This window comes from Mesorhizobium sp. dw_380, assembly GCF_018588885.1.
GTDB lineage: Bacteria > Pseudomonadota > Alphaproteobacteria > Rhizobiales > Rhizobiaceae > Mesorhizobium.
On sequence record NZ_JAFFIW010000001.1, the window covers coordinates 56,350 to 111,289 of the forward strand.

58 protein-coding genes, 1 pseudogene and 1 riboswitch (1 of these 60 cut by a window edge) are annotated in these 54,940 nt (G+C 63.8%); of the genes and pseudogenes, 26 read left to right on the top strand and 33 right to left on the bottom strand.

Going from position 1 to position 54,940, the window contains the following annotated elements:
• Positions 1-168, top strand: the final stretch of a protein-coding gene (locus JT360_RS00275; RefSeq protein ID WP_214469494.1) for an ABC transporter permease. It extends 1,413 nt beyond the left edge of the window; 168 of the gene's 1,581 nt are visible here — the last part of the coding sequence; its start codon lies off the left edge, out of view; it ends in the stop codon at positions 166-168.
• A complete protein-coding gene (locus JT360_RS00280) occupies positions 165-1,247 on the top strand; it encodes an ABC transporter ATP-binding protein (protein ID WP_214469495.1) in 1,083 nt (360 codons plus the stop codon). The genes JT360_RS00275 and JT360_RS00280 overlap by 4 nt, the downstream gene beginning before the upstream one ends.
• Before the next feature lie 44 nt (positions 1,248-1,291).
• On the opposite strand, the gene JT360_RS00285 is transcribed toward JT360_RS00280, so the two are convergent.
• From JT360_RS00285 to JT360_RS00305, 5 genes are all read right to left on the bottom strand, one after another.
• Positions 1,292-2,101 (bottom strand): phosphodiesterase, encoded by an 810-nt coding sequence (locus tag JT360_RS00285; RefSeq protein ID WP_214469496.1) that lies wholly within the window; start codon positions 2,099-2,101, stop codon positions 1,292-1,294.
• Between the two features lie 64 nt (positions 2,102-2,165).
• On the bottom strand, positions 2,166-3,266 hold the full coding sequence (locus JT360_RS00290) for a sn-glycerol-3-phosphate import ATP-binding protein UgpC (RefSeq protein WP_214469497.1): 1,101 nt from the start codon (positions 3,264-3,266) through the stop codon (positions 2,166-2,168).
• Positions 3,267-3,283: 17 nt separating this feature from the next.
• Complete coding sequence (locus JT360_RS00295) at positions 3,284-4,198, bottom strand: ABC transporter permease subunit (protein ID WP_214469498.1); 915 nt, start codon at positions 4,196-4,198, stop codon at positions 3,284-3,286.
• A 7-nt stretch (positions 4,199-4,205) separates the two neighbouring features.
• Positions 4,206-5,090 (bottom strand): carbohydrate ABC transporter permease, encoded by an 885-nt coding sequence (locus JT360_RS00300; RefSeq protein ID WP_214469499.1) that lies wholly within the window; start codon positions 5,088-5,090, stop codon positions 4,206-4,208.
• A gap of 147 nt (positions 5,091-5,237) precedes the next feature.
• Positions 5,238-6,590, bottom strand: coding sequence for an extracellular solute-binding protein (locus JT360_RS00305; RefSeq protein WP_214469500.1), 1,353 nt, complete (start codon positions 6,588-6,590; stop codon positions 5,238-5,240).
• A gap of 246 nt (positions 6,591-6,836) precedes the next feature.
• Here JT360_RS00305 and JT360_RS00310 point away from each other — a divergent pair, with 246 nt between their 5' ends.
• Together JT360_RS00310 and JT360_RS00315 are read left to right on the top strand one after the other, a co-directional pair.
• Positions 6,837-7,871, top strand: coding sequence for an endonuclease/exonuclease/phosphatase family protein (locus JT360_RS00310; RefSeq protein WP_214469501.1), 1,035 nt, complete (start codon positions 6,837-6,839; stop codon positions 7,869-7,871).
• A gap of 162 nt (positions 7,872-8,033) precedes the next feature.
• The gene (locus JT360_RS00315; RefSeq protein ID WP_214469502.1) at positions 8,034-10,484 is read left to right on the top strand and encodes a sensor domain-containing diguanylate cyclase; all 2,451 of its coding nucleotides are present in this window, start codon (positions 8,034-8,036) and stop codon (positions 10,482-10,484) included.
• A gap of 31 nt (positions 10,485-10,515) precedes the next feature.
• Here the strand turns inward: JT360_RS00315 and tlpA are convergent, their stop codons facing one another.
• The gene (gene tlpA / locus JT360_RS00320) at positions 10,516-11,196 is read right to left on the bottom strand and encodes a thiol:disulfide interchange protein TlpA (protein ID WP_214469503.1); all 681 of its coding nucleotides are present in this window, start codon (positions 11,194-11,196) and stop codon (positions 10,516-10,518) included.
• A gap of 37 nt (positions 11,197-11,233) precedes the next feature.
• Here tlpA and argH point away from each other — a divergent pair, with 37 nt between their 5' ends.
• From argH to lysA, 3 genes are all read left to right on the top strand, one after another.
• A complete protein-coding gene (argH, locus tag JT360_RS00325) occupies positions 11,234-12,634 on the top strand; it encodes an argininosuccinate lyase (protein ID WP_214469504.1) in 1,401 nt (466 codons plus the stop codon).
• A 93-nt stretch (positions 12,635-12,727) separates the two neighbouring features.
• Positions 12,728-12,934: a hypothetical protein gene (locus JT360_RS00330; RefSeq protein ID WP_214469505.1), complete on the top strand. Its 207-nt coding sequence runs from the start codon at positions 12,728-12,730 to the stop codon at positions 12,932-12,934.
• Between the two features lie 68 nt (positions 12,935-13,002).
• Positions 13,003-14,271: a diaminopimelate decarboxylase gene (gene lysA / locus JT360_RS00335; protein WP_214469506.1), complete on the top strand. Its 1,269-nt coding sequence runs from the start codon at positions 13,003-13,005 to the stop codon at positions 14,269-14,271.
• 19 nt (positions 14,272-14,290) lie between these two features.
• Here the strand turns inward: lysA and JT360_RS00340 are convergent, their stop codons facing one another.
• Positions 14,291-14,593 (bottom strand): ArsR/SmtB family transcription factor, encoded by a 303-nt coding sequence (locus JT360_RS00340; RefSeq protein ID WP_214469507.1) that lies wholly within the window; start codon positions 14,591-14,593, stop codon positions 14,291-14,293.
• 50 nt (positions 14,594-14,643) lie between these two features.
• Here JT360_RS00340 and JT360_RS00345 point away from each other — a divergent pair, with 50 nt between their 5' ends.
• Positions 14,644-15,585: a threonine/serine dehydratase gene (locus tag JT360_RS00345; protein WP_214469508.1), complete on the top strand. Its 942-nt coding sequence runs from the start codon at positions 14,644-14,646 to the stop codon at positions 15,583-15,585.
• Between the two features lie 216 nt (positions 15,586-15,801).
• Entirely contained in the window at positions 15,802-18,411 is a 2,610-nt protein-coding gene (locus JT360_RS00350; RefSeq protein WP_214469509.1) for a TIGR02302 family protein, read from the top strand.
• Between the two features lie 49 nt (positions 18,412-18,460).
• Here the strand turns inward: JT360_RS00350 and JT360_RS00355 are convergent, their stop codons facing one another.
• Positions 18,461-19,318 (bottom strand): LysR family transcriptional regulator, encoded by an 858-nt coding sequence (locus JT360_RS00355; RefSeq protein WP_214469510.1) that lies wholly within the window; start codon positions 19,316-19,318, stop codon positions 18,461-18,463.
• 215 nt (positions 19,319-19,533) lie between these two features.
• On the opposite strand from JT360_RS00355, the gene JT360_RS00360 reads away from it, so the two are divergent.
• Positions 19,534-20,481, top strand: coding sequence for a DMT family transporter (locus JT360_RS00360; RefSeq protein ID WP_214469511.1), 948 nt, complete (start codon positions 19,534-19,536; stop codon positions 20,479-20,481).
• Here JT360_RS00360 and JT360_RS00365 read toward each other — a convergent pair whose 3' ends face one another.
• The 3 genes from JT360_RS00365 to JT360_RS00375 all read right to left on the bottom strand — a co-directional run bounded on the left by JT360_RS00365 (position 20,482) and on the right by JT360_RS00375 (position 22,184).
• The gene (locus JT360_RS00365; protein WP_214469743.1) at positions 20,482-20,853 is read right to left on the bottom strand and encodes a response regulator; all 372 of its coding nucleotides are present in this window, start codon (positions 20,851-20,853) and stop codon (positions 20,482-20,484) included.
• A gap of 118 nt (positions 20,854-20,971) precedes the next feature.
• Positions 20,972-21,514, bottom strand: a complete 543-nt coding sequence (hpt, locus tag JT360_RS00370) for a hypoxanthine phosphoribosyltransferase (protein WP_214469512.1) — start codon at positions 21,512-21,514, stop codon at positions 20,972-20,974.
• 25 nt (positions 21,515-21,539) lie between these two features.
• Positions 21,540-22,184, bottom strand: a complete 645-nt coding sequence (locus JT360_RS00375) for a hypothetical protein (protein WP_214469513.1) — start codon at positions 22,182-22,184, stop codon at positions 21,540-21,542.
• Positions 22,185-22,373: 189 nt separating this feature from the next.
• On the opposite strand from JT360_RS00375, the gene ftsE reads away from it, so the two are divergent.
• From ftsE to JT360_RS00390, 3 genes are all read left to right on the top strand, one after another.
• Positions 22,374-23,033 carry a cell division ATP-binding protein FtsE gene (ftsE, locus tag JT360_RS00380; protein ID WP_214469514.1) on the top strand — a complete coding sequence of 220 codons (660 nt, stop codon included), beginning with the start codon at positions 22,374-22,376 and terminating at the stop codon, positions 23,031-23,033.
• Positions 23,026-24,018, top strand: a complete 993-nt coding sequence (locus JT360_RS00385; protein WP_214469515.1) for a cell division protein FtsX — start codon at positions 23,026-23,028, stop codon at positions 24,016-24,018. The genes ftsE and JT360_RS00385 overlap by 8 nt, the downstream gene beginning before the upstream one ends.
• Before the next feature lie 111 nt (positions 24,019-24,129).
• Positions 24,130-24,855: a YdcF family protein gene (locus JT360_RS00390; RefSeq protein ID WP_214469516.1), complete on the top strand. Its 726-nt coding sequence runs from the start codon at positions 24,130-24,132 to the stop codon at positions 24,853-24,855.
• Positions 24,856-24,873: 18 nt separating this feature from the next.
• On the opposite strand, the gene JT360_RS00395 is transcribed toward JT360_RS00390, so the two are convergent.
• From JT360_RS00395 to JT360_RS00405, 3 genes are all read right to left on the bottom strand, one after another.
• On the bottom strand, positions 24,874-25,506 hold the full coding sequence (locus JT360_RS00395) for a pyridoxamine 5'-phosphate oxidase family protein (RefSeq protein WP_214469517.1): 633 nt from the start codon (positions 25,504-25,506) through the stop codon (positions 24,874-24,876).
• Between the two features lie 85 nt (positions 25,507-25,591).
• A complete protein-coding gene (locus JT360_RS00400) occupies positions 25,592-26,062 on the bottom strand; it encodes a nuclear transport factor 2 family protein (protein ID WP_214469518.1) in 471 nt (156 codons plus the stop codon).
• Positions 26,063-26,115: 53 nt separating this feature from the next.
• A complete protein-coding gene (locus JT360_RS00405; protein WP_214469519.1) occupies positions 26,116-26,667 on the bottom strand; it encodes a carboxymuconolactone decarboxylase family protein in 552 nt (183 codons plus the stop codon).
• A gap of 100 nt (positions 26,668-26,767) precedes the next feature.
• Here JT360_RS00405 and JT360_RS00410 point away from each other — a divergent pair, with 100 nt between their 5' ends.
• Positions 26,768-27,673, top strand: coding sequence for a LysR family transcriptional regulator (locus tag JT360_RS00410; RefSeq protein WP_214469520.1), 906 nt, complete (start codon positions 26,768-26,770; stop codon positions 27,671-27,673).
• A gap of 77 nt (positions 27,674-27,750) precedes the next feature.
• Complete coding sequence (locus JT360_RS00415) at positions 27,751-28,539, top strand: lysophospholipid acyltransferase family protein (protein ID WP_214469521.1); 789 nt, start codon at positions 27,751-27,753, stop codon at positions 28,537-28,539.
• 121 nt (positions 28,540-28,660) lie between these two features.
• Here the strand turns inward: JT360_RS00415 and JT360_RS00420 are convergent, their stop codons facing one another.
• From JT360_RS00420 to JT360_RS00430, 3 genes are all read right to left on the bottom strand, one after another.
• Positions 28,661-29,287 (bottom strand): LysE family translocator, encoded by a 627-nt coding sequence (locus tag JT360_RS00420; protein ID WP_214469522.1) that lies wholly within the window; start codon positions 29,285-29,287, stop codon positions 28,661-28,663.
• Between the two features lie 89 nt (positions 29,288-29,376).
• A complete protein-coding gene (locus tag JT360_RS00425) occupies positions 29,377-30,324 on the bottom strand; it encodes an aldo/keto reductase (RefSeq protein WP_214469523.1) in 948 nt (315 codons plus the stop codon).
• A gap of 121 nt (positions 30,325-30,445) precedes the next feature.
• Complete coding sequence (locus JT360_RS00430; protein ID WP_214469524.1) at positions 30,446-30,967, bottom strand: gamma-glutamylcyclotransferase; 522 nt, start codon at positions 30,965-30,967, stop codon at positions 30,446-30,448.
• A gap of 154 nt (positions 30,968-31,121) precedes the next feature.
• Between JT360_RS00430 and JT360_RS00435 the strand changes: the two genes are divergently transcribed.
• Positions 31,122-32,120, top strand: coding sequence for a DUF2125 domain-containing protein (locus JT360_RS00435; RefSeq protein ID WP_214469525.1), 999 nt, complete (start codon positions 31,122-31,124; stop codon positions 32,118-32,120).
• Positions 32,121-32,127: 7 nt separating this feature from the next.
• Positions 32,128-33,057 carry a sugar kinase gene (locus JT360_RS00440; RefSeq protein WP_214469526.1) on the top strand — a complete coding sequence of 310 codons (930 nt, stop codon included), beginning with the start codon at positions 32,128-32,130 and terminating at the stop codon, positions 33,055-33,057.
• Here the strand turns inward: JT360_RS00440 and JT360_RS00445 are convergent.
• Together JT360_RS00445 and hisC are read right to left on the bottom strand one after the other, a co-directional pair.
• Entirely contained in the window at positions 33,054-33,989 is a 936-nt protein-coding gene (locus tag JT360_RS00445) for a prephenate/arogenate dehydrogenase family protein (RefSeq protein WP_214469527.1), read from the bottom strand. The genes JT360_RS00440 and JT360_RS00445 overlap by 4 nt on opposite strands.
• Positions 33,990-34,028: 39 nt before the next feature.
• Positions 34,029-35,138: a histidinol-phosphate transaminase gene (hisC, locus tag JT360_RS00450; protein WP_214469528.1), complete on the bottom strand. Its 1,110-nt coding sequence runs from the start codon at positions 35,136-35,138 to the stop codon at positions 34,029-34,031.
• A gap of 161 nt (positions 35,139-35,299) precedes the next feature.
• Positions 35,300-35,377: riboswitch (SAM riboswitch) on the top strand.
• A gap of 120 nt (positions 35,378-35,497) precedes the next feature.
• Between hisC and metX the strand changes: the two genes are divergently transcribed.
• Positions 35,498-36,667, top strand: coding sequence for a homoserine O-acetyltransferase MetX (metX, locus tag JT360_RS00455; RefSeq protein WP_214469529.1), 1,170 nt, complete (start codon positions 35,498-35,500; stop codon positions 36,665-36,667).
• Positions 36,668-36,716: 49 nt separating this feature from the next.
• Complete coding sequence (gene metW / locus JT360_RS00460; protein ID WP_214469744.1) at positions 36,717-37,331, top strand: methionine biosynthesis protein MetW; 615 nt, start codon at positions 36,717-36,719, stop codon at positions 37,329-37,331.
• A gap of 12 nt (positions 37,332-37,343) precedes the next feature.
• On the opposite strand, the gene JT360_RS00465 is transcribed toward metW, so the two are convergent.
• Positions 37,344-37,664, bottom strand: coding sequence for a DUF1330 domain-containing protein (locus JT360_RS00465; protein WP_214469530.1), 321 nt, complete (start codon positions 37,662-37,664; stop codon positions 37,344-37,346).
• Between the two features lie 365 nt (positions 37,665-38,029).
• Between JT360_RS00465 and JT360_RS00470 the strand changes: the two genes are divergently transcribed.
• Positions 38,030-38,944, top strand: a complete 915-nt coding sequence (locus JT360_RS00470) for a glycosyltransferase family 2 protein (protein WP_214469531.1) — start codon at positions 38,030-38,032, stop codon at positions 38,942-38,944.
• A gap of 29 nt (positions 38,945-38,973) precedes the next feature.
• Here JT360_RS00470 and JT360_RS00475 read toward each other — a convergent pair whose 3' ends face one another.
• The 3 genes from JT360_RS00475 to JT360_RS00485 all read right to left on the bottom strand — a co-directional run bounded on the left by JT360_RS00475 (position 38,974) and on the right by JT360_RS00485 (position 42,601).
• On the bottom strand, positions 38,974-39,774 hold the full coding sequence (locus JT360_RS00475) for a DUF1194 domain-containing protein (RefSeq protein ID WP_214469532.1): 801 nt from the start codon (positions 39,772-39,774) through the stop codon (positions 38,974-38,976).
• Between the two features lie 87 nt (positions 39,775-39,861).
• Positions 39,862-41,682 (bottom strand): ABC transporter ATP-binding protein/permease, encoded by a 1,821-nt coding sequence (locus JT360_RS00480; protein WP_214469533.1) that lies wholly within the window; start codon positions 41,680-41,682, stop codon positions 39,862-39,864.
• 130 nt (positions 41,683-41,812) lie between these two features.
• Positions 41,813-42,601, bottom strand: a complete 789-nt coding sequence (locus JT360_RS00485) for a class I SAM-dependent methyltransferase (RefSeq protein WP_214469534.1) — start codon at positions 42,599-42,601, stop codon at positions 41,813-41,815.
• Positions 42,602-42,786: 185 nt separating this feature from the next.
• Between JT360_RS00485 and gloB the strand changes: the two genes are divergently transcribed.
• Together gloB and JT360_RS00495 are read left to right on the top strand one after the other, a co-directional pair.
• Positions 42,787-43,554 (top strand): hydroxyacylglutathione hydrolase, encoded by a 768-nt coding sequence (gene gloB, locus JT360_RS00490; RefSeq protein ID WP_214469535.1) that lies wholly within the window; start codon positions 42,787-42,789, stop codon positions 43,552-43,554.
• Between the two features lie 21 nt (positions 43,555-43,575).
• Positions 43,576-44,016 (top strand): cupin domain-containing protein, encoded by a 441-nt coding sequence (locus JT360_RS00495; protein ID WP_214469536.1) that lies wholly within the window; start codon positions 43,576-43,578, stop codon positions 44,014-44,016.
• Here JT360_RS00495 and JT360_RS00500 read toward each other — a convergent pair.
• The 3 genes from JT360_RS00500 to JT360_RS00510 are packed head-to-tail and all read right to left on the bottom strand — an operon-like array spanning position 43,991 to position 46,400.
• Positions 43,991-44,665 carry a lysoplasmalogenase gene (locus JT360_RS00500; RefSeq protein WP_214469537.1) on the bottom strand — a complete coding sequence of 225 codons (675 nt, stop codon included), beginning with the start codon at positions 44,663-44,665 and terminating at the stop codon, positions 43,991-43,993. The two genes, JT360_RS00495 and JT360_RS00500, sit on opposite strands and share 26 nt — an antisense overlap.
• Complete coding sequence (gene yddG, locus JT360_RS00505; protein WP_214469538.1) at positions 44,662-45,576, bottom strand: aromatic amino acid exporter YddG; 915 nt, start codon at positions 45,574-45,576, stop codon at positions 44,662-44,664. Before yddG ends, JT360_RS00500 begins: the two co-directional genes overlap by 4 nt.
• A 35-nt stretch (positions 45,577-45,611) precedes the next feature.
• Entirely contained in the window at positions 45,612-46,400 is a 789-nt protein-coding gene (locus tag JT360_RS00510) for a DUF3108 domain-containing protein (RefSeq protein ID WP_214469539.1), read from the bottom strand.
• Positions 46,401-46,659: 259 nt separating this feature from the next.
• Between JT360_RS00510 and rpmB the strand changes: the two genes are divergently transcribed.
• The 3 genes from rpmB (at position 46,660) to JT360_RS00525 (ending at position 48,529) form a co-directional block, all read left to right on the top strand.
• Positions 46,660-46,956, top strand: a complete 297-nt coding sequence (gene rpmB / locus JT360_RS00515) for a 50S ribosomal protein L28 (RefSeq protein WP_010911765.1) — start codon at positions 46,660-46,662, stop codon at positions 46,954-46,956.
• A 158-nt stretch (positions 46,957-47,114) separates the two neighbouring features.
• Positions 47,115-47,795, top strand: coding sequence for a queuosine precursor transporter (locus JT360_RS00520; protein ID WP_214469540.1), 681 nt, complete (start codon positions 47,115-47,117; stop codon positions 47,793-47,795).
• 53 nt (positions 47,796-47,848) lie between these two features.
• Complete coding sequence (locus JT360_RS00525; protein ID WP_214469541.1) at positions 47,849-48,529, top strand: spermidine synthase; 681 nt, start codon at positions 47,849-47,851, stop codon at positions 48,527-48,529.
• Between the two features lie 28 nt (positions 48,530-48,557).
• Here JT360_RS00525 and JT360_RS00530 read toward each other — a convergent pair whose 3' ends face one another.
• The 6 genes and pseudogenes from JT360_RS00530 to JT360_RS00550 form a co-directional block, all read right to left on the bottom strand.
• Complete coding sequence (locus tag JT360_RS00530) at positions 48,558-49,043, bottom strand: SRPBCC family protein (RefSeq protein WP_214469542.1); 486 nt, start codon at positions 49,041-49,043, stop codon at positions 48,558-48,560.
• Complete coding sequence (locus JT360_RS00535; RefSeq protein WP_214469543.1) at positions 49,040-49,408, bottom strand: ArsR/SmtB family transcription factor; 369 nt, start codon at positions 49,406-49,408, stop codon at positions 49,040-49,042. Before JT360_RS00535 ends, JT360_RS00530 begins: the two co-directional genes overlap by 4 nt.
• 269 nt (positions 49,409-49,677) lie before the next feature.
• Positions 49,678-49,877: pseudogene (locus JT360_RS33435) on the bottom strand (esterase-like activity of phytase family protein); the annotation flags it as partial.
• The gene (gene cobT / locus JT360_RS00540; protein WP_214469544.1) at positions 49,874-51,772 is read right to left on the bottom strand and encodes a cobaltochelatase subunit CobT; all 1,899 of its coding nucleotides are present in this window, start codon (positions 51,770-51,772) and stop codon (positions 49,874-49,876) included. The pseudogene JT360_RS33435 and the gene cobT, both read right to left, overlap by 4 nt.
• Positions 51,773-51,783: 11 nt before the next feature.
• The gene (gene cobS / locus JT360_RS00545; RefSeq protein WP_214469545.1) at positions 51,784-52,770 is read right to left on the bottom strand and encodes a cobaltochelatase subunit CobS; all 987 of its coding nucleotides are present in this window, start codon (positions 52,768-52,770) and stop codon (positions 51,784-51,786) included.
• A gap of 123 nt (positions 52,771-52,893) precedes the next feature.
• Positions 52,894-53,514 (bottom strand): J domain-containing protein, encoded by a 621-nt coding sequence (locus tag JT360_RS00550; protein ID WP_010911776.1) that lies wholly within the window; start codon positions 53,512-53,514, stop codon positions 52,894-52,896.
• Positions 53,515-53,682: 168 nt separating this feature from the next.
• Here JT360_RS00550 and JT360_RS00555 point away from each other — a divergent pair, with 168 nt between their 5' ends.
• Complete coding sequence (locus JT360_RS00555) at positions 53,683-53,985, top strand: BolA family protein (protein ID WP_214469546.1); 303 nt, start codon at positions 53,683-53,685, stop codon at positions 53,983-53,985.
• Positions 53,986-54,036: 51 nt separating this feature from the next.
• Here JT360_RS00555 and JT360_RS00560 read toward each other — a convergent pair whose 3' ends face one another.
• A complete protein-coding gene (locus JT360_RS00560) occupies positions 54,037-54,858 on the bottom strand; it encodes an alpha/beta hydrolase (protein ID WP_214469547.1) in 822 nt (273 codons plus the stop codon).
• Positions 54,859-54,940: the final 82 nt, after the last annotated feature.

The following is a 54,940-nucleotide window of genomic DNA, read 5'->3' on the forward strand; positions in this document are numbered from 1 at the left end:
CAGATGCTGGCGCCGAACGGCACCCGCACGCTGGCGATGGCGTTCTGGGCCTACAGCGGCGAGATCGATTACGCCTCGGCGGCCCCTTACGCCTTCATCATGGTGGCGATGTCGCTGCCCCTGACCTGGCTGCTCTATGTCCAGTCGAAACGGATGGCCGGACGATGAGCTTTCTCGAAATCAGCGGCCTGACAAAGCACTATGGCCCGGTCGCAGCACTTGCCGGCGTCGACCTCAATGCCGCCAGCGGCAGCCGCACCGCGATCGTCGGACCCTCCGGCTGCGGCAAGACGACCTTGCTGCGGCTGATCGCCGGCTTCGAGGCGCCGGACCAGGGCCGCATCGTGCTGGACGGCAAGGTGCTGGCCAATGGCGGCGCCGCTGTCCCGGCACATCGCCGCGGCATCGGCGTGGTGGCGCAGGACGGCGCCCTGTTCCCGCATCTGACCATATCGGAGAATATCGGTTTCGGCATGGGCCGGGGCGATGACAAGCGTGCCGAGCGCATCGTCGAACTCGCCTATATCGTCGGGCTGGACAAGGCGATCCTCAAGCGCCGTCCGCACGAACTCTCCGGCGGCCAGCAGCAGCGTGTGGCGCTGGCCCGCGCCATGGCGATGAAGCCGCGGCTGATGCTGCTCGACGAGCCGTTCTCGGCCTTGGATACCGGCCTGCGCGCCTCGATGCGCAAGGCAGTGGCCGAACTTCTGGAGGCCGCCGGCATCACCACCATCCTGGTGACGCACGACCAGGCGGAGGCGCTGTCCTTCGCCAGCCAGGTGGCGGTGATGCGTGACGGGAAATTTTCGCAGGTCGGCACGCCGCGCGAACTCTATCTCAAGCCGAAGGACAGGATGATCGCCGAGTTCCTCGGCGACGCCATCATCCTGCCGGCAAGCATCTCGGGCGGCTTCGCCAGCTCGCCGCTGGGCCGCATCGCCGTCGACACCCCAGACAACAGGGATATCGCCCGCATCATGTTGCGGCCGGAACAGATCGGACTGAAAAGGACATCGCGCGAAGGCATGTCGGGCACGACCGACATGTTGTTCGGCGAAGTGACGGAATCGGAATTCGCCGGCTCGATGTGCACGATCGCGGTGCGGCTGTTGAACAATGCCGATCCGCCCGATGCAGCAGCGATCGGCAACACGCCGCTGATCCTGCGCAAACCTGGCATGGACACCCCGGCGGTCGGCGAGATCGTCCGGCTCACCGTGTCGGGAAAGGCGCATGTGTTCGTCTGAGCGGCCCGAAGGCTGACGGTGCTGCATCCTGCGCGGTAGCCAGGTCACGCCGCGATGCGTTCGCCGGTTTCGGCTGAATAGACGGGCCACTGCTCGAGAAAATCGCAGCCATGCACGATCACGCGCTCGTTGGCGCTGTCGACAAGGATGACCGCGTAGGACGGCGGCGCCTGCTCGACGATCTCGCTCGATCGGTCAAGCGCAAGCTCGAAGCGGGCGTGCAGGCCGCGTTGCGCCGAGAACGGAATGCCGGCGACCGTGCCGGCAATGTCGCGATGAACATGGCCGAAGAAGATGTGGCGGGCGTTGCCATGGCGCCGCAGCAGGCTGAGCAACCGCTCCGGCTGTTCGAGGGCCAGCGGATCGAGCTGCGGCAGGCCGAGCGCGACCGGCGGATGGTGCAGGAAGATGTAGACAGGCCCGCCCGCCGATTGTTCCAGCCGGGCCTCGAGCCAGGCAAGCCGCCTTTCGCACAATTCGCCCTCGATGCGCCCTTCCGCCAGGCAGTCGAGGAACAGCAGCGCTTCGTCGCCGGTGTCATGGACCGACTGCACGAAGCCATTCTCGTCGACCGGATTTTCCGGAAACGCCGCGACAAGATTGGCCCGCCGGTCATGGTTGCCCGGCAGCAGCCTGTACGGCATCGACAGCGGGCTCAGGGCAATGCGAAGATCGGCATAGCTTTCCGGTGCGCCGGTCTCGGTCAGGTCGCCGGTGAAGACGCAGAGTGCCGCGTCGGCGTGATGCGCATTGATGTGCGCGATGCATGAGGCCAGCCGCTGATGCAGGTCCGCGCCAAAGCGGCGCTCGCCTTGCCGGCCAAGATGCACATCCGTGACCTGAATGATTTTCATGATGCTTTCCTGGACGTGCCGAACGCCGGCAGTTTCGTCACCGGCGATGATGGAGGCTTCGGGATCAGAGTGCCGGTTCGGGAACGGAAGCCTTGAACACATCGAGGCGGGTTCCCGTTTCCGACGAGAAGAAATGCATGTCGTCGGGCGAAAGCTTCAGGCCTACGGCACTGCCCGGCTCGGGATGCACGGCCTCCGACGTCATCACCGAAAACGGCGCGCCGTCGAGATCGACATAGATGACCCGCCCCGCGCCGAGTTCCTCGACCAGATCGACGGTCGCCTTGAGCGCGCCCGCCGTGCCCGGCGCCACCAGCCGGACGGCTTCCGGCCGGACGCCCATCGCCACCTTCGTGCCGACCGGCAGGCCGGCGCGGGCAATCGTCAGGCGCCGGCTGCCGCCGAGCAGCGACAGCCCGTCGAGATCGACAGTGCCTTCCAGAATGTTCATCGCCGGCGCGCCGACGAAGGTGGCGACGAAGCGGCTGGCGGGCCGGGTGTAGATCTCACCCGGCGTGCCGACCTGTTCCACCCGTCCACCATTCATCACCACCAGCCGGTCGGCGAGCGTCATTGCTTCGACCTGGTCGTGCGTGACGAAGACGGAGGTAGCGTTCAGCCGGCGGTGCAGCTTGCGGATTTCCGAGCGCATCTGGACGCGCAGCTTGGCATCGAGGTTGGACAACGGCTCGTCGAACAGGAACACTTTCGGCTCGCGGATCATTGCCCGGCCCATGGCGACGCGCTGCCGCTGGCCGCCGGAAAGCGCCATCGGCCTGCGGTCGAGCAGCTGTTCGAGCTCCAGTGTGCGGGCAACCGCCTGTATGCGCAGCTGGCGCTCGGCAGCCGGAACCCCGGCGACCTTGAGCGAATAGCCGATGTTCTGCGCCACGCTCATATGCGGATAGAGCGCGTAGTTCTGGAACACCATGGCGCAGCCGCGCTCGCGCGGCTCGAGTTTGTTGACCACCGTGCCATCGATCGCGATCTCGCCGCCGGAGATATCCTCCAATCCGGCGATCATGCGAAGCAGCGTGGACTTGCCGCAGCCCGACGGCCCGAGGATGACGACGAACTCGCCCGACCTGATATCGAGGTCGACGCCGTGCACGACCTGCATCTTGGCGTAGCTCTTCTTCACGTCGCGAATGGTGATGGAGGCCATTGGCTGTCCTTTCCAGGTCACTTTTCGGTGGCGATCAGGCCGCGCACGAACCAGCGTTGCATGGCGACCACGACGACCAGCGGCGGCAGCATGACGATGAGCGTTCCGGCCATGGCGATGTGCCATTCCGGAATGCCGCCGACATTGGGGATCAACTGCTTGAGCTCCGTCACCGCCGTCGCATGCGACTGGTCGGTGGTGATGAGCAGCGGCCACAGATACTGGTTCCAGGCCCACAGGAACATGATGGTGCCAAGTGCGGCCATGTTGTTGCGCGACAGCGGCAGCAGGATATCGATGAAGAAACGCAGTGCCCCGGCGCCATCCATGCGCGCCGCCTCGGTCAGCTCATCCGGCACCGTCAGGAAGAACTGCCGGTAGAGAAACGTGCCGGTGGCCGTGGCGATCAGCGGCATGATCAGGCCGGTGTAGGAATTGAGCAGCCCGAGGCTGAGCGAGACGTGCACGCCCGATACTTTCTCGATCAGCCAGCTCAAGCCTGTCACGTCGAGAATGGCCTGATAGGGCGACAGCACATCGGCAACGACGGCGTAAGTCGGCACGATGCGCACTTCCAGCGGCAGCATCAGGGTGACGAAGATCAGCCAGAAGATGAAGGTGCGCCCGGGATAGCGGAAATAGACGATCGAGAAGGCGGTAAGCGCCGAGATGATCACTTTGCCTGCCGCCACGCCCGCAGCCATGATGAAGCTGTTGAGCAGCTTGGGGCCGAGATCGGCGGTCGTCCATGCCGTCTTGATGTTGACCCAGAAATCGTTGCCTGGCAGCAGGGACATCGGCACATCGTTGACATCCCTGAGGTTGTGCGACGCCGCGATCGCCACGACCACGAAGGGCGCGACACAAAAGACGAAGCCGACGAACAGGATCAGATGGGTGAAGAAATTGAGGAACGGGGTACGCTCTACCATGGCCATCTCACCTGTAGTGCACGCGCCGCTCGATGAAGCGGAACTGGAAGATGGTGAGCACGATGATGAGCAGCATCAGGATGATGCTCTGCGCGGCGGCGCCTGAATAATCGAGGCCTTTGAAGCCGTCGGAATAGATCTTGTAGACCATCAGATTGGTCGCATTCGCCGGGCCTCCGGCCGTCATGATGTCGACGATGCCGAACGAATCCTGGAAGCTCTCGGTGATGTTGATGACCAGCAGGAAGAAGATCGTCGGCGTGATCAGCGGGAACTGGATATCCCAGAAGCGCCTGATGACGCCGGACCCATCCATCGCCGCCGCCTCGATCAATGACCGGGGGATGGCCTGGAACGCGGCCAGGAAAAAAATGAAGTTATAGCCGACATATTTCCAGGAGAAGGCGACGATGATCGAAGCCATGGCGTCGGCGCCGTCGAGGCCGGGGTCCCAGAAGCCCGGCCAGACCCGGTTGACCACGGCCATGAAGCCGGCTTCCGGCGCCAGGATAAAGCGGAATGCCATCGCCAGCGCGGGGGCGGCGATGCCGTAAGGCCAGATCAGCACCACACGGTAGAGACGCGAGCCGGCAAGCTGGCGATCGGTCAAGGCGGCGAGCACCAGCGCGATGAACATCGCAAGACCGGTGCTGATCGCGGCAAAGACAAGGCTGGCGGAGATCGAGTTCCAGTAGTCGGCGTTGGACAGGATCGAACGGAAATTGTCGAGCCCGACCCAGATGTTGCCGCCGCCCCAGGGCTGCTGCAGCGTCAGCGACCAGTACACGGCCTGGCCGGCCGGCCAGTAGAAGAAGGTGAAGATCAGGACGAGCTGCGGCACCGCGAAAAGGATACCGATAGTCCACTTGCTGAAGGTAACGCGTTTTTCCATCGATCCGCCGACGCCGCCTGAAAGCCAGCTCTGAGCAAAGTGAGACTAATAACGAAATGACCGCCCGTCGACCCAGGCACGATCCCGAAGAGGAACCGGAGAGATCATGCCTGAAAGTGTCCGCGGGCGGCCTGAGATCTTCAGCGATCAGGGCAATGTCTTGCCCGGATAGGTCTGCTGGAAGCGATCGAGGATGGCGTCGCCATTCTTGACCAACGCATCGAGACCTTGCTGGACGCTGACCTTGTTGGCGAAGATCGCCTGCATCTGCGTGCCGAACTCGGCGCGGATCTGGGTGAAATTGCCAAGCCGGATCCCGCGGGTGATTTCGGTCGGCTCGGACGCGGTCAGGCTGGCGATCGCGACTTCACGGCCCTTGTAGGGCGCCTTGTCGTAGAGGCCGGTGGACTTCATGTAGTCGAAGCCCGACTTGGTCACCGGGATATAACCGGTGTTGGTCGACCAGAACAAAGCGGTCTTGGGATCGTGGATGAAGTTGAGGAACGCGGCCGCTCCCTTGTATTCCGCATCCGACTTGCCGGAGAGAACCCACAGCGAGGCGCCGCCGACGAGCGAATTCTTGCGCTCGGTGCCGGCATAGACCGGCAGTTCGGCGACGTCCCAGTTCATGCCTTCCTTCTGCGTCTTGCCGACGGTGCCGTGGTCGCCGACCGAGGTCATGATCACCTGGCAGGTGCCCGAAGCGAAGGCCTGGACCATATCCTGGCCGAGATCCTTGGACTTGATCTTGATCAGACCGGCGTCATACCACTTCTTGAGGTCGGTGACGTACTGGACGAATTTGGTCTTGTTGACTTCCAGACGGGCGTCGAGGCCGCCATAGCCGTTGCTCTTGGTGGCGATCGGCTGGTTGTGGAGCGCCGAGAACTGCTCCATCAGCTGCCAGCTTTCGTTGGCCGAGATGTTGATCGCCATCGGGCATTCGTAGCCGGCGTCCTTCATCGCCTTGAGGTCGGCGCCGACGTCTTCCCAGGTCTTCGGCGCTTCGGTCTTGCCGATCTTGGCGAAGGCGTCCTTGTTCCAGTACATCAACGCGGTCGAGGAATTGAACGGGAAGGACAGCATCTCGCCCTTCGATGTCGCGTAGTAGCGTGCGATGCCGGGGAAATAGTCCGCGTAGTCGATCTTGTAGCCGTTTTCTTCCATCAGCTTGTCGGCGGGCTTGTAGGCGCCTGACAGCATCATGGTCGCGGTGCCGACGTCATAGACCTGGACGACGGTCGGCTGCTTGCCGGCGCGGAAGGCCGCGATGGTGTTCTGCAGAGTGGCGTCGTAATTGCCCTGGCTGGTGCAGACGACTTCGTAGTCCTTCTGCGAGGCGTTGAAGTTCTTGCACAGAGTGTCGACGACACGGGCGAGGTCGCCCGAAAGGCCGAACCAGAAATCAAATTTTACCGGTTCCGCGAAGGCAGGCATCGCCAGCGCACTGCCGAGCGCGCCGACGGCAAGGGCAGCAAGGCCCCGCTTGATGATGGTCATGATTTCTTCCCTCTTGAATGGCTGTTGACAAGGGTCTTGCGCAAGTCCTTGCCCGCTCTCTTAGAGAAGGTATGTGACAGTTCTGCTGTGACCTCTCGGGCCTGTGGACAGCCAGTCTCTCCTCCCCCTCGGCGGTTGCGCCGGCATGAAAACGTCACACCGGCGCCTTAGGTAGCTAGGGCGGCCGTCGATGACGTAAAGACCGTGATGGGCCGCCATGATTATCCGGCTAAAGGGATGATGAAAATGCTGGTGCGGAAGCTGACGCATGTGCCCATCGCCGACAGGCAGGCGATGCGCGAGGGCCCTCGCGACAGCGCCACCCATTTGCGGCACGCCGCCGCCATTCCGGCCCTCGGCCAGATAGAGGTTGGCGGCACGGCGTCGCGCGGCGGCGCCGACGACGCCTTGAAGGTGGTGGCCTGGAACGTCGAGCGCCTCCGTCACGTCGAGGCTATCGCGGCGACGCTTGCCGCACAGGCTCCCGATATCGCGCTGTTGTCCGAAGTCGACGAGGGCATGGCGCGCTCCGGCAACGGTCACCCGCTGGGCATCATTGCCGATCGGCTTGGCCACACATTTGCGTATGGCGTCGAGTTCGTCGAACTCGGCGGCGGTAACGAGGCGGAGCGTTCGGCAACCGGCGAGACCGCCAATGCGGAAGGCTTTCATGGCAATGCCGTGACCAGTGCGGGCCCGCTGCTTCGTCCCTTCCTGGTGCGCCTCGACGCCACCGGCGGCTGGTTCCGGCATGAGCGCGGCCAGCCACGCATCGGCGGACGCATGGCGATCGGCGGCCAGGTTCATATCGGCACCCGCAGGGTGACGGTTGTCTCGGTGCATCTGGAAAATCGTACGAATCCAGCCGGGCGGGCCGTCCAGACGCGCCATCTCCTCGACGCCATCGACAAATACGACCCGGAAGCGCCGGTGCTGCTCGGCGGCGACTTCAACACGCTGACAGCAAGCCATGAGGAGCGCCATGACGATCCGCAGGCGTGGATGGCGCGGGTCGCGGCTGAACCGGGCCGGCTTATCGATGTTGAACGCCACGAGCCGCTGTTCGCGGTGCTTACGGAGCGCGGCTACGACTGGCAGGCTGCCAACAATCTCGACCTGCCCACCCGGCGGCGCGAGGCCGGAACGCCGGTCGGCCGCATCGACTGGTTCTTCACGCGCGGCCTTGCGGCAAGCGCGCCTGCCGTTGTCGCTGCCTTGTTGCCGGACGGCAGCCCAAGCTCGGACCACGACGCCCTGGCGGTGACGGTTCGCCTGAAATAGCTGGCTCGACCAGAATATGCCCCAGAATATGCTGTTGTCGCGCGGCCATCCTGCGTCGGGAAAGCACGCTCCGGTTGCAGGCGCCTTCATCGATCCTTCAACGGCCAAGCATTAATCAGTCATATTTCCTTTTTTATTTCCAATGGGCTTGGGGGAAATAAGATGTTGACAGTCTACAATTGTATCGTGAACCAGCACGATCTGAGACTGGTCGCACTCGCCGCGCTGATCTGCGGAATTTCCTGTTTCTCCGCCGTCAGCCTGCTGAACCACATCAGCCGCTCGACAGACCGGAATCGGCTTGCCTGGCTGATGATCGCCGCCACCTCGACCGGCTTCGGCATCTGGGCAACGCATTTCATTGCCATGCTTGCGTTCACGCCGGGGATACCCAGCGCCTACGATCCGGCGCTCTCCGTGCTTTCGCTCGTTGCCTCGGTCGCGCTGACGGCGGCCGGTATGTGGATCGCCACCTTGCGGGACGAGTTCGAGTATCAACTCGTCGGCGGCGCCGTTCTGGGCGGCGGCATCGCGGCGATGCACTACATCGGCATGACGGCATTCGAGGTCCAGGGCCGGATCGAATGGAACCTGTTGCTTGTCGCCGTCTCCCTGCTGGCCGGCGTGACGCTTGCGGCGCTGGCTCTGCGTGTCGCGCTGCGCCGCCCATCTTTGTCTGCGACCTCTGCCGGCGCGGTGTTGCTGACGCTGGCGATCTGCACCTTGCATTTCATCGGCATGAGCGCCGTCTCGATCATTCCCGATTCCTCGGTCGTCATATCCGAATACACGATCGAGCCGACCTCGCAGGCTTTCGCGGCCGCGGCCGCGACGCTGGTGATCCTGGTGCTCTCGGCATCGGCGCTGTGGATCGATTTGCGCTTCCGTCGCCAGAAGCTCGAGGTCGACCGCATGCACGGCCTGGCCAATGCCGCCGTGGAGGGCCTGATCGTCTGCGACGGAAACCGCATCGTCAGTGCCAATGACAGCATGGGCAAGCTGACCGGCACGCCGGCGGCGACATTGAACGGCATGGAACTGGGCGAACTCTTCGACGAGCGCACCGCAACCGACGCCACCAGCCTGGAAGGCCAGCCGCGACAGGCCGAATTGAGGAACCGAGATGGGACGCGAATTCCCGTCGAACTGATCGCCCGAAGCATCGACTATTGCGGCAAGCCCCATAATGTCATCGCCGTGCGCGATATCCGCGAACGCAAGAAAGCGGAGCAGGAGATCCTTCGCCTTGCCCATTTCGATCCGCTGACGGGACTTGCCAACCGCCGCTCCTTTTCCAGCCGTCTCGACACGGAAATCGCATCGATGAACCGGATCGCAAATGCCGGCTCTGATGCCAACGGCCGGCATCTTGCGCTTCTGCTGCTCGACCTCGACCGCTTCAAGGAGGTGAACGACCTCTACGGACACGGCGCCGGCGATGCGATGCTGCAGAAAGTGGCCAGCTGCGCTGCCGGTGTTCTGCGCCACGGACAGATGCTTGCGCGCCTGGGCGGCGACGAATTCGCCATCATCATCCCCAACCTGCCCGACCCGCAGGCGGCGGGCCGCATTGCCGGATCGGTGCTCGCAGCCATGCGCAAGGAGAACCGGGCCGCGGTCGGCGGCGGCCTCGTCTCGGCCAGCATCGGCATTGCCATCTATCCGCTCGATGCCGAGGACCAGACCAGCCTGATCAGTCATGCCGATACGGCACTCTATCGCGCCAAGAGCGAAGGCAGGGACACCTATCGTTATTTCGAGGCGTCGATGGGCGCCGAGGCCCGCGACAAGCGCGTGATGGAGCACGAATTGCGCCAGGCGGTGGTGCGTGGCGAATTCTACCTCGTCTATCAGCCGCAGAAGGAGATCAGCAGCGGCAAGATGGTTGGCTTCGAAGCCTTGATCCGCTGGCGCCATCCCGAACGCGGCGACGTTTCCCCCGGCACATTCATCCCGGTGGCCGAGGACAGCGGCGCCATCGGGCAGATCGGCGACTGGGTGCTCGACGTGGCCTGCGAGGAAGCCGCCCGCTGGGAAAATCCGCTGACGATCGCCGTCAACGTCTCCGCGGTCCAGCTTCACAATCCCAATTTCAGCCGCAAGGTCCACGAGACCCTGCTGAAGACGGGTCTCGCTCCGACAAGGCTGGAACTCGAGATCACCGAAACCGCGCTGGTGAAAGACATGCCGCGCGCGCTGGCGACCCTGCGGCAGGTCAAGGCGCTTGGCGTGCGCGTCGCCATGGACGATTTCGGAACCGGCTATTCCTCGCTCTCCAACCTCCGCGCCTTCCCCTTCGACAAGATCAAGATCGACTCCTCCTTCATCAAGGCGGTGGATACGAACGGCCAGGTCGCGGCGATCATGCGCGCGGTGCTGGGGCTTGGGCGCGGCCTTGGTCTGCCGGTCCTTGCCGAAGGCGTCGAAACGCTTGGCGAATTGAAGTTCCTGGACGCCGAGGCCTGCGAGATCGGCCAGGGCTACTATCTCGGCAAACCCGCCCCGATCGAGGCGTTTGACGACCTGACCGGCCACGGCAAGCGCGCTGTAGTGCCCGCCCACCGCCAGGATGGAGGCCTCTTATTGCTCAAGCCAAACATACGTTCGGCCTGAAGCGGTAGCCCGAAGCCGACCTCTGTTGGGGTTACGATCCGAGTGCCGTCTCGACCAGCCGTTTGGCATCCGGACCCGACCATTCGGCCGGCCCGTTCATATGGGCGATCAGGCAGCCTTGGCCGTCGATCAGCATGGTGACGGGAAGGCCGAGCGCCAGGCCGCGCGTCTTGAGGTCGTTGAACAGCGCCATCGTCGAATCGCGGTAATAGCCGAGCGTCTCGACACCGGTATCCCTGAGGAACTTCTTCGGCTTCACATCGTCGCCGGCATCGACATTGACGGCGACGATCTCAAAGGCGTCGCTGCCTTTCTCCATCTGCAGCGCATCGAGCGCCGGCATTTCGGCGCGGCAGGGCGCGCACCATGTGGCCCAGAGGTTGAGCAGCACCGTCTTGCCGGCATGGTCGGCGATCGTCATCGGCTTGCCGTCCCGGCCGTTGAAGGCAAGGCTCTTCATCGATTGCGGCGGATCTGCCGGCAACAGCGCCGCAACCTCGCCAGTGGCGGCAGCGGCGATCTTCTTGGCCCGCTCGCTCTTGGCGGCGCAGGCGACGTCGTCCTTGCCGTCGCCGACCGCCACCTGGGGCGCGGCGTTGTTGCCAGACCGGCTCTCGCTGACATATACCGCGACCGCGCCGGCCAGCACTCCCGCCACCAGGGCGGCGAGGATCAGGCGCGGGGCTGGGAATAATCTGTTTCCGTCTGCCATTTTCTCAAAACTGCTCCGAAGCACGGGTTTTATAGCGATGAGCGACAAGAAGACCAGCAACCAGATGTGGGGCGGACGTTTTGCCTCGGGTCCGGCCGCGATCATGGAAGCGATCAACGCGTCGATCTCGTTCGACCGCAAACTCTACGCGCAGGACATCCGCGGCTCGATCGCCCATAGCGAGATGCTGGCGCAAACGGGCATTATTTCGGCGGCCGATCAAGAAAAAATCGCTCACGGCCTGAGCACGATCCTGAAAGAGATCGAGGCCGGCACGTTCGAGTTCTCGACCAGGCTGGAAGACATCCACATGAATGTCGAGGCCCGCCTCGCCGACCTGATCGGTCCGGCGGCGGGTCGCCTGCACACCGCCCGCTCGCGCAACGACCAGGTGGCGGTGGATTTGAGGCTCTGGGTCAAGGACGAGTGCTTTCGCGTCGCCGAGGCCCTGAAAGGGCTGATCAGCGCGCTGCTGGAGCGGGCCGAGGAGCATGCGGCGACCGTGATGCCGGGCTTCACCCATATGCAGGCGGCGCAGCCGGTGACCTTCGGCCATCACTGCATGGCCTATGTCGAGATGTTTGCGCGTGACCTGTCGCGCGTGCGCGATGCGATCGAACGGATGGACGAGAGCCCGCTCGGCGCCGCGGCACTTGCCGGCACCAGCTTCCCGATCGACCGCCACCGGACCGCCAAGGCGCTCGGCTTCCGCGAGCCGATGCGCAATTCGCTGGACAGTGTTTCGGACCGCGATTTCGCGCTGGAATTCCTCGCCATGGCGGCGATCTGCGCCACGCATCTGTCGCGGCTGGCCGAGGAGATCATCATCTGGTCGACGCCGCAGTTTGGTTTCGTCAGGCTGTCGGATAGCTTTTCCACCGGCTCCTCCATCATGCCGCAGAAGAAGAACCCCGACGCCGCCGAACTGGTGCGCGGCAAGACCGGCCGCGTCAACGGCCACCTGGTCGGCCTGCTGACGGTGATGAAGGGCATGCCTTTGACCTATGGCAAGGACATGCAGGAAGACAAGGAATCGGTGTTCGACGCCGCCGAGACGCTCGACCTGATGCTGGCGGCGATGACCGGCATGGTCTCCGACATGACGGTCAACGCCGCCGCGATGAAGAAGGCAGCCGGCTCCGGCCACGCGACCGCGACCGACCTCGCCGACTGGCTGGTGCGCACGCTCGGCCTGCCGTTCCGCGAGGCGCATCATGTCACCGGCCGCGCCGTTGCGCTGGCTGAAGAGAAGAAGCTGAGCCTGGAGAAGCTTTCGCTGGAGGACCTGCAGTCGATCAATCCCGGCATCACATCCGATATTTTCTCGGTGCTGGCGGTGCAGAACTCGGTCAAGAGCCGCACCAGTTTCGGCGGCACCGCGCCGTCGGAAGTGAGAAGGCAGATCCGCTATTGGAAAAAGCGCATCGCAAAGGCGTAATGCCGGATATTGCTGGTCGCAATATCCGGGGTGCAATACGCCTAGAACTCGGCTAAAAGCGGCGGCTGACAAACATTTCGGACGGATGGATCGATGACCGGAAGCAGGATTTTGGTGACGCTGACGCTTCTGGCGGCGCTTGCCTCCGTGACCGCCTGTGGCCGCAGGGCCGGTCTAGACACACCCTATGAGGCGGCCGTCCAGGCGCGCAAGGATGCCGAGAAGGCCAAACAGCCCCTGCCGCCGGAGCCGGAAAAACCGGTCCAGGACAAGAAGTTCATCCTCGAGCCGCTGATCTAGAGCAATGAAACTGGGTTTGGTCTTCTAAACCCGACCTCATCGGGCTCCAACTTTCCGGAAACGCTCTCGTGAACCATTTCGATTACCGCGACGGTGTGCTGCACGCCGAAGACGTGGCTATATCAGATATCGCTGCAGAGGTCGGCACGCCGTTCTACTGCTATTCCACCGCCACGCTGACCAGGCACTACCGCGTGTTCGCCCAGGCCTTTGCCGGGCTCGACGCGCTGGTCTGCTACGCCATGAAGGCAAACTCCAACCAGGCGGTGCTGCGGACCCTGGCCAAGCTCGGCGCTGGCGCCGACGTGGTCTCGGAAGGCGAGTTGCGCCGGGCATTGGCCGCCGGTATCCCGGCCAGCAAGATCCTGTTCTCCGGCGTCGGCAAGACCGCGCGCGAGATGGACTTTGCGCTCGAAGCCGGCATTCTTTGCTTCAACGTCGAATCCGAGCCCGAGCTTGAACTCCTCTCTGCCCGCGCCACCGCACTTGGCAAGGTGGCGCCGGTCTCGCTGCGCATCAACCCCGATGTCGACGCCAAGACCCACAAGAAGATCTCCACCGGCAAGGCCGAGAACAAGTTCGGCATTCCGTGGCAGCGGGCGCGGCAGGTCTATGCCCGGGCGGCAAAGCTTCCAGGCATCAAGGTCACCGGCATCGATACTCATATCGGCAGCCAGATCACCGAACTGCAGCCCTTCGACGATGCCTTCGCCCTGCTGGTCGATCTAATCGGCGTGCTGCGCGCCGATGGTCACGCCATCGAGCATGTCGATCTCGGCGGCGGGCTCGGCATTCCCTACCGTGTCGACAACAACCCGCCGCCGCTCCCCGATGCCTATGCCCAGATCGTCAGGAAGCATGTCACCAAGCTCGGGCTGAAGGTGATGTTCGAACCGGGCCGGCTGATATCAGGCAATGCCGGCATCCTCGTCTCGGAGGTGATTTTCGTGAAGGAAGGCGACGCCAAGAACTTCCTCGTCGTCGACGCCGCCATGAACGACCTGATCCGGCCGACGCTCTACGATGCCTTCCACGACATAAGGCCGGTCGTGCAGCCGCCGGCCGACACGCCGCGCATGATGGTCGACGTGGTCGGCCCGGTCTGCGAGACCGGTGACTATCTCGGCCTCGACCGCGACCTGCCGAGGCTGAAGGCAGGCGATCTCGTCGCCGTCTCCACCGCCGGCGCATACGGCGCCGTGCAGGCCGGCACATACAACACCCGCCTGCTGGTGCCTGAAGTGCTGGTCGACGGCGATCGTTTCCACGTCGTGCGCCCACGCCTGACCTATGACGATTTGATCGGCCTGGATTCCGTACCCGACTGGCTGGCATAGAACCTGATCGCACTGAGCCCTACAGCCGGTTCTGGATGAGCGCCCTTGTGTCGGCGATCCTGTCCTCGTCGCGACGATAGAATGTCCATTGTTTGATGCGCTTGGGTCGCAGCAGGCCGGCTTGGGTGAGCACGCGCATATGCTCGGAGAGCGTCGCCTGCGTGATGCCGAGCTTCTCGGCGATCAGCAGCGCGCAAACGCCGTCCTCGACCAGATCGCCGTCTGCCTGGGCCGGGAAATGCGCGCGCGGATCCTTCAGCCAGTCGAGGATCTGCAGCCTGCGTTCGTTGGCGATCGCCTTGAAGACATCAACCTCTTGCATTTAGTCATTTTGCCAAGTTACTAATTACTGTCAATACCGAGGAGATCGCCATGCCGCAGGGCAACACCGTCACACGCGAGCGCATTGCTGCGATGGAACCGCGTATCCGCCCCTATGTGCGCCATACGCCGGCGCTGCGCGTCGACATGGCCGACTTCGACCGGCCGCCGCTGGCGGTCGACCTCAAGCTCGAATGCCTGCAGCATTCCGGCTCGTTCAAGGCGCGCGGCGCCTTCGCCAATCTCCTGGAAAGGCCGGTTCCCGAAGCCGGCGTCGTTGCCGCATCGGGCGGCAACCATGGCGCCGCCGTCGCCTATGCCGCCATGCGGCTGGGGCACAAGGCGACCATCTTCGTTCCCGAAGTGAGCCCGCAGGCCAAGCTGGAGCGCATCCGTGACTATGGCGCCGACCTGGTCGTCGGCGGCGCCCGCTATGCCGAGGCGCTGGCCGCCAGCGAACGTTTCGCCGAGGAGACCGGCGCCTTGCAGATCCACGCCTTCAACCAGGAGGAAACGCTGATCGGCCAGGGCACGCTCGGGCTCGAAATCGAGAGCGATTTGCCAGAAATCGACACGCTGCTGGTCGCCGTCGGCGGCGGCGGCCTGATCGGCGGCATCGCCGCCTGGTATGCCGGCCGCATCCGCATCATCGCCATCGAGCCGGAAGGCGCGCCGACGCTTCACCGCGCCTTCGAGGCTGGCCATCCTGTCGACGCGCCGGCGGAAGGCATCGCCGCCGATTCGCTGGCGCCAAAGCGCGTCGGCGAAATGATGTTCCCGATAGCTGAAGCCTTCGTCGAACGCTCCATCCTGGTCAGCGACGACGACATCATGGCCGCGCAGAAGGCGCTATGGAACCGGGTGCGCATCATCTCCGAGCCGGGTGGGGCCGCCGCTTTCGCCGCGATCCTGTCCGGCCGCTACACGCCGGCACCGGGCGAACGCGTCGCCGTGCTGGTTTGTGGCGCCAACGCAAATCCCGCCAATTTCTGATTGCAACCATTTCGGCCGGCTTCACGTTTTTCCAAACTGCCTCGCCTTTGCCGTGTTTGCTGGTATTCTTCGAGTCGTGAGGTTAGAGCAGTTCCAGGACAAGTGCGAAGCGGTTTTTCGTCCGGAACTGCATCAAAACAGAGAGTTGGAGCGGTTCGCCGTTCGGGAAACGGTGAATTGCTCCAGGGCTATGCCGCCCGCCTCCAGGAAGGGTCGATGACGGAACGTCCCATCTTCAGCAGCGATCGCGGCCTGGCCGGGCGTCTTGCCCTGAGCCGGCTGGCGACGCGGGTCTCGATGATGGCCGAGCGCGGCTGGCCGTTGCTGCTTCCGCTCATCATTGTCGCCAGCCTGTTCTTCAGCGCATCCTGGTTCGGCATTTTCTCCCGGCTGCCGGATATTGCGCGCATCGGCCTTGTCGCCGCCTTCGGCGTGGCAGGGCTCGCCGCGCTCTATCCGCTGCGCTTCTTCCGCATACCCAGCGCGGCGGAGGTCGATCGCAGGATCGAGGCCGCCAACAAACTGCTGCACAGCCCCGTGCTGGTGCAGACCGACCGGCCAAGCGGCCGGAACAGTAGCTTCTCGCAGGCGCTGTGGCGCGAACACCAGAAGCGCATGGCTGCAAAACTCGACAGTCTTGGCGCCGACCTGCCGCGCGCGCGGGTGCCGGAGCGCGACCCCTGGGGATTGCGCGCCATAGCCGCTCTTTTGCTGGTCACCGCCTTCGCCTTCTCCTTCGGGCCGACAGGCGGCAGGATGGTTGATGCATTCAGCGCCCACGGCAGTTATGACACCGTGCCGCCGCGCATCGATGCATGGGTGACGCCGCCGGCCTATACGGGCAAGCCGCCGATCTTCCTGACCGCCGATGCCAACCAGGCGACGCCGACATTTCATGTCCCCGAGGGCAGCGACGTCTCCTTGCGCGTCACCGGAGGCTCGGGCGAGGAAACACTGGCCTATGCCGACAAGGACGGCAACGCGCGCGCCATCGATCCGGCCGGACCGCAGGCCGCCTCGGCCAAGCCGGCGGCAAGCCCGGCCGCGCCCTCCGCCGCCTCAGTTTCGAAGGTGCGCCAGTTCACCGGCAAGCTGACCGGCGACGGCACGCTGACGCTGAAGTCGGGCGACGACCAGCTCGGCCGCTGGGCTTTCGCCGTGATCGCCGACAAGCCGCCGCAGATCCGCTTCGTCGGCGAGCCCAAGCGCGCCGCCAACGGTGCCTTCGAACTCAACTACCAGATCGACGACGATTATGGCGCCGCCACCGCCAAGGCGATCTTCGCGCTGGCCGATCCGCAGGCGCCTAATGCGCACCCGCTCTACGGCCCGCCCGAAATGCCGCTAACGCTGCCGCGCCGCGGCGGCAAGTCGAATGCCGCCAGGACCTCGAAGGACCTGACCGAGCATGTCTGGGCCGGCAGCAGCATCAGGCTGACGCTGGTCGCCACCGACGATGCCGGGCACATGGCGACCAGCGAGACCAAGATGCTGTTGATGCCGGAACGTCCGTTCGCCAATCCGCTGGCGCGGGCGGTGATCGAACAGCGCCGCCTGCTGGCGCTCGACGCCAATGCCAAGCCGCGCGTGCTCGACCTGATCGACGCCATAACGCTGCGGCCGGAAGACACGTTCGACAACATGTCCCACTACCTTGCGATCATGAGCGCGCGCAGCCGGTTGAAGCTGGCCGGGAACGACAATCAGCTGCGCAGCGAGGTCGCCTATCTCTGGGAAATCGCGCTCGGCATCGAGGAGGGTAACCTCTCGGCCGCCGAGAAGCGGCTGCGCCAGGCCCAGCAGGCGCTGCAGGACGCCATCAAGAACGGCGCCAGCGACCAGGAGATCGAAAAGGCGATGAAGGAACTGCGCGAGGCGATGAACCAGTTCCTGCAGGAATTCGCCGAGCGCGCCAAGCAGAACCCGAACGCGCCGCAGATGCAGCAGAACGGCCAGGAACTGCGCCAGAGCGACATCGACCGCATGATGGACCAGATCGAGAACCTGGCGAAGTCGGGCGACCGCGACAAGGCACAGCAATTGCTGTCGCAGCTGCAGGACATGATGAACAATCTCCAGGCCGGGCGTCAGCAGCAGGGCGGCGAGCAGGACAGCCAGATGCGCCAGCAGATGGACAAGCTCGGCGAGATCCTGCGGCGCCAGCAGGAGATGATGAACGACACCTTCCGCATGGACCAGATGCAGCGCGGCGAGCGCCAGCGCGGACAGAACCGCGACGAGCAGCTTGGCCAGGGCGGTGGCGAGGACCAGGACAAGCCCCGCATGGGCGAAGACCGCGATCCGCTCGCCAGGCAGAAGCCGATGACGCCGCAGGAATTCGCCGATGCGCTGAAGCAGTTGCAGGAAGGCCAGGGCCAGCTGAAGAGCGATCTCGAGCAGCTGAAGAAGAGCCTCGAAGGCATGGGCATGGAGCCCAATGAAGGGTTTGGCGAGGCCGGCAAATCCATGGGCAGCGCCGAGCAGGCGCTTGGCGAGGGTCAGGGCGACGAGGCCGTCGGCCACCAGGGCCGGGCGCTCGAGGCACTGCGCAAGGGCGCCAAGGACATGATGAAGCAGATGCAGGCCATGCAGGGCGACCAGGGCGGCAGCGAGCAAGGCGGGCGCCAGCAGAATGCCGACCGTGACCCGCTCGGCCGCCCGCGCGCCAGCCAGGGTCCCGATTTTGGCGATTCGGTGAAGGTTCCCGACGAGATCGACGTCCAGCGCGCCCGCCAGATCCTGGAAGCGATCCGCAAGCGGCTCGGCAACGCGCTCAGCCCCGATATCGAGCGCAGCTACCTGGAACGGCTGCTGGAGCTGAAATAGCAAACCGCGAGAGCAACCGGCCGCATGTCCATGAAGCTGTCAGCCGATTCTACCTGTTGACGAACGCTTCGCGGATCGCCTCTTGCATGCCGTCGATCGCCTCGCCCGACGCATTCGGGTTGCGGTGCATCACCACATTGGAGGAATCGATGTCGCCGAACCCGTCGGCGGACGTCAGTTCACGGCAGCCGTCCGGGATATTGCTGCGCGAGATCGGCGCGATCGCCAGCCCTGAGGTGACAGCAAGCTTCAGGCCGCCGGTGGTGTCGCTGGTATAGGCGACGCGATAGGCAAGCCCGCGCTGTTCCAGCGATTTGATGGCGAAGTCCTTGCACCAGCCGGCCCGGTTATAGAGCGCGATCGGCACTGGACGCTCCTCATGCATGTGGTGCAGGTTCGACGTCACCCAGACAGTCGGATCGTGCATCAGCACTTCGCCGCCGGCCAAATCCTGCCATTCGAACACCACGCACAGATCGAGTTCGCCAGCGGCGAGTGCCGCCAGCTGTGCTCCCGAATGCGCATAGCGCACGGTGACCTCGACCTTGGTGTGGCGCTTCGAGAATGCACCGAGCGCGCGCGACAGGATGGCGTGGCCATATTCCTCCGGAATGCCGATGCGCACCGGCCCGCCGAGCGGCGCCGCCGCCATCGACGCCGCCGTTTCATCGAGCAGCGAGACGATGCGGCGGGCGTTGACGATCAACTCCCCGCCGCGTCGCGTCAGCGCGACGCCGCGTGAGCCGCGCTCGAACAGGCTGTCGCCCACCAGTTCTTCGAGCTTCTTCATCTGCATCGACACGGCCGACTGGGTGCGGCCGGCCTGCTCGGCCGCCCGGGTGAAATTGCCGGCCTCCGCGATGGCGACAAAGGTGCGCAGGAGATCGCTGTCTAGGGTTGGCCGCATGATATCCACCATAAGAAAATCTGATTGCAGGTATCATTCCAATTCGTTTGCAACATGTCAAACACAGGACGATAGTTGCCTCACCCATTGGATATGCGGCCGCGAAAATCGGCTGCGGACCAATATAGAGTCCTCACTCGTGCCCGCTGCCCGAAACGGTGGCGGGTTCTTTTTACCCCGCAAGCGGCAGCTTCGGATCAGGAGCCGGAACGCAGATGCAGAATAGGATGGTGCGCGGCATCCTGAGCCTGTGCCTTGGCGTGCTGGTCTTCTCGCTGCAGGACCCGCTCGTCAAAGCCGTGTCGAGCTCCTATCCGGTGACCGAGGTGATGGCGATCCGCTCGGTCGTCGCCTTGCCGATCCTGATCGCCCTGGTCCACGCCGATGTCGGCCTGCGGGCAATCCTGTCGAAGCGGTTCGGCCTGCTGACGATCCGCGCCTTCATCCAGTTCACCTCCTACACGGTGTATTATCTGGCCATCGCCGCGCTGCCGCTGGCCGACGCGGTGGCGCTCTATTTCATGGCGCCGCTGTTCATCATGGCGCTGGCCGGTCCATACCTTGGCGAACGCGTCTCCTGGCGGACGCTGGCGACAGTGCTGATCGGGCTGTTCGGCGTCGTCGTGATGCTGCGCCCCGGCGCCGGCCTGTTCGACTGGGCGGCACTGCTGTCGCTGGGCTCGGCGGCACTCTACGGCTTTTCGCAGCTGATGGCCCGCAAGATCGGCGATACCGAATCGTCCACCGTGATGGCCTTCTACCAAAACGGTGCCTATCTCATCGGCGCCGCCGCGGTCGCCGGCACGTTCCATCTTGCCGGCATCACCCACGCCGTCCATCCGAGCGTGGAATTCCTGGTGCGGCCGTGGATATGGCCGACGCTGACCGATTTCCTCAAGATGGCGGCCTGCGGTTTCGTCGCCTCCGCCGGCATGATCCTTCTGTCGCAGGGCTACCGGCTTGCGCCGGCCAACCGCGTCGCCACCTTCGAATACACCGGTATCCTGTGGTCGCCGCTGTGGGGTTTTCTGTTCTTCGCCGAGGTGCCGCGGTCGACGACCGTGATCGGTGCTGCGCTCATCATCGGCGCCGGCCTGCTCGCACTCAACACCGAACGGCGCACCAGTCCGGCGCCGGTGCTTGCCGCCAGAGATCCAGCCTGATCAGGCGAAGCAGATCAGCGCCCGCTCGACGCGCGAGCGGATTTCGGCCAGCGTGAACGGCTTCTGCACGACATCGAGGATGATGCCGTTCAACTCTTCGGCGCGCTCGCGCTGATCGGCATAGCCGGTCATCAGCATGATCTTCATCGCCGGGAAAAGCGTGGCGGCCGCGATCGCCATCTCGATGCCGTCCATCTCCGGCATGCGAATGTCGGAGACGACGAGATCGTAGCCGCCATGCGCGGCGCGTATCAACGCCAGACCTTGAGCGCCGTCCGCGGCGATATCGATTGCGTGTCCGGCGCGTTCAAGCGCGCGGGCTGCGAGGGTGCGGACGGACTCATCGTCCTCGACGATCAGAAGCTTTGCCATGCCGGCATATTTGGCGGGCAAAAGTTGACTTTTCCTGAAAAACCCGGCGTTCGACCGGGCTAATTTTCCCCGCGCGATTAAGGCCTTTTTCAGAATTCGCCGGTGCGCGGCGCTGGCCTCACGCGTCGCCTTTCACGACACCGACGAAGGGCAATTCACGAAAAGCGTGCGCGACGTCCATGCCGTAGCCGACGACGAAATAATCCGGGCAGTCGAAGCCGACATAGTCGGCGGTGAGCGCGGTCTGGCGGCGCATGCGCTTGTCGAGCAGCACGGCGATGGCGCAGCTCCTGGCGCCGCGCGACAGCATCAGGTCGCGGGTGAAGGTCAGCGTCTTGCCCGATTCGAGGATGTCGTCGATCAGAAGCACGTCGCGGCCGGCGACCTCATTGTCGATGTCGCGCAGCACCCTCACCTCGCCGCTGGTGGTGCCGGCACCATAGCTGGAGATGAAGATGAATTCGACTTCCGGCGACAGGCCGACATCATGCATGGCGCGGATGAGGTCGGCGGCGAAGATGAACGAGCCCTTCAGCACCGAAATCACCAGCAGGTCGTGATAATCGTGTTCGGCGATCTCCTTGGCGAGCTCGAGATTGCGCCGCGCGATCGCCGATGCCGAAAACAGGACTTCGATGTCCTTGTTGCGTACGATGGGCATTGGTGGTCTTCCCTGGTGATCGCGCCTATTGCGCGAAAGTAACCAAAACGGTCCTTACGCCGTTCTTAGGCACGTCGAGCCGGCTGGCAAAGCCGAATCTTTCGCCCGATGCCAGAGAGTGGCCGGATGTCCCCAATGTATAGCGGGTTGTGCGCCCGTCATTGCCTGTCACCCGGATTTCGAGCGGCGGCAGGGTCGCGGGCCCCTTCCCGTCATTGGCGGCCTCGCCGTCGACGAACAGCACCGGATTCGCGCCCGAGGCGTCGACCCGCGACGTGACCCCTGAAATGGTCAGCGCCGACGCTTGCGCGCCAGTGAGGAACGGCGCCTGGCGCACCAGCGCATGCCCGCCGGAGACCCAGAAGGCGGCAAGGGCAGCACCTATGCCGGCGATCCAGAAGACCGGCCCGCCGCGCACGGCCAGTGGCCGCTCCGCCGGCGCTTCCGGCTTGCGCAACATGTCCATGCCCTCGATGGACGGCGTGACGATCAGGCGCGGCTGTGGTGCCGCGGCTTCCGAAGTTGCAACCGTCCGCGGCATCACGACGTAATCGGCATCGACGATATCGGCCGCCGGACCGCGCACGATCCGGTCCGCCGCCGCAATCGCCGGAAGATCGGTCATGATTTCGCCGGAAACCGGGCGCGCGGTTCGCTCATCAGCCATCATGGCCCCAGTATCGCACGTGTTCGCTTTTCGTTTCTTTTGCGTAAACACAAATGGTTAACGCTTCCCCACCGGAGCCCTCGTGACGCGCCGAAACAACCCCGAAATTAACCGCCGGTTAACCATGCCGGCCGATGGTCTTTTCTCACAACGGGCCGGCTCGCCTCCGGCAGAAATTTCAGGTCGTCGAAATTGATTCGCTTCGAAAATGTCGGCCTCCGCTATGGCATGGGTCCGGAAATCCTCCGCGACATTTCCCTGCATATACCGGAGCGCTCGTTCCAGTTCCTGAGCGGGCCTTCGGGTGCCGGCAAGACGACGTTGCTGCGGCTTTTGTTCATGTCGCTGAAGCCGACGCGCGGCCTGATCACCATCTTTGGCAAGGACCGCTCGCGCATCTCGCGCACCGAGCTGCCGCATCTGCGGCGCCGCATCGGCGTCGTGTTCCAGGATTTTCGCCTGCTCGACCACATGACCACCTATGAGAATGTGGCGCTGCCGCTGCGCGTGCGCGGACGCGAGGAAGCGAGCTACCGCACCGACGTCACCGAGCTGTTGAGATGGGTGGGGCTGGGCGAGCGCATGCATGTGCTGCCGCCGGTTCTGTCAGGCGGCGAAAAGCAGCGCGCCGCCATCGCGCGCGCGCTGATCGAGCAGCCGGAAATCCTGCTCGCCGACGAGCCGACCGGCAATGTCGATCCGCCGCTGGCGCGGCGCTTGCTGCGGTTGTTCATCGAACTCAATCGGCTGGGCACCGCCGTGGTCATCGCCACTCACGATCTCGGCCTGATGGAACAGGTCGACGCGCGCCGCATGATCCTGGCCGGCGGAAGGCTGGACATCTATGACTGAACTGTCCGCGCAACATTTCGAGGAACACGAGCAGGACGCCGAGACGACTGCCGCGAGACCGCGTGCCCAGCGCCGGATGGCGCCGATCGTGCCGGCGCAGAACATCGCCGGCCGGGCCCTGGTCCTGGTCATCGCCATCATGACCTTCCTGTCCTGCCTGACCTTCGGCGCGGTGACGCTGGTGCGCGACACGGCCTCGGTCTGGGAGAACCAGATTTCGCGTGAGGCGACGATCCAGATCAAGCCCGCCGACGGGCTCGACATGGAGGCAGCGCTTACCCAGGCCTCGCAGATCGCTGGCGAGTTCCCCGGTGTGAAGTCGACCCGGATCATCGACCGCGAAGCGACCGCGAGGCTGCTGGAGCCGTGGCTTGGTTCGGGCCTCAACATCGACGACCTGCCGGTGCCGCGGCTGATCATCGTCACCATCGACGAGAACAGCCCGCCCGACTTCGCCGCCATGCGCGCCGCGATCACGCCGAAACTGCCGAGTGCCTCGCTCGACGATCACCGCACCTGGGTCGACCGGCTGGTGGCCATGGCCCGCACCACGGTCACCATCGGCATCGCCGTGCTGGCATTGATGCTGTCGGCGACCGTTCTGACCGTGGTGTTCGCAACCCGTGGCGCCATGGCCGGCAACGGCCACATCATCGAGGTCCTGCATTTCGTCGGCGCCGAAGCGCGCTTCATCGCGCGCGAATTCCGCCGCCATTTCCTGGTCACCGGCATGAAGGGCGCGGCCGCCGGCGGGGCGGCGGCGGTGCTTGTCTTCATCGTCTTTTCCTGGTGGTCGTCGCGCAATATGGCAACGCCGCAGGCCGACCAGGCAACCGCTTTGTTCGGCAATTTCGCCATTGGCTCGGCCGGCTATCTCGGCGTCGTCCTGATGGTGCTGGTGATCGGCGCACTGACCGCGGCAACCTCGCACGCCACCGTCGTCGCCTATCTCAGCGACATCGACGTTCGCCAACCCGATGCATGAGAGGGGAGCGTGCTTTGGCGAGAATGGAAGCAGGGCGATCACGGATGAAGAAGCGGCGTAACGCAAAGTGCGTCTTTTCCCTACCAAAGGCCGCATTTCGGGATTAACCATATGGCCATGGACGTGCGGGAGACGACCGGGACGGCTGGACAGATGCCAGTGGGGGTTGCTGGTTCGCGCGACCACGGTGGGATCAGTCGTTTAAAGACCGCACTGCGGATATCCGCGCTCTCTCTCCTCATCCTCGCAACGCTGTTTGCCGGCGGCTTCGGCTGGTTCGTCAACAAGGTCAGTCATCTGACCACGCCAGCCGATCCGGCCAGGGCCGATGCCATCATCGTGCTGACCGGCGGCCAGTCGCGCCTCGACGCCGCGATGGACCTGCTGGCGTCAGGCAAGGGCGAGCGGCTGTTGATCAGCGGCGTGCATCCTTCGGCCAGCCGGCGCCAGCTTCAGGCGGCGACCGGCGGCGACAAGCAGCTGTTTTCCTGCTGTGTGGACATCGACCGCGCCGCGCTCGACACGATCGGCAACGCCGAGGAAAGCGCCAAATGGGTCGAAAGCCATGCCTACAACACGGTGATCCTGGTCACCAACAACTACCACATGCCACGCAGCCTGCTGGAAATGGGCCGCCTGCTGCACGGCGCCAAGCTGGAACCCTATCCAGTTGTCAATTCCAATCTCGATGATGGCGGCTGGCTGACCAAGCCGCGGGCCTTGCGCGTGCTGTTCACCGAATACAACAAATATCTGCTGGCGCTGGCGCGGGGCATAGTGCCGGTGAAGCCAACGCCGGACGGCGTCGCGCTGGCCGAAACCGCGGCCGGCGGCTGAACCCCCGGCGCCATCCCATCATTCTCTGCCCGCCTCTTTCGACGCCGCCTTCAGGCGAACGATTTCCTGTTCGAGCTGCTGAATACGCCGGTCCCGCTCACCAAGCGCGGCCGCGACATCCGCCGCCTCGAAGCGCTGCGGAATGTGTTGCGGGCAATTGGCATCCCAGGCCGAAACCGTGAACAGGATGACCTGCTCGGGCCGCGCCTTGTAATCCTGCGGCATCAGCCTCGCCATCAGCTCGGCGTCGTTTTCGACGACGCGCGCCGTGCCCCAGATCTTGATGCGCTGGCGCAGCATGTAGTCGATCAGAAACAGGAAGGCGCGTGGATTGTCGGCCAGGTTGCCCTGGGTGATGAACTGCCTGTTGCCGGCAAAATCCGCGAAGCCGATCGTCTTTTCGTCGAGCACCTTGAGAAAGCCGGCCGGCCCGCCGCGATGCTGAATATAGGGCTGGCCATCGCCATTGGCGGTCGACAGGAAGACGCTGGTCTGCATCTCGATGAAGGCGGCAAGATCAGGCGTGATGACGGCCTGCCAGCCACCCCGCTCCTCGACGCGGGAGTAAGACTGGCGCGAGCCCTTGCGCGCCTGGATCGCCTTGACGGTCGGCGTGAAGGCGACGTCGCTGGTGACAGCATGTGCGTTCATCGAAAGCCTCCTTGCCCGATACGGCTTAAAATCAGTTGACGCAATTCCAGACGGAAAACCGCTTCACACTTTTCCTGGAATTGCTCTAAAGCCCGAGCTCCGACAATGTTGGGTGGTCATCCGGACGGCGGCCGAGCGGCCAATGATATTTGCGGTCTGTTTCCGCGATCGGCAGGTCGTTGATGCTGGCGATGCGCAGGCGCATCAGCCCGTATTCGTCGAACTCCCAGTTCTCATTGCCATAGCTGCGGAACCAGGAGTCCGAATTGTCATGCCATTCATAGGCGAAGCGCACGGCGATGCGGTTGCCGTGAAAGGCCCAGACCTCCTTGATCAGCCGGTAGTCGAGCTCGCGGCTCCATTTGCGATTGAGGAACGCCTGGATCGCGTCTCGGCCTTGCAGGAATTCGGCGCGGTTGCGCCAGCGACTGTCGGTCGTATAGGCAAGCGCGACCCGTGCCGGGTCGCGGGAATTCCAGGCATCCTCGGCCATGCGCGCCTTTTGCGCCGATGTCTCGGCGGTGAAGGGCGGAAACGGCGGACGGCTTTCAGACATGGGTTTTCCTCTGCGGCATGAAGACGGGGCCGGCTGACACAGCCGCCCCTGAGTCAGGCAGCATCGCGGGCGGAAGCAACCGGAAAATCGATCTCCGTCCCGGCAACCTCATTGATATAGTTGGTCCAGACATTCAGGGCGACATGCTGGACGATCTCGATGATCTGTCCATCATCATAGCCCGCCAGCCTCACGGCGGAGAGATCCTCATCGCCGACATGCCCGCGGCTCTGCGCAACCTTGGCGGCAAAACGCACCGCCGCGGCCGCTTTGGGATCCGTGGAGCCGCCATGGCGGTTGGCGTTCATTTCGGCATCGTCGAGCCTGGCGAGGTTCTTGCCCAAATAAGTGTGCGCGGACAGACAGTAGCTGCAGCCATTGATCTCGGCGACCGCCAGCGCAATGCGCTCGCGTGTCGGTGCCGGCAGCCTGCCCTTGGCCAGCGCCCCGGACATGCCGAGATAGCCTTCGAGCGCGGCCGGACTGTTGGCGACCATTCGAAACAGGTTCGGCACGACACCGAGCTGCTTCTCGACTGCCTGCAGGATGGGTTGCGCGGCTGCGGGAGCGGCGGCGATGGATGAAGGCGTAGCGATACGGGGCATGAGATTTTCCTTGTTGACAATTCCACCCATATGCACCCTCCCATTCCTCGGATATAGATGTCATATTTGCGAAGTGTCCTTCCAAATTTCGGAATAACCAATGGATCGCCTCGAAGCTATGTCCCTTTTCGCCACGGCGGCGGAGTCCGGCAGCCTTTCCGCTGCTGCACGCAGTTCGGGCGTTCCGCTCGCAACGGTCAGCCGCAAGGTCTCCGAATTGGAACGGCATCTCAAGACACGCTTGTTGAACCGGTCAACACGGCGGCTGACATTGACCGATGCGGGCCATGCCTATCTTGCCGCTTGCCGTCGCATTCTGGAGGAAGTCGGAGAGGCGGAGCGTACTGCCGGCGGCGAGTACAGCGCACCGACGGGTGAACTGATCATCACCGCGCCGATCGTTTTCGGCCGCCTTCATGTGCTGCCCGTCGTCACCGCCTTTCTCGCCGCATACCCGCAGGTGGATATCCGCCTGACGCTCGGCGACAGGATAGTCCAATTGGCCGAGGACCATATCGACCTCGCCATCCGTATCGGCCGGTTACCGGACTCGCGCCTGGTCGCGACCAGGATCGGTTCGATCCGGCATGTCGTTTGCGCAAGTCCGGCCTATCTCGCCGAGCACGGGGCGCCGAACACCCCCAAGGACCTTGAAACGCATGGCTGCATCACCTTCGAGGGCCTTGGCTCACTCGCCACATGGACCTTCGCGATGGACAAGGCTGATTTTCCTGTCGCCGTCCGCTCAAGGCTGAGGGTCAACACCGCCGAAGCAGCGATCGATGCGGCTATTGCCGGTGTCGGGATGACGCGGGTGCTCTCCTACCAGATCGTCGCCGCCGTACGCTCAGGGACATTGCAGCCTGTGCTCAGGGATTTCGAACCTGAGCCTTGGCCGGTGAACCTGGTGCATGCCGGCCAAGGCCGGCTGCCGGTGAAACTGCGCGCATTCCTCGACTTTGCCGGCCCGCGCCTGAAGGAGCGGCTGGCGCAGGCGACCTGGTAGAAAGAGCCGCATCGCAGCGTTTCCTTTTTGCGCCCGCTTGGTGTAACCAACGCACACTTCCTCACCGGACCTCCCCCATGCTCTATGTCAGATCGCTGGCGTTCAATTTCGTCTTCTACGTCAATCTGATCGTCCAGATGGTCCTCTGGACCCCCTATTATTTCCTGTCGCCCCGTCACCGCGCCTGGTTCGTGCCGAAATTCTGGTCGCGCAGCTGCATGTGGCTGTATGACAAGATCGCCGGCACCAAGAACGACATCACCGGACAGGAAAATCTGCCCGAGGGCTCCTTCATCCTGGCGCCCAAGCACCAGTCGTTCTGGGACGCGATCGCCTTCTTCCCCTTCCTTCAGGACCCGCTCTACATCCTCAAGCGCGAGCTGACCTGGATCCCGTTCTTCGGCTGGTACATCATGAAGATGCGCATGATCCCGGTCGACCGCGGCAGCCGATCCAAGGCTTTGAAGGCGGTGGTCGCGGCGACCAAGGAAGAGCTGGCGCGCAACCCGCGCCAGCTGATCATCTATCCCGAAGGCACGCGCCGGGCACCGGGCGACGAGCCGGCCTACAAATATGGCATCGTTGAAATCTACACGCAGCTCGGCGTTCCGGTAGTGCCCGTCGCCCATGTCGCCGGCCTTTATTGGCCACGCCGCAAGTTCCTGCGCTATCCCGGCACCATCAAGGCGCGTTTTCTGCCGCCGATTCCACCTGGCCTCGGCAAGGACGAGTTCATGTCGCGGCTGATCGGCGAGACGGAAGCCGCCTGCGACCAGCTTCTCGTCGAGGCCTCGCGCGCACCGAACCCGCCGGCCATGCCGCCGAGCGCGCAGAAGCGGTTGCGGGAGCTCGGTGTGAAGGCCTGAAGGACCTTTCCGGCCAGAGCAATTCCAGGAAAAGTGCGAAACGGCTTTCCGTCCGGAATTGCGTCAAAACAAAGAGAAGAGGGATTCACCGTTCCGTGTAACGGTGAATCCCTCTAGCCAATCAGCCGTAGACGGCCAGTACTGTCGTCAGCACCAGCGTCACGGCAAAGACCAGATTGATGATCCGTGAAGCAACGGGCCTGCGCAGGAAGCGCGCGAACGCCGCACCGGCAAGAAGCCACACGGCATGGATGACGACTATCATCGCCGCAAGAACCGTCAGCCTCGTCCATAGGCCGAACTCGGCACCGCCGTGGTCCGAAGCGGCGCCGGCGAACACCGCGGCGATCGCCACATAGGCTTTCGGGTTTGCGACCGCCAGCAGAAACCCGGCCAGCCATGTCGGGCGCGAGGTCTCGGCCGTGCGTACCGCCAGCGGCGGCGCCGTGGCGATCTTGAAGGCGAGATAGAGGATGTAGGCCGCGGACGCGACAGCCAGCAATGGCGCCAGCCCCGGCATCGACCCAAGCACCGCCCTGATCCCGGCCGCCACGGCCAGCAGCACGGCGATCGTGCCCAGGACGATCCCGCAGGTATAGCGCAACGAATCCCGCAAACCGAAGGCGGCACCCACGGCAGTGACGCTTATCGTTGCCGGCCCCGGGCTGCCCATGACGACCGTGGCGGCGAGCACCAGTGCGAGCAGCGGTCGCCAAAGCTCCGGCTGCGAAAGAAGCGGCTCAGTCATTGCACCCTCTGTCCTGCCCCAAGCGAAGGAGGGTACGGCAAGACAGGAGGGTGATCTTGGACGTTCGTGCGTATCGCGGCGGCGAAGCTTCAGCCGCTCGCCTTGTCGAGTTCGGCCATGTCGTCGGCAGTCAGCTTCAGCGACACCGCCCGGATCAGGCTGTCCATCTGCTCGGGCTTCGTCGCACTGGCGATCGGTGCGGTGACACCTGGCCGCGCGATGACCCAGGCAAGCGCCACTTCCGCCTGCTTGGCTGAATGCCTGGCCGACACCGCGTCGAGTGCCGCGAGGATGCGCATGCCTCGCGCGTTCAAATAGCTGCCGACGTCTTCGCCGCGCTCGCTTTGGCCAAGATCGGCCTCGCTGCGGTACTTCCCGCTCAGGAAACCCTTGGCCAGGCTGAAATAGGTGATGACGCCGATGTCCTCGGCCACGCACAGATCGCGCAATGGCCCGTCGAACGAGGAGCGGTCGTAGAGATTGTATTCCGGCTGCAGCACCTCATAGCGCGGCAGGCCGCGCAGGCTCGCCACATCGAGTGCGGCGCGCAACTGGCCGGCGTCGAGGTTGGAGCAGCCGACATGGCGAACCTTGCCCTTGGCGAGCAATTTCTCGTAGGCGCCGAGGGTTTCCTCATAGGGCGTGGTTGGATCCGGCCAGTGCGACAGGTAGAGGTCGATGAATTCGGTCTGCAGGCGCTTCAGCGAGGCATCGATGGCCTTTTCGATATAGGCGGCGGACAGGTCCTTGTGGCCCTGCCCCATATCCGAGCCGACTTTGGTGACCACCACGACCTTGTCGCGGTTGCCACGGTCTTTCATCCACTTGCCGATGATGGTTTCTGATTCGCCGCCCTTGTGGCCGGGCACCCAGCGCGAATAGGCGTCGGCTGTGTCGACCGCATTCAGCCCGGCACCGACGAAGCGGTCGAGCAGGTCGAAAGAGGTCTTCTCGTCGGCGGTCCAGCCGAAGACGTTGCCGCCCAGGACCAGCGGCGCGATGGAAAGGTCGGTGCGACCGAGACGGCGTTTCTGCAAGACGGATCTCCGTGATGATTGGACCGGGCGGATGCCGCCCGCTGGCTGGGTTCGGAGCCTAACCTAGGTCTCGCCGCATCAAGGTCAAAGGCCTGGCGGCTTTTTCGGCAGAGCCAGCGCTTCACAAAGGCGCTATCCGGCGCGCCACCTCCTCCAGCCAATGATCGCGGATGCCCAGCGCTTCCAGATGTTTCAACGTGCTGAGCACATAATCCTCATTGTCGCCGGATTGGCCGACCGCGCCGCGCACCACCGCCGCCGCATGCGCCGCGTCCAGCGCGCCGGCATATTGCTCATGCTTGCGGTCGACGATGTAGGCCACGGCTTCGACCGTCCCCGCCCCGTCGAGGCGAACCTTGAGCGTGCGCTCGAGATAGACGCTGGTGACGAGTTCGCGCTCGCGCAGATAGGCAATGACCTCGTCGCGCAAGTCCCCCGGCACACGAAACGCCAGGCCGACGCAGGAACCGCCATGGTCGAGGCCGAGCACCAATCCGGGCCGCTGGCGCGTACCGCGATGCACGAAGGAGTAGACACAAAGCGAGCGGCGGTAGCCATGCAGCTGCGCACGCCGTGTTTCGAGATGCGCGAAACCCGGCCGCCAGATCAGCGAGCCGTAGCCAAACACCCAAAAATCGCCCATATCGCCGCGCCTGATTGCAAAAAGAATGGCAACACCGCACCGGAAACCGGTGTTTTTTCCGCCCGTCTCCGTCTACCTATTCGTCTTTGTCTACCCAGTGGTGTCGGGATCAATAATCCGTCCACAACATCCATGCGTTAATGAGAGCCAAAGCATGACGTCAAGTGACGAACGCCAATCGGGTAACCGTCGCCGCCTGTGGTGGCTTGCGGCGTTCATCGTCGTGCTGTTCGCCATTTACAGCGCCGGCTGGTTCTACCTGGCCAACAGGGTCAGGACCGAGGCCGACAAGGCGGTTGCCACGCTCAACAAGAACGGAATCCAGGCCGGCTGCGCCAATCTTCAGATCAGCGGCTATCCCTTGAGCTTTGCCGTCTCTTGCGACAACCTCGCTTACGAGGACGACGCCAAGAACATCGCGGCCTCGGCCGGCTCCTTCAACGCCGCCGCCCAGATCATCCAGCCGCTGTCGCCGGTCGCCGATCTGCGCGGTCCGCTCAGGACCTCCGTCCCCGGCATGGTGCCGCTGTGGATCGACTGGGACATTCTGCAGGCCAACGTCAAAATGTCATGGCCGTTGCCACGGCGCATTTCGCTGCAGGCGGAGGGGCTTTCCGGCCAGACCGATCCAGCCGACGACACCGATCCGGTGGAACTGTTCAGCGCCGGCAGGGCAGCCGGCCAGCTGCAGCCGAACGGGCAAGATCTCGACTATGTCGGCAGCTTCACCGATCTGGAGATCGATCCGGACGCGATCGACGGGCGTGTGCTGCCGGCGCTCGATGCCAGCGGCGACGCCACGCTGAAGAATGGTGTCGCGCTGATCGGAACCCAGGTGAAGAGCCTGCGCGGCCAGAGAATCGAGATTCGCAATCTCGACCTGTCGTCAGGCACGGCGCGCGTTACCGTCTCCGGGCCGCTGTCGGTCGATGCCGAAGGCCTGGTCGATGCCGATCTGATGATCCGGATCAAGGATCCGAAGGCGGTGGCGACCATTCTTGCCGGTGCCGTACCCGAGCAGAAGAACGCGATCGAACAGGGCTTTGCCGCGCTCGCCTTGCTCGGCAGCGAGCCCTCGATGCCGCTGAAGGTGATCAAGGGCAAGGCCTCGCTCGGCTTCATTCCGCTCGGCAAGATCAAGCCGGTTGAGTAGCGCCGCCATGGCACGACCCGTGAGGCTCCTGAGTGTTGGCGCGCTGACGCTGGACACGATCCTGCGTGTCGAGTCGCTGCCCACGCATCAGGGAAAGTTCATCGCCTCCGACGGTGTCCAGGTCGCCTCCGGCATGGCCACCAGCGCTGCCTGCGCCGCGCATCGCCTGGGCGCCGAGATGTCGCTGTGGGCGAGCGCCGGCGATGATCCGGTTGGCGATCAGCTGATTGCCGGGATCGAGGCCGAGGGCGTCGACTGCAGCTATGTGCGCCGCGTCAATGGCGCGCGCTCGGCACTGGCCTCGATCCTGGTCGACGCTCATGGCGAGCGCATCATCGTGCCTTTCTATGACACGCGCGCCCAGACTGATCCCGAGGCCTTGCCTTTCGCGGACATCTCGGCGTTCGATGCCGTACTGGCCGACGTGCGCTGGCCCGGTGCCGCCGCCCTTGCCCTGAAGGCGGCGCGCGCCGCCAACCGGCCGGCGATTCTCGATGCCGATACCGCGCCGCTGGCGGTGCTGGAGCAGCTGTTGCCGCTGGCCTCGCACATCATCGCCTCCGAGCCGGCGGTCCGCATCATCTGCGGCCAGGCGCTGGATCTGGAGACCGCTTGCGCCGACATGGCCTCCCGCACCGACGCATTCGTCGCGGTCACCGGCGGCGTGGCAGGCACCTGGTGGTTCGATCGCGCGGCCGGATCAGCCCGCCATGTCGCCGCGCCAAGCATCAAGGCGGTCGACACGCTGGCGGCCGGCGATGTCTTTCATGGCGCCTTTGCCGTCGGGCTGGCGGAAGCCATGCCGGTCGAACGGGCGTTGCGCTTTGCGAGTGCCGCCGCCGCGCTCAAATGCCTGCGCTTCGGCGGCAGGCTGGGCGCCCCGGACCGGGCCGAGACGCTGGCGATGGTCGCAGCGACCTGGCCTGAAACAGCTTAGCTTTTGATCGGATGCTCGATCGCCTGGCGGCCGAAATCGGGCACGTCGATATCCTGGCCGGCCTCGATGATCGAGCGGCGCACGGCGCGGGTGCGGGTGAACAGGTCGAAGAGCTTGTCGCCATCACCCCAGCGGATCGCCCGCTGCAGGAATGCCAGGTCTTCCGAGAACCGCGCCAGCATTTCGAGGATGGCGTCCTTGTTGTGCAGGCAGACATCCCGCCACATGGTTGGATCGGAGGCGGCCAGACGCGTGAAGTCGCGAAAACCGGAGGCGGAATATTTGATGACTTCCGTCTTGGTCACCGATTCCAGATCATCGGCGGTGCCGACGATGTTGTAGGCGATGATGTGCGGCAAATGCGAGACGATGGCGAGCGTCATGTCGTGATGCTGCGGGTCCATCGTGTCGATGTTGGCGCCGCAGCGGCGCCAGAATTCCGACAGCCGTTCCAAGGCGTCCGGATCGGTGTCCGGCAGCGGCGTGAAGATGCACCAGCGATTGTCGAACAAATCGGCGAAACCGGCATCGGGGCCGGATTTTTCCGTCCCCGCCAGCGGATGGCCGGGGATGAAATGGACGCCATCGGGCACATGCGGCTGCATCTGCGCAATGACGGAGGCCTTGGTCGAGCCGACATCGGTGAGGATCGCACCCCTCTTCAGCGCCGATGCGATTTCTTGGGCCACGGCACCGGAGGACCCGACCGGCACCGAGACGATGACCAGATCGGCATCGCGCACCGCCTCCTTCGCTTCGATCGTGTAAGAATCGCCCAGCTCAAGCTCTTGCGCCCGCGCCAGTGTCGCGGCACTGCGGGTGGAGATAGCGACATGGCCGGCAAGGCCTTCGCGGCGGATGACGCGAGCAAGCGACGAGCCGATCAGGCCGATGCCGACCAGCGCGATCTTTTCAAACATCGGTGATGTCATGGTGTTCCAGCTTTTGGGCGTTCCAGCTTTTTCAGCGTTCTAGCTCTTCAGGAATGTCGTGAGCGCGGCGACAACGCCGCGATTGGCCTCTTCGGTGCCGACGGTCATGCGCAGCGCATTGGGAAAGCCGTAGCCGGAAACGCGCCGCAATATATAGCCGCGCGCCGTCAGGTAATCGTCGGCCGCCGCCGCCGAATGCTTCTGGTCGTCGGGAAAATGGATGAGGATGAAATTGCCGACGCTGGGCGTAACTCGCAATCCAAGCCCGGTCATTTGTTCGCTCAGCCAGGTCAGCCAGGTCTCGTTGTGCGCCACGCTGCGCTCGACATGGGCGCGATCGCGGATTGCCGCGATGCCGGCCTCGATCGCCGTCGCGTTGACGTTGAAGGGGCCGCGCACGCGGTTAATGGCGTCGACGATGTGCATCGGTCCGTACATCCAGCCGATCCGTGCACCGCCAAGGCCGATCTTGGAGAAGGTGCGGGTCATCACAACGTTCTCGGAGCCGCTAACCAGTTCGATCCCGGCTTCGTAATCGTTGCGGCGGACATATTCGGCATAGGCCGCATCGAGAACCAGAAGCACATTTCTGGGCAGACCGGCATGCAGCCGGCGCACCTCCTGGAAAGGCACATAGGTGCCGGTCGGATTGTTCGGGTTGGCAAGGAAAACGATTTTCGTCCGCGGTGTGACGGCCGCCAGCATCGCATCGATGTCCGCGCGCTCGTCGGTCTCCTTGACCACGACCGGCTTGGCGCCGGCCGACTGGATGTAGATCTTGTAGACCATGAAGGCATGTTCGGTGAACATGGCCTCGTCGCCGGGCGCGAGATAGGTCTGCGCCAGCAGGCCGAGGATTTCGTCGGAGCCGTTGGAACAGATGATGTTGGCCGGGTTGAGCCCATGCACCTCCCCGATCGCCTCGCGCAGCCGCCTGGCGGTGCCGTCGGGATAGACGTCGAGCCTGGCGGCGACCTCACGCGCGGCTTCGATCGCCTTCGGCGAGGGACCGAGAGGGTTCTCGTTCGACGACAGCTTATAGACCTTGGCGACACCGGCCGGCGCCGTGCTCTTGCCGGGCACATAGGCGTCGATGTCCATGATGCCCGCGCGCGGGGTTGGACGTGCCTGATCCGGTGTCTGGTTCATTTTTTGCAAAATCCGTCGAAATTGCCTCCACCCGGAAGCCGCAGCGGAAATACAAGCCATGGCCCGCAATGTCGAGAGGCGGCCGTGGTGCCAGCAGCCGGCCCACGAGCCGGCCCAGTAGCCGGCATTGACGGCAAGGCGGACGAGTTCTAGAAGGACAGCGACAGTTCCGTGGTGATTTGGCCGGTCGGCTTGCAGCCACGTTAAACAATTCGCTAAAGGGCCGTTTGCGTGACGTAACCGGCTTTGCGAAGGCAATGCCGGTTTTTTTGTCGTCCGCGACCGGCCGGACGGACGCATCGGCGGCGCGGAGATCGGCAGCGGTTTTCGCAAGAGCACGGTGCAGCAAGAGAGAATTGATGGCCGCTCTGCGCGCAGGAAAGACCAACGAGGAGGCCGACAAGCCGTCGAGCCCGGTGTTGCGCTTCGGGTCCGACAAGCCGCTGAAGCTCGACGCCGGCACGCTGCTGTCGCCGTTTCAGATCGCGTACCAGACCTATGGCACGCTGAACGATGCCCGCTCCAACGCCATCCTCGTCTGCCACGCACTGACCGGCGACCAGCATGTCGCCAGCACCAATCCGGTGACCGGCAAGCCGGGTTGGTGGGAAGTGCTGATCGGCCCGGGCAAGATCATCGACACCAGCCGTTTCTTCGTCATCTGCTCCAACGTCATCGGTGGCTGCCTGGGTTCCACAGGACCGGCCTCGACCAACCCCGCCACCGGCAAGCCCTATGGGCTCGACCTACCAATCATTACCATCCGCGACATGGTGCGTGCGCAGCAGATGCTGATCGACCATTTCGGCATCGAAAAGCTGTTCTGCGTGCTCGGCGGCTCGATGGGCGGCATGCAGGTGCTGGAATGGGCGTCGAGCTATCCGGAGCGCGTCTTCTCGGCGCTGCCGATCGCCACCGGCGCCCGCCATTCCTCGCAGAATATCGCCTTCCACGAGGTCGGCCGGCAAGCCGTCATGGCCGATCCGGACTGGCATGGCGGCAAATATTTCGATTACGGCAAGCGCCCGGAAAAAGGCTTGGCGGTGGCGCGCATGGCCGCCCACATCACCTATCTTTCCGAAGCCGCCCTGCACCGCAAATTCGGCCGCAATCTGCAGGATCGCGAAGCGCTGACCTTCGGCTTCGACGCCGACTTCCAGATCGAAAGCTATCTGCGCCACCAGGGCATGACCTTCGTCGATCGCTTCGACGCCAATTCCTACCTCTACATGACGCGGTCGATGGACTATTTCGACCTCGCCGCCGACCATGGCGGCCGGTTGGCCGACGCCTTCGCCAGCACCAAGACCCGTTTCTGCCTGGTGTCCTTCACTTCGGATTGGCTGTTTCCGACCGAGGAGAGCCGCTCGATCGTGCATGCGCTCAACGCCGCCGGCGCATCGGTGTCCTTCGTCGAGATCGAGACCGATCGCGGCCACGACGCCTTCCTGCTCGACGAGCCGGAACTGTTTGCCGCCATCAACGGCTTCATCGGCTCCGCGGCACGGGCGAGAGGGCTAAGCGCATGACCCCGGGAAATTGCAGATTTTCCAGATGCGCCAGACAAGAGGCGACATTATGAGCGTCAACGGCAGCCAGCGCGTCGACCTCGAGGTCGTCGCCAACCTCATCCCGCCGCAGTCCCGGGTGCTCGACGTCGGTTCGGGCGACGGCTCGCTGCTCGAATTGCTGCAGGACACCAAGCAGGTCGACGGCCGCGGGCTGGAACTGTCGCAGCGCGGCGTCAACGAATGCGTGGCGCGCGGCCTCTCCGTCATTCAGGGCGATGCCGACAAGGATCTCGAATTCTATCCCGACAAGGGCTTTGACTTCGTCGTGCTGTCGCAAACGCTGCAGGCCACCCGCAACCCCAAGCTGGTGCTCGATGAACTGCTCAGGATCGGCAACCGGGCGATCGTCTCCTTCCCCAATTTCGGCCATTGGCGGGTGCGTCTGTCGCTGTTCGTCAAAGGCCGCATGCCGGTGACCAAGGACCTGCCCTATTCCTGGTACGACACGCCCAACATCCATTTCTGCACCATCCGCGACTTCGTCAATCTGTGCGAGGAGCTGGGCGCGACGGTGGAAAAGGCGACGGCGCTCGACGCCAGCGGCCAGAAGATCGGCCTGTCGATGCCCTGGTGGTTCTGGAATTTCTTTGGCCAGCAGGCCGTGTTCTTGCTGAAGCGATAAGGCACAGCACGTCTATGCCAGGACGTCCGTCGCCTTGTGCGGATGTTCGACGCCGTCGGCGAACACCACGTCGGATTGAGAATTGTCCGTGCGCAGCGCCAGTATCGCCTGGTAGGCCGGTGAATCATACCAGCCGCGCGCATGCTGCCTGTCGGGAAACTCGATGATGATGAGGTGGCCCGGCCACTCGTTCTCGATCACTTCAACATCGCCGCCATGGACCAGGAAACGACCGCCGAAAGGTTCCAGCGTAGCATCGATCTTGTGCAGGTACTCGACGATCTGCGGGCCCATCGTTGCTTGGCGCATGTGGGCAACGGCGTAAGCGGCCATGGCATAACTCCTTCTGGTTCGAGGCCAGGTCATCGGCCTCGCAAGAACAATCTGCCCAAACATCAGCCGCAATGCGATTACCTCTGAGGTTATCGAACACATGCGCTTCGCGTCAGGCTGCCCCATCTTCGCATGGGCGATTCGCAGGCATCACGGGCAGCGATAGTGTTGCACTGGAAGCGCTAGCCGCGGGAATTCGTCCTTCCACATGAATTGTGCCGCGGCGCAACGAGTGACATGAGTGGCCGTCTTTTGTAGTCTCGGAACGCGTGTCATGAGGGTCACGGAAGGGGACGTCCGATCCATTTGACCATCCTGAAGATCGAGGGAACCGGCAGGACGCACATTTTTGCGCTGGACGCGGCATGACTGGGAAGTCGGAGCGCTCGCCCCTCATCACGGTCATCACGCCGACCCACAACCGGCGCGAAACGGTGCTGCGCGCCGTCGAAAGCGTGCTTTCCCAAACCATGCCGAGGCTTGAGCATATCGTTGTCGACGATGGCTCCTCCGACGGAACCGAGGCGGCGCTCGCCCGCATTCGCGACCCGCGGCTGATCTATGTCGGCGCGAAATGGCGAGGTGCCAACGCTGCCAGGAATGCAGGCATCGAGCGCGCCCAGGCGCCCGTGGTGACATTCCTCGATTCCGACGACGTCTACCTGCCGCATCGGGTCGAACGGACCTTGAAATGGTTTGATGATAATCCGGCGCTTCAGGTGCTGCTCTCTTCGTATGTTTCCCTGAAGGGAAACCGAGCCACCAACAGTGTCAATCGTACTGCCTTTCTGAGCCCGTCAATGCTGGAGCGAGCGGTGGTTGCACAAACGGCCTTCGTCGCCGGCTCTGCGATAACGGCCCGTCGCGAAGCCTTGCTGGCGATCGGCGGCTACGACAGCGACATCACCCGGATGCAGGATCGGGAATTGTTGCTGCGCCTGGCGCGGCGCTTCGGCGCGCAATTGTCCAGGGATATCGACTGGACGAAACACAATTCGCAGAATTCGATTTCTGGCCGCAGGGCGGGTTACGTCGAAGCCTATGCGGACCTGATGGGCAAACACCCGCAGATCGCCCGCAGCTACCCTCACATCCCGCCTTTCATGATCACGCGGCAGATCATTGCCGATCTTCTCAAAGGCCGGATACCTGAGGCTTTCGCAGGCTACATGGCTAACCGCTCGTCGCAAGCGCTTGGCTATTCATTGCCGGAACTGATCAATGGCTATCTCTATGGCCGGCGTTGGCGTCGCGATCTCTACGATGAAGTTCGCGACTAATCTGCGGCAGCGCCGGCGCGGCCGACGATTTACCGGTCGAGTTCCGGGAAATACGGATCCGAAAAGAAACGCCTGTCCCGCTCCCCTTGCAAGCAGTTGATCGGCGCGTCCGTGGCGACGTGAGTGACCCTCGCCTTGTCCTGAATGCCGGTCACTTCGAGGATTAGCTTGCGGCGGATGGCGGTGGAGAATTCGGCGGCCGCGTGGATCGGCAGCACGAAGGAACCGGGCCCGCCGGTCACACACCGTGCATAATACTGGTCGAGATGACTGAAGGTCGGCGATGGGTTGATCAGGATCGGCAGCCCGTTGATGACGACGCCTTTTGCGATTGCCGCATCGCGCATCGCGGTGACCGGCGGCCCGATATTGTTGGGGCCATCGCCCGATATGTCGATGACGCTCCGCTCGCCGGCAAAATTCGTTCTATCGAACAGCCCGGCGCCGAAGGCAAGCGCGGCGGAAATCGAGGTGCCGCGAAAACTTCGGAACGGGCGCGCCGCGACCTTGTCGGCAAAGCTGTTGGCGCTGTCGGCGCTGTCGATGATCCGCCAGGTGATAACCGCATCATCGCGCACCGTGCCGGCCCATTCGAAATAAGCGAGCGCGATGCGGCCCGTATTGCCGGACCGAACAGCCTGGACGAAGTCGGGATGCCGCAGCGCCTCGACATAGCCGGCGCGTTGCAAGGCAAATTCCTTCTCGTCCATCGACAACGAGATGTCGACCGCCAGCACCAGTTCGACGTCGACGGCCAGCGCCTCCGGTGGCGAGGCAACAGGGACAGCCTGCGCGCAGGCGAGACAGGCAAACAGAAGAGCATCAAGCATGGCCGACGCCAGTGTTGTTTCTCCTGGAAATCTTCCATCGCGATCACGGCAAAATAAGGTTTTGCGGCGCTATTCTCGATATCGGCCTTATTTCGCGTGATGCGCGGCGACGGGCGGCGGCTCGATCGCGCCGGCCCTGACACGGACAGGCTTCAGCGCCGGGGCGCCGGTATCCTTCACGATCGTCAAACCGCGCGGAAAGAACTGATTGTTGTGCTGGCCACGCCCGATGTTGATGATCGCAGATCCCTTCAGATGCTTTTCCAGCATCGACAGCACGCGCCGCAGCGAGGGTCCGTCGAACGCGTCCATGGCTTCGTCGATGATCACCCATTTCGGCTGCCGCAGGGCGAGCCTGGCCACGCCCAGCAAGCGCTGTTCGTCATCGCCCAACTCATGGTCCCAGCGCCCGACGCGGTCGAGCGACGACGACAGCCGTTCAAGACCAACCTCTGCCAGCACCGCCGAAATGTCGGCATCGCTCGCAGGCGCATGCCCGTTCGCGTGATTGAGCACCTCGCGCAACGTGCCGGCCGGCAAATATGGGACGCGCGGCACGAAGATGAGGGTTTCCCCAGCCGGCAGGCCGATCTTGCCGCTGCCCCACGGCCACAGCCCGGCAATGGCGCGGAAGAACAGCGTCTTGCCGGCACCCGGTTCGCCGGTGATCATGACGCGTTCGCCGGGGCGGATTTCTACATGCTGGTCGGAGAGTTTGGCACAGCCCTCCGGCGAGGCCACTGTAAGCTTCTCGAACGTCAGCTTGCCATTGGCATTTTGATCGAAGGTGATGCGCTTTTCGGTGCCGTGCAGCACATCGGTTTCATTGAGCGCGATGCGGAAGTCGGCGACACGCATCAGCGTGGCGCGCCAATCGGCGATGCTGCCGATGTTGTTGATGAACCAGCGCAACGAAGAATGAACCTGGTTGAAGGCGCCGACCGCCATCATCAGCCCGCCAAAGCTGATATCGCCCGCGAAATAGACCGGCGAGGCGACCAGGATCGGCGCTACGACAGTGATCCAGCCATAGGTATCGGTCACCCAGGACAGGTTGATCTGGGCAGTAAAAATGCGCCGCATGGCGCCCAGCACCGTGCCGAGATCAAGTTCGAGCCGTCGCCTGGCGTCGGCCTCGCCATGGTACAGCGCGATGGCATCGACATTCTCGTTGACGCGCACCATCGAGGAGCGCAGTTCCGCTTCCCGTGTGTAGCGGTCGCTGTTCAGGCTGATGAGCGGCCGCCCGACCAGCCAGCTCAGCCAGGAGGCGGTGCCGGCATAGAGGAACGCGGCCCAGACCATGTAGCCGGGTATGGCGAGAGACCAGCCGTTGACGTGGAAGACAAAGCCCGAAGACAGTTCCCACAGCACACCGACGAAGGATAGGAGCAGGATGAGCGACTGCAGCAGCCCGACGCCGAGATCGGTCGACAGGTCCGAGAAATGCGCCGCATCCTGCTGCATGCGCTGGTCGGGATTGACGCCGATGGCGCCGGCATTGGCCAGCCGGAAGGCCCGCGCCGGCCGCATCCACTGGTCGATCAGGTCCAGCGTCAGCGCCTCGCGCAGCTTCAGCCGGATCATCTGGTTGAACCAGGTCTGGCCGATATTGAGCACCAGCAGCCCACCGGCGATCATCGTGAAGACGAGGAGCTGATGCAGGAAGGCCGCCATGTCGCGGCGCGCCAGCGCGTCATAGAAAGGCTGGTTCCAGCGGTTCAGCAGGACTTGGCCGATCGATGTCGCGACAATGACGGCCATCATGCCGACCGACGTCCACAGCAACCATTTGCGAACCGGCGACCCCACCAGCGCCTGCTTGATCGTGGCTACCTGATCACGCAGGCTGCTGGCTTCGACAGCCACCAGCTGAACGGTGGCCTGATTGTCCAGTTGATCAGCCATGCCAGAGGTCCTTACGTTCAGGTGCGATGCTGAAACCGGATGAAGAGAGCCAGCGCCCTTTATCCAGCCCGCGAGCCCAGCACGACAGATAGGTTGAAAAAATCCCGGGCGACGTAAGTTTCCATCTTGATCACGAAGGTTTCACCTGGCTAGCGGACAGTGCCGCGCCTCCGGCCTCGGCACGGCGGCCGAGCCGCGTCGCACCGTGCGGCGACAGCACCGGCACGAAGACGCGCCGAGACGCGCGCTGGGCAACCGGCACGCCTTGATAGAGCCGCTTCTGCGCCTCCACGACGATGACGCCGGAAAAGATCGGCCACAGCCGCCGGCCGACGCGTTCCAGCACATTGTGGAAGCGCATCATGAAGCGTCGCCGGGACGGGGGGAAGAACAAGGCATCCGACCAGGCCGCCGGCGTGAAATTCGCCTCGCGCAGCAATTCGGTGAGCTGCCCGCGTGAGAAAGGCCGCCCATTGCCGAACGGCGTATGCTCGAAGCGCGCCCAGACACCGCGCCGGTTGGGCACGACGATGACGACACGCCCCGCGGGCGACAGCACCCGCCATATCTCGTTCAGCGTCTCGCGCGGATTTTCGACATGTTCGAGCGAATGGACGAGCAGCATGCGGTCGATGCAGGAATCGACCAGCGGCAGTTCCTCGTCGAAAACCAGGGCCGTCGCCGTCGGCCCCGTCGCCGGCCAGACGACGGCGCCCTGCGTCGCCGGCATGAAGGCGAAGACCCGCTCGGCATCGGTGCCAAAACGCTCCAGCCAAGGCAAGGTATAGCCGAGCCCAACCAGCCGTTCATTGGGCACGGTAGCCCATATCGACGACAGCGCCATGGTGATCGAGTGCTCGGCGAACCGGCCGAGCGTTGTCGAATAGAAGGAGCGAAGGTCGACGATGTCGGAATGCATGTCAGGGATGTAGCCGTGATATCGGCTGGATTCAACAAAGGCCCTGACGCGGCCACACATCCCGGGAGTGACACTTGTCATCTCCGGGAGTGACACTTGTCATCTCCGGGACTGACATTTGTCATCTCCGGGATGACATCCGCCCGCTGGCGCCCTATGTCTGCGGCGACAAATGGAGAGATGCGATGGCGGTCGAAATCGAACAGTTCATGTGTCGCACCGACAATTTCGGCGTGCTGGTGCATGATCCCGAAAGCGGGCAGACCGCGATCATCGACGCGCCCGAGGAAGCGCCGATCCTGGCCGCGCTCAAACGCACCGGCTGGACGCCGTCCATGATCCTGACCACGCATCACCATGCCGACCACGTCGAGGCCAATCTGGCGCTGAAGGAGCGCTTCAAGCTGCGCATCGTCGGTCCGGAGGCGGAAAAGGCCAAGATCCCCGGCATCGACGAAACCGTCGAAGAGGGCTCCGTCCTTCATCTCGGCAATGAACGGATCGAGGTGATCGCCACCCCAGGCCACACCGCCGGCCATGTCTCCTATCACCTGCCGGCATCGAAGGTGGCATTCACCGCCGATACGCTGTTTGCGCTCGGTTGCGGGCGACTGTTCGAATGCAAGCCGCCGGTGATGTACGGCTCGCTGAAAAAGCTTGCCGCACTCCCTGCCGCGACGGTTATCTATTGCGGCCACGAATACACGCTCGCCAACGCCCGCTTCGCGCTGACCGTCGACCCGACCAATTCGGCTTTGAAGGAGCGCGCCGCCAGGATCGAGGCGCTGCGGGCCGATAACAAGCCGACGCTGCCGACGACGATCGGCGAGGAACTGTCGACCAATCCTTTCCTGCGCTGGCACGATCCCACGATTCGCAAGCATCTCGGAATGGAAAACGCTGGCGACGCCGAAGTCTTCGCCGAGATCCGCAAGCGCAAGGACAATTTCTGAGGCCATGTTAGTCTTCGACTGATGACCAGTTCCGCAGAAATCATCGCAACGCTCGGGCTGAAGCCGCATCCGGAAGGTGGCTGGTACGCTGAGACCTTTCGCGACGAAGCCGGCGGTGTGCGCGGCCATTCGACGGCGATCTATTTCCTGCTGGAACAGCACCAGGTTTCGGCCTGGCACCGGGTCAAGGACGCCGCCGAGGTCTGGCACTTCTATGCCGGCGCCCCGCTGGCATTGTCGATGTGGGGAGAAGGTAGTGCCGTTGTCGAGCAGGTGCTCGGCATCGAACTCGCGGCGGGCGAACGGCCGCAGATCGTCGTGCCGGCAGGCTGGTGGCAATCGGCGCGCAGCCTGGGCAAATGGACGCTGGTCGGCTGCACCGTCGCGCCGGGTTTTGATTTCGCCGAGTTCGAATTGGCCGAGCCGGGCTGGAATCCTACCCCAGCAGGAACCCCAGCGTAATCGCGAGCTGGGCAGCGTAGTACAAAACCCAGACGGCGAAACGCATCCAGACGCGATGCGGCGAGATGGCGGCGACCAGGAATTTCTCCGTGGCGAGCAGTCCGTCCGATGCCATGAACAGCACGGCGCCGCCGATCACCCAGACGCTGCTTGTCGTCAGCGCCGACATGCCCATCGCCAGGATCGCGACGACGTAGATGGCGATCGGGATACGCAGGCCAGGGCCGACGCGACGCCAGAGCGCCGCCACCATGACGATCGCGAACACCGCCATGGCGAGTGCTATCGCGCCGCGCCACGATTCGGCGCCAAGCACTTCCAGCCCGCCGCCGCTGCGCAGGAAAAGAACGATGTAGGCGATGTGGGCGACGAGAAAGCTCGCCAGCCCGCCGAGGAACGCCTTCTCGCCGTCACGTGACAGGAAGGCGTCGCCGATGGCGCTGAGCGCAAGGGCCGCGACCAGCAGCAGCGGCCCGCCTTGCACTGCCGCCAGAACGGCAAGCATCGCTACGGCAAGTGTCTTTGCCGCAGAGCGGGCAAGCGTCGGCGCCATGCCAAGCGTGAAAGCGTAGATCACCGCCGCCACCAGTGAGAAGATCAGCGTTGCATTGGCGTTGGCATCGATACCGCCGGCAAACGGCATCGTCATGCCCCGGCTCCGCTTTCGGATGCCCCGGCTCCGCTCTCGGCCTTGCCCGGCTTGCGCAGGAACAGCGACTTCGCTGCAAGTGCCGCCCCGCCGGTGATGAGCACGCAGGCGGCGAGGATGCGCAGCGACGGTTCGGCGACGCCGGCCGCGATCAGCACCAGCGTCGACAGAAGCGGCGCCGCATAGCTTGCGGCACCCAGCACCTGGATGTTGCCTCGCTTGACGCCGATATCCCAGGCATAGAAGGCCGCCCCGACCGGCATCAGGCCGAGACCGAGCACAGCCAGCCACTGGCCGGCTCCATCAGGCAGCACCGTTTGTTCCAGCGCTAGGTGGCAGACGAGCGACAGCACAGCGGTCGCCGCGCAGAACCAGGTGACGATGCTGGTCGGCACCGAAGGAAACCGTCGCGACAGAAGCGAATAGGACGACCACAGCACGGCGCAGACGGCGGCCATCGCATAACCGAAGGCATAACGCGCATCGAAGGCCAGCCCACCGCCCTTGGTGACGATGAGCACGGTGCCGGCCAGGCCGAGCAGCGCGCCGACGACATGGTTCCACGCCAGCCGCTCACCCGGCATCAGCGCCGAACCGAGCACGATCAGCAGCGGCCAGAGATAGGCGATCAGGCTCGCCTCGACCGCCGGAGCGTTGCGCAAAGCGGTGAAATAGAAAAAGTGATAGCCGGACAGGCCGGCAATGCCGATCAGCCAGACCTGCGGCGGTATCTTTTGGCTCTTGTCGGCGGCCGGCATGAACAGCCGCGCGACAAGTCCGACGCCGGTGCCGATCGAGAAGGTGATCGCCGACAAAAGGAACGGCGGCACCTTGCCGGATGCATCGGTGAGCAGCGCCAGAAGCGCCCACATGGCGACCGCCGTAAAGCCGATCAGTGTTGCGCGCGCCATTCCGTCTCCAGTGGCGCGCCCAGTGGCCGCCTGGCCTATTGCACTGCTTCGAAACGCCGGGCGCTGATGGTCAAGGTGCCGATCTGCGTTCCAACCGTGGCGTGGATCGGCGCATATACCCCGGTTTGGCCGAGCGGCGCAAATGTCACCATCATGCGGCTTTTGTTCCTGAGATAATCGAGCGCCTTGCGGCCCTTGCGATAGCCCGCCACCGGCTCGAAACCCATGCGGCAGGTGACGGTGTCACCCTTGTAGCCCGGCACCGAGATCGTTCCCTTCGAGGCGTAGGTCAGCGTCAGGTCGGCGCGCATCTCGCCATCATAGAACTTGACCTTGCGGCCGCAGACCTGGTCGAGACTGTCGGCATGGATGACGGTCGCGGCCATCGGATCGAGCACCGATGCCAGGTCGCCGGTGCCGATCGGAACCCAGGCCTTGGGATCGCGTTTGCCGGGCGCCGGGATGACCTGCGTCGACGTCACGTTGCCATTGGCAAAGCGAATGTCGATCGAAGACGCCTTCTTGCCAGAGGTGTAGTCGGCGCGAAACGCCTGCGGCACCATCTTCTGGCCCGAAATCGTGCCTTTGGACGAGATCGTGCCCCGCGTGTCGTCGAACAGTTTGGCGAGACCCGCCGCGGAGACGCTGCCGTTGATCGCGTAGGCGCCGTTCTCATAGTGGCTGGAGAACGTCGATCTCGCGATCGAAAGGCCAAGGAACGACACCGTGTACTCGCCCTTGAACGACTGCGGCGAGGCAGCGGACGCGGCGGACGGCAAGGCGACGGCAAGCGCGGCAACAAGCGCGTGAGACGAACGAGGCATGGCGGGATCGGATCCTTGATTTTCGGCCGGAGGCGGGCAACTCCGGTCTGGCATGTCCCTATCAGACCGCTTATAGGATGAATTCCGGCCTTAATATGAAATGCCGGGCGCTTCCATGGGGAAGCCGGAGCTTGACGCCCCGGTGAAATGCAACTATGGAACGCCAACTTTTTCCATAAGGCCGCCTGACCAGAACCGCGCGCCACCCGGCGCGGGCACAAAGGTTTGGCAGGTCCCGACAGAACCGAAGGTTAGAACCATGTCCCGCACCTGCGAACTCACTGCCAAGGCAGTCCAGACCGGCAACAATGTGAGCCACGCCAACAACAAGACCAAGCGTCGTTTCCTGCCGAACCTCGTCAACGTGACGCTGATCTCGGAAGCGCTGAACCAGAATGTGCGCCTGCGCATTTCGGCCAATGCTCTGCGTTCGGTCGAACATCGCGGCGGTCTCGATGCTTTCCTGGCCAAGGCCGACGTCAAGGAGCTGTCGCAGCGCGCGCGTCTGTTGAAGAAGCAGATCGCCAAGAAGCTCGCCGAGCAGGTCGCTGCGTAACATCAGATAAAGGCGGGGGACGACCGCCCTGGCCAACCTCTTGTTGGCCTTGGGCATCGGATAGATCCGCAAGGTTCGACAATCCGGTGCTCAATCACGAAGCGAGCATTGTCCGATTGGTATGATGCTCCGCTGGTTCCATTACCCAGGATAAAAAAATGACTTCCTTCTCGCGATATTTGCCCTTCGTGGCCGCCATGGCGATTGTCGTCGTGGCGTCGAACATTCTCGTGCAGTTCCCGATGCAGGGCCAGGTCGGCGGCGTGTCGCTGGCTGACCTGCTCACCTGGGGCGCTTTCACCTATCCCTTTTCATTCCTGGTCACCGACCTCGCCAACCGCCGCTACGGGCCTGCCGTGGCGCGCCGGATCGTCTTTGTCGGCTTCATGACGGCGGTGGTCTGCTCGATCCTCGTGCCGCCCTTCCTGTTCCGCCATGGCCTGATCGAATTCGAAACCGCGGCCGACCGGCTGGTGCGCATCGCGGCAGCTTCCGGCGCGGCGTTCCTGTCCGCGCAATTGCTCGATGTGACCGTGTTCAACCGGCTGCGCCGGCAGAGCTGGTGGCGGGCGCCGATCGTCGGCACGCTGGTCGGGTCGGTGTTCGACACGATGGTCTTCTTCACCGTGGCGTTTTCGGCCGCTTTCGCCTTTGCCGGCCCGAACGACAGCTTCGCGCTCGAAACGGCACCGCTGATGGGGATCTTCCATCTCGACGCCATGCGCTGGGTGTCCTGGGCACTTGGGGACCTCAGCGTCAAGCTGATCATTGCCGTGGTCGCGCTCATCCCTTATCGGCTGCTCGCTGTCCGCTGGAGCCAGCCGGCCATCGCGGTCTAGACCATGATCCCAAAAAGTGGGTTTTTGGAAAAGATCATGGTCGGACAAACACCATGATCCCCTGGGTCCAGCTCGATTCGGCAAGGACTCCGGACGGTGGCCAAGAACTTCGCCTCAAACGACGCGGCAGCGAGTTCTCGATCATGCTCGGCACCAACGAGCTGATGAACAGCCGCCTCAGCGGCTCCGAGGAAGCGCTGGCGAAACTGTCCTGCCAGAAGATTGCCAGCCATCGGCAGCCGAGGATCCTGATCGGCGGGCTTGGCATGGGTTTTACACTGCGCGCGGCGCTCGCCGAGCTGGGTAACGATGCCGAAATCGTTGTCGCCGAGTTGGTGCCGGCGGTCGTCACCTGGGCGCGCGGCCCGATGTCCGAGCTGTTTGCCGGTTGTCTCGACGATCCCCGCGTCGCCATCGAGGAAACCGACGTCGGGCATCTGATCCGGTCCGGGCCCACGGCCTGGGACGCCATACTGCTCGATGTCGATAACGGCCCCGAAGGCATCGTCCACGAGAGCAATGACGCCCTCTACAGCCTGGCAGGTCTCGTCGCCGCGCGCACCGCCCTCAAGCCGGGCGGCGTGCTTGCGGTGTGGTCTCAAGGGTCGGACAGCGGCTTCACACGGCGGCTGAAACAGGCCGGCTTTGCCCTTGAGGAGGTCAACACGCGCGCCAATGGCAAGCGCGGCGCGCGTCATGTCATCTGGATAGCCACCAACGGCTCACGGTCCTGACCGAAACCGCGGGCTGGCGGTGTCAGGCTTACTTTGACTTCTGAAGTTCCGCGCCAAGGGCCTCCAGCAGGCCACGCGTTCCCTCTTCCCGCCCCTGGGCGGAATCGACACCGTCAAAAAAAGCGCCTTGCTCGGTATAGGTCAGTCTTGTGCCATCGCCCGAGGGTGTCAGTTCAACCGTCGTAAGCGATGCCGACATCGGCTGCGGCCCGACTGCCATCCGGTAGGAAAACACGATGCGCTGATCCGGGACGATGTCCTGGAATTGTGCGTCAAGCCTGACCTCCGGGCCGCCGCCATAGCTGAAGCGGGACACCTCGCCACCGCCGACGCGGAAATCGAAACTGAATTCGGCGATAGCAAAACCGTCGCCTTCGATCCGCCAGCGCCGCACCGTCGCCTTGTCGGCGAAGGCGTGAAAAACGCGTTCTGGCGATTGCGGATAGGTCCGCTCGATCGTGAAGGTGGAGTGGATGACGGAATGTTCGTCTTTCTCGGGGGCACTCTGGTTCATTGCGGTTCGTCCTTTTCCTGGTTCTGATTTTTCGGAGGCGGTTGGTCGGTCTCGGCCAGGATCTGGCCAAGACGGTCGAGGTGGCGTTCCGCCGGTATGCGGCGCTCCGCAATCCAGTCGGCGAGCGGGGCGAGCCCGGCCGGTTCGATCCGGCAGGTACGCACCCGCCCGATCTTTTCGCTGCGGATCAGCCCGCAGGCCTCCAGCGCCTGCAGATGCTGCAGCACGGCGGCAAAGGTCATGCCGAACGGCTCCGCCAATTGGCTGACGGTGGCCGGTCCGCGGCTCAACCTTTCCAGGATTTGTCGGCGGGTCGGCTCGACAAGAGCGCGGAGGATGCTATCGATCTCGGAATGGTTAAGCATGGACTTGAGTATTCAGCGACGCGCGTCAATTGTCAAGTCGGGACTAAAGTATTTTGGCAGGTGAGTGATGAACAGTCGACCCCCACTCTGTCGAGCTTCGCTCGCCACCTCTCCCGATCGACGGGGTAGAGGAAAGGCGCGAACTTATGCCGCCTAGCTCCCTTCCTCTCCCTCCGGAGGGGGGAGAGGTGGCGCTGCGAAGCAGCGACGGAGTGGGGGAAGGCGTCCGACCAAATCGGACCCGCCCCCAATCGAACCTGCTCCCAATCGAAGGCCGACAGCGCACCGAAATCGCGTGATGACGAGGTCATTTCCAGCCCGCTGATGAATTCGAGCGGACCGAACTGATTGCCGGTTCGGCCAATATGGAATTCGGTGATCGGGCGGGCCGAGACTTCGATCAAAGTCGGGCGAGCAGGGCGATGGCGGCGAAGAGCGTCTGCAGAAACCCGCCCTTCGAAGAGATCATCCGGCGCGCCGCATGCCGCCGCGCCGCGTGTCGCGTGCGCTTTCCTCGGCAAACAGCGAAGCCAGTTGCTCGGTCATGGCGCCGGCCAGTTCCTCGGCATCGACGATGGTGACGGCGCGCCTGTAATAGCGCGTGACGTCATGGCCGATGCCGATGGCCAGCAGCTCCACCGGCGAGCGCGTTTCGATCAATTCGATGACGGCGCGCAGATGGCGCTCGAGATAATTGCCCGGATTGACCGAAAGCGTCGAATCATCGACCGGCGCGCCGTCCGAAATCATCATCAGGATCTTGCGCTGTTCGGGCCGGGCGATCAGCCTGTTGTGCGCCCACAACAACGCCTCGCCGTCGATATTTTCCTTGAGCAGCCCTTCGCGCATCATCAGGCCGAGATTGCGCCGTGCCCGCCGCCACGGATGGTCGGCGGATTTGTAGATGATGTGGCGCAGATCGTTGAGGCGGCCGGGGTTCGGCGGTTTGCCGTCCTTCAGCCACTTCTCGCGCGCCTGCCCGCCTTTCCACGCCCGCGTCGTGAAGCCGAGGATCTCGACCGAAACGCCGCAACGCTCCAGCGTGCGCGCCAATATGTCGGCGCAGGTGGCCGCGACCGTGATCGGCCGGCCGCGCATCGAGCCCGAATTGTCGAGCACCAGCGTCACCACCGTGTCACGGAATTTGGTGTCGCGTTCCTGCTTGAAGGACAGCGGCTGCATTGGATCGATGACGACGCGCACCAGCCGCGCCGGGTCGAGATAGCCCTCTTCCAGGTCGAAATCCCAGGAGCGGTTCTGCTGCGCCATCAGCCGACGCTGCAGCCGGTTGGCGAGCCGCCCGACGACGCCGGAGAGATTGGCAAGCTGCTTGTCGAGGAAGGCCCGCAGCCGGTCGAGCTCTTCCTCTTCGCAAAGCTCCTCGGCACCGACCGTCTCGTCGAAAGCGGTGGTGAAGACCTTGTAGTCGATTTCCTTCGGCAGATTGGTGAAGGGATTGTCGTTGCGGCGCGCCTCGCCGGGCGTCTCGGCATCGGCATCGTCGTCGTCGGACAGGTCGTCGGCGGTGGCGTCGGAGGCTTCCGTCTCGGACGACTGCTCGTCATCGGCCGAAGCCTCGGCATCCTCGGACTGTGACTGCTCAGAGCCGGAATCCTCTTCGCCGCCCTCCTCGCTCTGCTCCTCGCCTTGCGGCTGATTGTCGTCATTGTCCTCGGAGTCTTCCGTCTCCTGGTCGTCGCCGAGTTCCTCGGCCATTTCCATGGAGGCGAGCATCTCGCGCACGACGCGGGCGAAGGCCTGCTGGTCGTCGACCTTGGCCGAAAGCCCGTCGAGATCGGCCTTGGCCTTTTCCTCGACCCAAGGGCGCCAGAGCTCGACCAGCCGCTCGCCGCTCTTGGGGATCGACCGGCCGGTCAGCTTCTCGCGCACCATCAGCGCCAGCGCTTCCTCGATCGGCGCGTCGGCCTTGTCCTTGACGTCGACGAGATTTGCCTTGGCGTATTTGTCTTCCAGCATCGAGCCGATATTGTCGGCGACGCCTTGCATGGCGCGGCTGCCGATCGCCTCGACGCGGGCCTGCTCGACCGCGTCATAAATAGCGCGGGCTGCTTTGCCTTCCGGCGCCAGCCTGGTGTGGATGCGCTGATCGTGGCAGGCGCGCTTCAGCGCCATGGAATCGCCGAGGCCGCGGGTGATCGCAATGTCGGTCTTCGACGCCTTCTTCGGCAGCTCGGGCAAGCGCGCGCGGCTGCCGGCGAGCGCCGGTCGGTCCTTGGCGAAACCGACTTCCATTTCCTTGTCGCCGGCAATGGCGCGCATGCAGACGGTGACGGCGCGTTTGAAGCTGTCGGCTTCAGACCCCGTCTTCGACTTGCTGCGCGTATTGTCGCCCGGACCCGCCATCGAGGCTCTGCTTAGCCCAGCACCACGTTGGCGGCGCTTTCCGGCAAATCCTCGCCGAAGGCGCGCTGGTAGAATTCGGCCACCAATGAGCGCTCGAGTTCGTCGCACTTGTTGAGGAAGGTCAACCGGAACGCCATGCCGATATTGCCGAAAATCTCGGCATTTTCGGCCCAGGTGATGACCGTACGCGGGCTCATCACGGTCGACAGATCGCCATTGATGAAGGCCGAGCGCGTCATGTCGGCGACGCGGACCATCTTGTTGACGATGTCCTTGCCCCGGTTGTCGCGATAGTGCTTGGCCTTGGCCAGCACGATGTTCACTTCATTGTCGTGCGGCAGGTAGTTCAGCGTGGTGACGATCGACCAGCGGTCCATCTGCGCCTGGTTGATCTGCTGCGTGCCGTGATAGAGGCCGGTGGTGTCACCGAGGCCCACCGTGTTGGCGGTCGAGAACAGCCGGAAGGCCGGATGCGGACGGATGACCCGGCTCTGGTCGAGCAGCGTCAGACGACCCGACGATTCCAGCACGCGCTGGATGACGAACATCACGTCTGGACGGCCGGCATCATATTCGTCGAAGCATAGCGCGACATTGTGCTGGTAGGCCCAGGGCAGGATGCCGTCGCGGAATTCGGTGATCTGCAGTCCGTCCTTGACGACGATGGCATCCTTGCCGACGAGATCGATACGGCTGACATGGCTGTCGAGATTGACGCGCACGCAAGGCCAGTTGAGGCGGGCGGCGACCTGTTCGATATGGGTCGACTTGCCGGTACCATGATAGCCCGACACCATGACGCGGCGGTTGTAGGCAAAGCCGGCCAGGATCGCCAGCGTCGTCGCCTTGTCGAAGAGATAATCCGGATCGATATCGGGCACATGTTCGCTGGTGACCGAATAGGCCGGCACCACCATCTTGGAGTCGAAGCCGAATTTCTCCCTCACCGACACCGTCGTGTCGGGCAGGTTGGCGATGTCGCGATCGACCTTGTTCATATCTCTCAACGTCTCCACGGGCGAAACGTCCCGTTTCGCCGGCAATCGATTTTGTTCGGGGGCGGTCTTAAAGCCTTTTCCAACCTTATGAAAGTTGGAAAACGACACAAACCATAGGGTCGCTCAGCACAGGCCCGCCTGTTTGAGCACGCGATAGGCCTGCAGCACATCGCGGAACCGGTCTTCCGAACCCCTGTCGCCGCCATTCGCATCCGGATGGTGACGCTTCACCAGTTCCTTATAGCGCGCCTTGATATCCTTGCCAGTCGCCTTTGTATCAAGGCCAAGCGTTTCCAGCGCCTTGGCCTCAAGCGGCTTGGCCTTGCGCTCGCGCGCCTCGCGCGGGTCCTTCGGCCCCTTGAACAGGTCGAACGGGTCGCGCATGCGGTTGTAGTAGCCGGCACGGCCGGAACGCATCTGCGCCATATCGGGCGACGAGCGGGTCGAGGCGCCATTGACACCCATCTTCCAGGTCGGCCGGTGGCCGGTCATCGCCTCCTTCTGGAAGCGCGCGACCTCGGTGTCCGGCACGCCGGAGAAATAGTTGAAGCCCTTGTTGTACTCGCGCACGTGGTCGAAGCAGAAGCGGAAATACTCGCCCTCCTTCATGCGCCCGACCGGCGCGCGATGGGTGCCCGGCTCCTTGCAGCCGTCCCACTGGCAGATCGGCGAGTGCGACTTCAGCTCCGCATCCTTCTCCGGGCGGATGCGAATCTTCTCGAAATATTTGGGGTACGGCTTCATCTAACCCATTTATGGGGCGTTCGCAGATGCGAAACAAGAATTGACATTTTCGCGATCATCGCCCTAACCGCTGAATCGCGGCATAAAGCAGGCGAATGGCGGATTTTGTCGCGCAGCAGCGGCCCCCAGGGCTGATGCGCCAGCCATATGTGGTGAACGGAGACGGCAATGTCCATACAGACGACCATGGAAGACAAGCTCAACAAGGCATTTTCGCCCGAGCGGCTGATCATCATCAACGAAAGCCATCTCCATGCCGGCCATCATCATCACGGCTCCGACCATCACGGCGCCTTCGACGGCAGCGGCGAGACGCATTTTCGCGTCCGCATCGTTGCTCCCGCCTTTGCCGGCATGAGCCGGATCGAGCGCCACCGCGCCGTCAACGACCTGCTCGCCGATGAGCTGCAGGCCGGCGTGCACGCCCTGGCTATCGAACCGGCGGCGCCCGGCGAAGAGACCCGCTGGTAGGTCCGCCCGCGCCTTCAGTGCCGCCGACCGCTATACCCCGATAAGAGGAGATCAGCCGACGGTCGATTTCAGGAACGCCAGCACGGCGGCCGTCAGCGCATCACCATCCCTGCCGAAACCATCCCTGCCGAAATCGCGATTGATCGACATGTGCGTATATGCGCTGCCGTCGAACAGCGTAACCTTGGTGCCCGTGGCGCGCAGGCGCTCGGCAAAGGCCTTGGAGGCCTCGCCGCGGCCGGCCGCCTGCGAATAGGCGATGAAGGTCGGCGGATGCTCGCGGCCGTCGACATAGCTCGCCGGCGACAGAGCGGCCCATTGCGATGGATCGGAAAACGCCCGGGCATAGGCCCGCACCATGCCGCCATTTTTGGCAAGCGCCGCGAGATCATAGGCCCTGGTGTCGTCGAGGATGAGCGCTGCCACGCCAGGCAGTCCACCGCGCATGCCGGTCAGAGCGATAAGATGGCAACCGGCCGAATGGCCCATGCCGACAATGCGGTTGGGATCGCCGCCATGCCGGGCGATGTTGGCCCTGACATAGGCATAGGCCTTTTCGACGTCGGCGGCCTGGGTGGCGACATCGGCCTGCGGCAGCATGCGGTAGTCGATGGAGGCGAAGCAGAAGCCGTTGGAGAGCAGGAAGGCCGGTTTGGCGTTCACCTGGCTGCGATTACCAAGCCGCCAGGCGCCGCCATGGACAAAAAAGACCACAGGCAGGCCGCTTGCACCATCGGGCGCGTAGATGTCGAGCTTGGCCGGTCCGTAGTCGAAGGTCCTTGGCACGGGCTGGGGCTGGCACCAGGCCGCCGGGACCCGCAGTGGCAGCATCGCCGCCATGGACGCTAGGATGAGGCTTCTCCGATCGATCATCAAGGTCTCCCGACCGATTTGCGGCAAGGGTGCACCCGAGCACGCCGGCCGTCCAGTCAAGGATTTGCAACAGGCCGGCCTG

Bases quoted from the DNA above. Each gene is read 5' to 3' on its own strand.
- JT360_RS00280 (WP_214469495.1), top strand. From the start codon at position 165: ATGAGCTTTCTCGAAATCAGCGGCCTGACAAAGCACTATGGCCCGGTC.
- JT360_RS00285 (WP_214469496.1), bottom strand. From the start codon at position 2,101: ATGAAAATCATTCAGGTCACGGATGTGCATCTTGGCCGGCAAGGCGAG.
- JT360_RS00290 (WP_214469497.1), bottom strand. From the start codon at position 3,266: ATGGCCTCCATCACCATTCGCGACGTGAAGAAGAGCTACGCCAAGATG.
- JT360_RS00295 (WP_214469498.1), bottom strand. From the start codon at position 4,198: ATGGTAGAGCGTACCCCGTTCCTCAATTTCTTCACCCATCTGATCCTG.
- JT360_RS00300 (WP_214469499.1), bottom strand. From the start codon at position 5,090: ATGGAAAAACGCGTTACCTTCAGCAAGTGGACTATCGGTATCCTTTTC.
- JT360_RS00305 (WP_214469500.1), bottom strand. From the start codon at position 6,590: ATGACCATCATCAAGCGGGGCCTTGCTGCCCTTGCCGTCGGCGCGCTC.
- JT360_RS00310 (WP_214469501.1), top strand. From the start codon at position 6,837: ATGCTGGTGCGGAAGCTGACGCATGTGCCCATCGCCGACAGGCAGGCG.
- JT360_RS00315 (WP_214469502.1), top strand. From the start codon at position 8,034: ATGTTGACAGTCTACAATTGTATCGTGAACCAGCACGATCTGAGACTG.
- tlpA (WP_214469503.1), bottom strand. From the start codon at position 11,196: ATGGCAGACGGAAACAGATTATTCCCAGCCCCGCGCCTGATCCTCGCC.
- argH (WP_214469504.1), top strand. From the start codon at position 11,234: ATGAGCGACAAGAAGACCAGCAACCAGATGTGGGGCGGACGTTTTGCC.
- JT360_RS00330 (WP_214469505.1), top strand. From the start codon at position 12,728: ATGACCGGAAGCAGGATTTTGGTGACGCTGACGCTTCTGGCGGCGCTT.
- JT360_RS00340 (WP_214469507.1), bottom strand. From the start codon at position 14,593: ATGCAAGAGGTTGATGTCTTCAAGGCGATCGCCAACGAACGCAGGCTG.
- JT360_RS00345 (WP_214469508.1), top strand. From the start codon at position 14,644: ATGCCGCAGGGCAACACCGTCACACGCGAGCGCATTGCTGCGATGGAA.
- JT360_RS00350 (WP_214469509.1), top strand. From the start codon at position 15,802: ATGACGGAACGTCCCATCTTCAGCAGCGATCGCGGCCTGGCCGGGCGT.
- JT360_RS00355 (WP_214469510.1), bottom strand. From the start codon at position 19,318: ATGCGGCCAACCCTAGACAGCGATCTCCTGCGCACCTTTGTCGCCATC.
- JT360_RS00360 (WP_214469511.1), top strand. From the start codon at position 19,534: ATGCAGAATAGGATGGTGCGCGGCATCCTGAGCCTGTGCCTTGGCGTG.
- JT360_RS00365 (WP_214469743.1), bottom strand. From the start codon at position 20,853: ATGGCAAAGCTTCTGATCGTCGAGGACGATGAGTCCGTCCGCACCCTC.
- hpt (WP_214469512.1), bottom strand. From the start codon at position 21,514: ATGCCCATCGTACGCAACAAGGACATCGAAGTCCTGTTTTCGGCATCG.
- JT360_RS00375 (WP_214469513.1), bottom strand. From the start codon at position 22,184: ATGATGGCTGATGAGCGAACCGCGCGCCCGGTTTCCGGCGAAATCATG.
- JT360_RS00385 (WP_214469515.1), top strand. From the start codon at position 23,026: ATGACTGAACTGTCCGCGCAACATTTCGAGGAACACGAGCAGGACGCC.
- JT360_RS00390 (WP_214469516.1), top strand. From the start codon at position 24,130: ATGGCCATGGACGTGCGGGAGACGACCGGGACGGCTGGACAGATGCCA.
- JT360_RS00395 (WP_214469517.1), bottom strand. From the start codon at position 25,506: ATGAACGCACATGCTGTCACCAGCGACGTCGCCTTCACGCCGACCGTC.
- JT360_RS00400 (WP_214469518.1), bottom strand. From the start codon at position 26,062: ATGTCTGAAAGCCGTCCGCCGTTTCCGCCCTTCACCGCCGAGACATCG.
- JT360_RS00405 (WP_214469519.1), bottom strand. From the start codon at position 26,667: ATGCCCCGTATCGCTACGCCTTCATCCATCGCCGCCGCTCCCGCAGCC.
- JT360_RS00410 (WP_214469520.1), top strand. From the start codon at position 26,768: ATGGATCGCCTCGAAGCTATGTCCCTTTTCGCCACGGCGGCGGAGTCC.
- JT360_RS00415 (WP_214469521.1), top strand. From the start codon at position 27,751: ATGCTCTATGTCAGATCGCTGGCGTTCAATTTCGTCTTCTACGTCAAT.
- JT360_RS00420 (WP_214469522.1), bottom strand. From the start codon at position 29,287: ATGACTGAGCCGCTTCTTTCGCAGCCGGAGCTTTGGCGACCGCTGCTC.
- JT360_RS00430 (WP_214469524.1), bottom strand. From the start codon at position 30,967: ATGGGCGATTTTTGGGTGTTTGGCTACGGCTCGCTGATCTGGCGGCCG.
- JT360_RS00435 (WP_214469525.1), top strand. From the start codon at position 31,122: ATGACGTCAAGTGACGAACGCCAATCGGGTAACCGTCGCCGCCTGTGG.
- JT360_RS00440 (WP_214469526.1), top strand. From the start codon at position 32,128: ATGGCACGACCCGTGAGGCTCCTGAGTGTTGGCGCGCTGACGCTGGAC.
- JT360_RS00445 (WP_214469527.1), bottom strand. From the start codon at position 33,989: ATGACATCACCGATGTTTGAAAAGATCGCGCTGGTCGGCATCGGCCTG.
- hisC (WP_214469528.1), bottom strand. From the start codon at position 35,138: ATGAACCAGACACCGGATCAGGCACGTCCAACCCCGCGCGCGGGCATC.
- metX (WP_214469529.1), top strand. From the start codon at position 35,498: ATGGCCGCTCTGCGCGCAGGAAAGACCAACGAGGAGGCCGACAAGCCG.
- metW (WP_214469744.1), top strand. From the start codon at position 36,717: ATGAGCGTCAACGGCAGCCAGCGCGTCGACCTCGAGGTCGTCGCCAAC.
- JT360_RS00465 (WP_214469530.1), bottom strand. From the start codon at position 37,664: ATGGCCGCTTACGCCGTTGCCCACATGCGCCAAGCAACGATGGGCCCG.
- JT360_RS00470 (WP_214469531.1), top strand. From the start codon at position 38,030: ATGACTGGGAAGTCGGAGCGCTCGCCCCTCATCACGGTCATCACGCCG.
- JT360_RS00475 (WP_214469532.1), bottom strand. From the start codon at position 39,774: ATGCTTGATGCTCTTCTGTTTGCCTGTCTCGCCTGCGCGCAGGCTGTC.
- JT360_RS00480 (WP_214469533.1), bottom strand. From the start codon at position 41,682: ATGGCTGATCAACTGGACAATCAGGCCACCGTTCAGCTGGTGGCTGTC.
- JT360_RS00485 (WP_214469534.1), bottom strand. From the start codon at position 42,601: ATGCATTCCGACATCGTCGACCTTCGCTCCTTCTATTCGACAACGCTC.
- gloB (WP_214469535.1), top strand. From the start codon at position 42,787: ATGGCGGTCGAAATCGAACAGTTCATGTGTCGCACCGACAATTTCGGC.
- JT360_RS00495 (WP_214469536.1), top strand. From the start codon at position 43,576: ATGACCAGTTCCGCAGAAATCATCGCAACGCTCGGGCTGAAGCCGCAT.
- JT360_RS00500 (WP_214469537.1), bottom strand. From the start codon at position 44,665: ATGACGATGCCGTTTGCCGGCGGTATCGATGCCAACGCCAATGCAACG.
- yddG (WP_214469538.1), bottom strand. From the start codon at position 45,576: ATGGCGCGCGCAACACTGATCGGCTTTACGGCGGTCGCCATGTGGGCG.
- JT360_RS00510 (WP_214469539.1), bottom strand. From the start codon at position 46,400: ATGCCTCGTTCGTCTCACGCGCTTGTTGCCGCGCTTGCCGTCGCCTTG.
- rpmB (WP_010911765.1), top strand. From the start codon at position 46,660: ATGTCCCGCACCTGCGAACTCACTGCCAAGGCAGTCCAGACCGGCAAC.
- JT360_RS00520 (WP_214469540.1), top strand. From the start codon at position 47,115: ATGACTTCCTTCTCGCGATATTTGCCCTTCGTGGCCGCCATGGCGATT.
- JT360_RS00525 (WP_214469541.1), top strand. From the start codon at position 47,849: ATGATCCCCTGGGTCCAGCTCGATTCGGCAAGGACTCCGGACGGTGGC.
- JT360_RS00530 (WP_214469542.1), bottom strand. From the start codon at position 49,043: ATGAACCAGAGTGCCCCCGAGAAAGACGAACATTCCGTCATCCACTCC.
- JT360_RS00535 (WP_214469543.1), bottom strand. From the start codon at position 49,408: ATGCTTAACCATTCCGAGATCGATAGCATCCTCCGCGCTCTTGTCGAG.
- cobT (WP_214469544.1), bottom strand. From the start codon at position 51,772: ATGGCGGGTCCGGGCGACAATACGCGCAGCAAGTCGAAGACGGGGTCT.
- cobS (WP_214469545.1), bottom strand. From the start codon at position 52,770: ATGAACAAGGTCGATCGCGACATCGCCAACCTGCCCGACACGACGGTG.
- JT360_RS00550 (WP_010911776.1), bottom strand. From the start codon at position 53,514: ATGAAGCCGTACCCCAAATATTTCGAGAAGATTCGCATCCGCCCGGAG.
- JT360_RS00555 (WP_214469546.1), top strand. From the start codon at position 53,683: ATGTCCATACAGACGACCATGGAAGACAAGCTCAACAAGGCATTTTCG.
- JT360_RS00560 (WP_214469547.1), bottom strand. From the start codon at position 54,858: ATGATCGATCGGAGAAGCCTCATCCTAGCGTCCATGGCGGCGATGCTG.